Raw genomic sequence first — 55147 nt, 5'->3', positions numbered from 1 at the left:
GCAGCCCGGGGAATCCGCCCGAAAGCCCCTACTGCGCCGTCCGCACCCGCTCCCATTCAATATATACCCGCGCACCTTCGGGCCGACGGAAATGCTCGACCATGCGGTCGCCCTCCACGACCAGGCTCAGGTCCTGGCGCGTGCGCGCGCTGCCCACCCAGTTGGGAAACGTCGCCCCTTGCACGCGGTTGCCGCTGAACTCCCCCTGTGCATCCACCGTATAGGTGCCGAAAAAACCGATGTTCGCAGCCATGGCAGCGCGGTTTTCCGCATCGGTGCCCTGGCCGCGCGCCTGGGACGCGAAGCGGGGCACGGAGGCATCCGTCAGCACTTCCACGAAATGCATGTCCGGCGTGAAGACCAGCATGCCCCGAGGCTGCGTGCCATAGGCCGGCCGCGTGATGCCATCCTGCTCGACCTCCGCCTTTACCATCCGCCAGGTGCCAAGCACCTGATTGGCGGGCGCGGCGCGCGCGGATTGCGTGCCGGCAAACAGCAAAGCCATGGCCGCCAGGCCGACAGCGACATGCCTCTTCCTCAATCCCATGTTCCCGTCTCCTGTCGTTCACGCCATCACGGACAAGGCCACTTCCCTTTGCGACTGCAGCAGCGCCAGCCGCTGCCGCAAGGCCTCGCCCACCTTATCGAAGGTGGAACTGCCCAGCGCCAGCCGCAGCGGCAGCCGCTCGGCATCGATGGCCGCGATCATCGCGTCCACCGTCTTGCCCGCAACGCCGAAATCCGCGAAATTGCCCGCCGCCACGGCGCGCCGCACGGCCCCGGCCGGCGTGTCGTCGTAGCAGGCCATGGCCGGCGCGTGGTCCAGCGCGGCACCGAAATTCGTGCGCGTGGGACCGGGCTCGACGATGAGGAAATCGATGCCGAAGGGCGCCACTTCCTGCGCGACCGACTCCACAAAGCCTTCGATCCCCCACTTGGTCGCGTGGTACAGGCTGAAGTTCGGATAGGCGATCTGGCCGCCTTCTGACGAGACTTGCACGATCCGTCCGCCGCCCTGCTTGCGCAGGAAAGGCAGCACCGCGCGGATCAACTGGATCGAGCCCGTGAGATTGGTGGCGATCTGCCGCGCGATCCGTGCGTCGTCCAGCTCTTCCGCCGCGCCGAAAAGCCCGTAAGCCGCATTGCTGACCACCACGTCGATGCGCCCGACGGCGGCGAATGCTTGCGCCACGCCATCGCGCAGGGCCGCGGTATCGGTCACGTCCAGCCTCAGCACCCGCAGGCGCTCGCCATGGCGGGCCTGCGCGTCATCCAGCACGCCTTCGCGCCGCACGGTCGCCACGACGGTGTCGCCGCGCGCCAGCAACGTGTCGGCCAATCCTCGTCCCAATCCTGCCGAGGCCCCGGTGATGAACCACGTCTTGCTCATATGCCCTGCTCCTTGTGATGATTGCATCGGCCTTCATCGTAAGGAGGCAACACTGGTTATGGAAGAGGCTTTTCCCTGCATGAATTGGTGAGTATTATCAACCAATGAACTCGCCCTCCCTCGCCGACCTGCATGCATTCGCCGCCGTCGCCTCGCACAAGAGCTTTCGCCGCACGGCCGATGTGCTGGGCGTGTCCCACTCGGCCCTGAGCCTGGCCATGCGCGGGCTGGAAGCCAAGCTGGGCGTGCGGCTGCTGAATCGCACCACGCGCAGCGTGGCCCTGACACACGAGGGCGAACAACTGCTGACGCGCCTCACGCCCATCCTGCGGGACCTGGACCAGGCCCTGGATGAAACGTCCGCCGCAGGCGGCCAGCCCAGCGGCGTATTGCGCATCAATGGCAGTGAAGGCGCCATACGCCTGCTGCTGCAAACCGTGTTGCCGCCCTTGCGCGCTCGCCATCCCCGCATCGAACTGGACCTGTCCGTGGACGGGCAACTGGTGGATATCGTCGGACGCGGCTTCGATGCCGGCATCCGCCTGGGGGAAGCCGTGCCCAAGGACATGGTGGCGGTCCGCCTCGGGCCCGAGCTGCGCTTCCTGCCCGTGGCCTCGCCCGCCTATTTGCGCCGCCACCCCGCACCGCGCACGCCGGACGACCTGATGACGCACCAATGCATCCGCCAGCGCCTGCCCAGCGGCAAGCGCTATCGCTGGGAATTCAAGCGGCGCGACCAGGAGCTGGCGCTGGACGTCCCGGGCGCGCTGACCCTGGACAGCAGCGCGTTGATGGCCGAGGCCGCCGCCGACGGACTGGGTATCGCCTATGTGCCGGAGCCTTATGCCGCGCCCTACTTCGCACGCAAGCGGCTGCTGCCCCTGCTCGAGGACTGGTGCCCGGCCATCCCCGGGCTGTACCTGTATTTCCCGGCCAACCGCCACCCGCCGCCCGCGCTGCGCGCGCTGATCGACGTGGTGAAGGCCTTGCCCTGACACGCCCAGGCCAGGCCTGGGCGTGCACGCGTCAGTCGATCTCGATGCCCGCCTGCTCGATCAGCGCCGTCCATTTGCGAGTGTCGCGCTGGACGATCTCGGTCAGCTGCGCGGGCGTGCTGGACACGAACTCCACGCCTTGCGGCGCGAACTTCTTGTTCAGCGCGGGATTCTTCAAGGTTTCCACGACAGCCTTGTTCAACGTGTCCAGCACCGGTTGCGGCGTGCCCGCCTTGGCGAACAGCCCATACCAGGTGGTGTACGACATGCCGGGCAGGGTCTGCGACACCAGGGGCAGGCTGGCCGTCTCCTCGCCCTTGCTCGGTGCGCTCATGGCCAGTGCCTTCACCGCCTTCTTGTCGATCAGCGGTTGCAGCGAGGGCATGCTGCTGAACAAGGCCTGGACCTGCCCCGACGCGATGTCCGTCAGGACTTGCGACGTGCCGCGATAAGGCACGTGCACCACATCCACCTTGGCCTCGCTTTTGAACAACTCCATGCCCAGGTGCGCCACGCCGCCCACGCCCGCGGAACCGAAATTCACCCGGCCCGGATGCTGGCGCGCATAGTCCACCAGGTCCTGGACCGAGTTCACGGGCAACTTGGCAGTCACGACCAGCACGTGCGGGCTTTCCGTCAGCAGGCTGATGGGCGCCAGCAGGCCGAGCACGTCCTTGCCCGCCATGGCCTTCGACGGGATCGTCATGTTGCCCGAGGCTGGCATCAGCAGCGTGTAGCCATCGGCCTCCTGCCCCAGCACCTGGTTCAAGGCCGGCACGCCATGCCCGCCGCCCGCGTTCACCACCACCACGGGCTGGCCCAGTTGCTCGCTGAACAGCTGGGCGAACTCACGCCCCACCATGTCGGCGGGACCGCCCGCGGCGAAAGGCACCACCATGCGGATGGGACGCTCGGGATACGCCGCGAGCGCGTGGGCAGCCGGCGCCAGGCCGGCGATCAGGGCAAGGATGCCCAGGGTTTTCTGCTTCAGCATTGTCTTCCTCCTTGTGGATGGACTTGGGTTTTTCTTGTGTCTGGCCGCAGTCATGCGGCATGCCGCCGCCCCCTTGCGGGAAGGCGGCCCGCCGTCTCAGCCGGCAAACGCCGTGACGACGGATGGGAAAATGCTCTGGTACGCCTCGCCATAGCGCGTGCCCGCGGTCTTGCCGCGGCGCCCGGCCTGCGCCCCGCGCTGCAGGGCGACACGCTCGTAATAGGCCCACAGATTGCGCTGGGTGGGCATGGCCTGCATGGCCTGCCACTTGATATCCCAGACATCCGTGATGTCCAGCAGCACATTGGGCTTGAACCCGCACAGCTCGGTCTGGTGCGGCTCGAAGCTGTAGACCTGCGGCGGCACGACGAAGTCCGCGCCATGGCCGGGCGCCATGGCCTGCATGCGGGCCCGCAGCACCATTTCATGGGTGCGGCAGTGATCCAGGTTGGACGGATCGTGCTCGGGATGCGTCAATACCGCCGCCGCCTGGGTCTGGCGCAGCAACTGCGAGACCCGGCGCACCGAGTCCGCGGACTCCGGCAAGGGATAGTCGCCCAGGTCGTGGAAATCCATCGACGCCACGCCGAGGATGCGCCCCGCCTCCTCGGCCTCCGCACGGCGCAGCGCCTTCACCGTGTCACGCCGGGCATCCCCCTGCCAGGCCGCATTCGACTCCCCGTTCTCGCCATAGCTCAGGCACACCACATGCACGTCGACGCCGCGCCGCGCATGCAGGGCCATGGCGCCGCCGCAACGCCACACGAAGTCGCCCACATGGGCCGTGACCACCAGTATCGAATCCGCCATCGTTGTCTCCAGGTTGTTGGCGGCATTTTACTTTTGTGAAATGGCGTTGTACTGTGTACAACAAGGCTAATAAATAAAGGACTTAAAGAGATCTCATGAGTAATGACGGTGTCGTCGCGGTGGAACGCGCCATGCAGGTGCTGGATTGCTTCAAGCCGGGGGCCGAGCGCCTGGCGCTGGCGGATTTCGCCAACCGCCTGCCGCTGCACAAGACCACCATCTTCCGGCTGCTGAACTCGCTGGCGCGCACCGGCTACGTGGTGCGGGAGCCCGATGGCAGATATGGCCTGGGGCCACGCGTGCTCTTTCTGGCCAGGGTCTACGAACGCGGCTTCGATCTCTCGGCGGTCGTCCTGCCCATCCTGGAAAAACTCTCGGCCGACACGGGCGAAAGCGCCGCGTACTACGTCGAGGGCGGCGAGCCCGGGCAGCGCCTGTGCCTGTTCCGCCACCAACCGCACGAAGGCCTGCACAGCCAGGTGCTGGCCGGCAGCGTCATGCCGCCGGACCGCTCGTCCACGGGCCAGGTCTTCGCGATCTGGGCGCAAGGCACGCAGCCCCCGCCCGAGCGACTGCCCATTTTTTCCAGCGGCGCGCGCGACCCCTACACCGCGTCGTGGTCCGTGCCGATCATCGGCAACGAAGACCGCTACGTCGGCGCCCTCACCATCGCGGGCCCCTCCGCGCGTCTCGCCACCGTCGATGCCGGGCGCTTCGAGGCCGTCATCCTGGCGCATGCGGATGAACTGGCGCGCCGGCTCGGTGCTTCCGCCGAGATGCGCGACACCTTGTACGGCCAGATGGTGTAAGGTCGTTCATCACGTCCACGACAACGCGTCCGACGCCATGACCCGCCTCCTCCTCGCCGCCCTGCTGGCCGTTACTGCCGCCACCGTTACTGCCACCAGCGCTTCCGCCGCCGCGCCTCGCACCTGGCACTTCACCGGCAAGGAGCTCCTGGCCGCGCTGGAAGGCAAGATGCCCACCGAATTCCGCGACCCGGCGCACAGCCGCCTGCTGTCTTCCGCCCGCGCGCAGTCCTACATCTCCGGCGTGGCCGACCTGACGCAGAACCAGCTGTGGTGCACCGTCACCGGCGTGCTGCCGCACGAGCTGGCCGGCCGCGTCCATACCGCGCTGCACGAGCTCGACCCCGCCAGCCTGGGCGGGAACGCGGCCCCGCTGGTGGCCGAGGCGCTGAGGCAGGCATTCCCCTGCCCGGCCAGCACCATCGGGCGCAACCCCTGACCCCTTCCCAGGCCGCAAGCGCCATGCAGATCTCCGACAGCGAAAAGGCCATTGCCAGACACCTGGAAACCGTCTTCGGCGCCCGCCCCCGGGTCGTCGTGCACCGTCAGGCCGCGGAAGACCCCTTCTACATCGGCATCGCGCACGCCCAGGACACCCCTTCGCCGGGCCTGGTCACGCTGAGCACCATCGGCGTGTCCAACCATCCGCTCTACCAGGACGACGGCACCGAGTTTCCGCATACCCGCCTGGAATTCATCGCCAGTTGCGAGGCGGGCCAGGAGTCCGACCTGGCCGAAGCGCTCTTTCTTGCCGCCACTTTCGTCGGCAAGAGCCGGGGCTTCGCCTGCCCGGGCATCTTCCTGCACGGCCTGATCGGGCGCTTCCGTCCTGCATCGCCCGTGCCGCACGCGCTGCTGACCACGCCCTTCGCCTATGAAGGTCTGGACGCGGTCAAGGAATTCGCGGGAAGGCGCGTCAGCTGGCTGCTGGTGCAGGCGGTCTCGGCGGACGAGATCGATTACGCGCAGGCGCACTCCACCAGCGCGCTGGAGGATGTCTTCGAGGAAGCGGAGATCGACTGGACGTCGCTGGACCGGGCTTGCGCGATGGCCTCGCGCTGAGCGCTGGCGCATCCGCGCATGGCTATTGCTGCACCCGCATTTCCCGCACTTCGAAGCTCAGGTCACGGCCTTCCTTGGCGAGTTCGCCCGTCAGCTCCACCACCCGTTGCGGCGCGATGGGCATGGACGGCGGAAACACTTTCTTCGGGATCTCCACCCGCAGGCGGCCCGTGCCATCGTCAAAAACGTAGAAGTCGCCGCCTTCGGGCGTGAGCAGATTGCCAGTCAGCACGCCCTGCTGGTCGTGCACGCCGCGCGATTGCAGCTCCTGGACGGTAATGCGGGGAATGACGCCCGGGCCGACATACTGCGCCACGGCAATGGACGCGCCCATGGTGAACCACAGGACGAGCGCGGGGGCGGCGAAGAGGCGGTGACGCTTCGGCATGATGGCTGCTCCGGTTTGGCTGGGAAACGCCTTGGGGTCTCTGGCGGACCGGCAGCACCAAGCTTAGGAGAAAGCACCGAAACAACCCTGCACTTAAACGAAAATGACGTAACCAGGGCGTACGAAGCGCCCCGTTCACCCCCCTTCCCCATTCCCCCCTCAGCCGCGCAAGGCGCAGGCCTCGCGCGCCAGCGCCGTGATGCGTGGCCAGTCCCGCGCCGCCAGGGCATCGGCCGGCACGAGCCAGGAGCCGCCCACGCACGCCACATTGTCCAGGGCGAGGAAATCCGCCGCGTTGCCGGCGTGGATGCCGCCCGTGGGGCAAAAGACGATATCGCCGAAAGGTCCTTGCCAGGCCTTCAGCAGTGCCATGCCGCCCGCCTGCATGGCGGGAAAGAACTTCAGCGCCCGGAAGCCCGCCTCGGTGGCGGCCAGGATCTCGCTGCTGGTGGCAACGCCGGGCACCAATGGCAGCGCCAGTTCCTGGCAGGCGCGGCCGATTGCCGGGGTGAAGCCCGGACTCACGCCGAACCGCGCGCCGGCACGCCGGGCGGCACTGGCGTCGGCAGCACAGCGCAGCGTCCCCGCCCCCACGATGGCCTCGGGCACGTCGCGGGCAATGGCCGCGATGCAATCCAGCGCACGCGGCGTGCGCAACGTCACCTCCAGCATGCGGATTCCGCCGGCAAGCAACGCGCGCGCCAGCGGCGCGGCAAGTTCCGGATCGTCCAGCACGATGACCGGGATCACGGGCGCATCCCCGAGGACATCACCCGCCGTGAGTGCTACAGCCATGTACAGGCTCCTTCTTCCGCGCCAGGCGCGTTGCGCCGGAATCCGGCAAACAGTTCCCTGCCCCAGCCCACGCCGTTGGCCTCGTCCATCGATACCGGCGGACGCGCCGGCACGCGCGCCGCCCACGTCTGGGCATCCACCAGCGCGTCCAGCGTGCCCTGCACGGCGTCCAGCCGGATCACGTCGCCATCCTGCACGCGCGCCAGCGGCCCGTCGGCCAGGGCTTCGGGCGTGACGTGGATGGCCGCGGGCACCTTGCCGGACGCGCCGCTCATGCGGCCATCGGTGACCAGCGCGACGCGGAATCCCTTGCCCTGGAGCACCGCCAGCGGCGGGGTCAGCTTGTGCAGCTCCGGCATGCCATTGGCCCGCGGGCCCTGCCACCGCACGACGCACACCACGTCGCGATCCAGCTCGCCCGCCTGGAACGCTGCCTGCAGATCCGCCTGGGTGTCGAAGACACGCGCGGGCGCCTCGACCACGTGCCGGTCCTCGGGCACGGCGGACACCTTGATGACGCCGCGCCCCAGGTTGCCCTGCAGCAGGCGCAGGCCACCGGTGGCGCTGAACGGCGCGGCGGCGGGACGCAGCACGTCCAGGTCCGTGCTGTCGCCGATGGGGTCCCAGGACAGGCGTTCGTCCGCGGCAGCCACCGGCAGGCGGGTATAGGCACGGATCCCGTCCGCGCTGATGGTCAGCACGTCCTCGTGCATGAGCCCGGCATCCAGCAGTTCGCGCAGCACGTAGCCCGGACCGCCGGCAGCCTGGAACTGGTTCACGTCGGCGGCGCCATTCGGGTAGACGCGCGCCAGTAGCGGCACGACGGCAGAGAGCGCCGCGAAATCGTCCCAGTCGATGACCAGGCCCGCCGCGCGCGCCACCGCCACCCAGTGGATCAGGTGGTTGGTGGAGCCGCCCGTGGCCAGCAACGCCACCATCGCGTTGACGATGGCACGTTCATCCACCACCCGGCCGATGGCCGGGCAGCCCTGCGCCAGCACCCGGCGCGCGGCGTCGCGCGTCAGCGCCTCGCGCAGGCCCTCGCCAGGATTGATGAAGGCCGTGCCGGGCACATGCAGGCCCATTGCCTCGAGCAGCATCTGGTTGCTGTTGGCCGTGCCGTAGAACGTGCAGGTGCCTTGCCCGTGGTAGGCCGCGGATTCGGCCTGCAGCAGTTCGGCGCGGCCCACCAGCCCCTGCGCGGCGCGCTCGCGCACCCGGGCCTTGGCGCTGTTCGACAGGCCCGACGTCATGGGCCCGGCAGGCACGAACACGGTCGGCAGGTGGCCGAAATGCAGGGCGCCGATCAACAGGCCGGGCACGATCTTGTCGCACACCCCCAGCATCAGCGCGGCATCGAAGACATCGTGGCTGAGGGACACCGCAGTCGCCATCGCGATCACGTCGCGGCTGAAGAGCGATAGCTCCATGCCCGGCGTGCCCTGCGTGACGCCGTCGCACATGGCGGGCACGCCGCCCGCGACCTGGGCCGTGGCGCCGTGGCGCCGGGCCTCGTCCTTCAGCACGTCCGGATAGTGCTGCAGCGGCGCGTGGGCCGAGAGCATGTCGTTGTAGGCGGTGACGATGCCGATGTTGCGCGCGCGCTCGGCCACGACGCGCAGCTTGTCGTTGCCCGGCATGCCGGCGAAGGCGTGGGCCACGTTGGCGCAGCCCAGGCGGTCGGCGCCACGGTCGCGCCGTGACTGGGCGTCCAGCCTGGCCAGGTAGGCCGCGCGCGGCTCGGCACTGCGCGCACGGATGCGGGCCGTGACGGCGTCGAGGGTGGCATGCAGGGCCATGATGTCCTACTTCCTTGCCGCGCGTGCCTGGGCGACGGCCGCCTCGACCTCGTTCCAGGTTTCCTGGCCCACGCTCTTGGCGATGCCGGCATTGACCGAGGCCAGGCGCTCGCGCATGCGATCGACTTCCGCCGGCTGCAAGGTATTCACCTGCATGCCCTTGGCCTTCAGGTCGGCCAGCGCCTTGACCGCCTCCTGGCGCGTGTCCTGGCGCTCGGCATCACGGCTCTTGATGGCGGCATCCTTCAGGACCTTCTGCTCGGCAGGGCTCAGCGTATCCCACCACTTCTTGCTGACGGTGACGATCCACGGGCTGTAGACGTGGTTGCTGACGGTCAGGTATTTCTGCACCTCGTAGAACTTGCTGGAGAGCACGGTGTTGAACGGATTCTCCTGGCCATCCACGGCGCGCGTCTCCAGCGCGGTGAACAGTTCCGAGAACGGCAGGGGCACGGCGTTGGCGCCCAGCGTCTTGAAGCTGTCGATGAACACGTTGTTCTGCATCACGCGCAGCTTCACGCCGCCCAGGTCCTCGAGCTTCTCGACCGGCCGCTTGCTGTTGGTGAGGTTGCGAAAGCCGTTTTCCCAATAGACCAGGCCCACCATGCCCTTGGCTTCCAGCTTGGCCTTGATCTTCTCGCCTACCGGGCCGTCCAGCACCACGTCCGCCTCTTCGGCGGTGTTGAAGAGGAACGGCGTATCCCAGACGGCCATTTCCGGCACGATGCCGACCAGGGTGGCCGTGGAGCCCACCATGATCTCCTGCGCGCCGCCGATCAGCGCCTGCTGCATCTGCGTGTCCGATCCCAGCGAGGCATTGCCGATGGCGCGCACGCGCATCTTGCCGCCGGTGGCCTGCTCGACTTCCTTGGCGAACAGCCGCGCGGCGCGGCCCTGGTTGGAGTCATCCACCAGGCCGAAGCCGAAACGCACCAGGCGGGGCTTGAAGTCATCCGCGGCCTGGGCAGGTCCGCCCACGGCCAGCATCGCGGCCAGCAGGCCGGCAAAAACATAAGGCAAGCGCATGATTGTCTCCTTGTCGTTGGTTCATGCAGGTAAAGCAAAAAAACTCACGCCGATGGATGGCCGGCTAGCGCAACCACCCCAGCGGCGTCGTCACCAGCCCCGGAAACACCACGAACAGCGCCAGCATCAGCACATACGCAGCCAGGAATGGCGTGGTGCCTCGAATGACGGTTTCCATCCGCAGCCGGCCGACGCCCGCCACGACGTTCTGGACGGTTCCCACGGGCGGCGTGATCAGGCCGATGCCGCCCACGAAGATGAACATGAAGCCGAAATACACCGGGTCGATGCCGGCCTTGGCCGCCAGCGGCGCGCAGACCGGCCCGAAGATCAGGATGGTGGGCGTGAGATCCATCGCCGTGCCCACCACCAGCAGGAACAGCATCATCAAGGCCATGAACAGCACGGGCTCGCTCATGACGCCGGCAAAGCTGTCGGCCAGCATGCTGGGCAGGTCCGCCAGCGTGATCATGTAGGCCGTCACCGTGGCCGCGCCGCACAGGAACATCACCACGGCGGTCGTCTTGCCCGCGGCCAGGAAGACGTCGTACAGCTGGCGCGGGTTCAGCTCGCGATACACCAGCGTGGAGACCAGCAGCGCATAGACGGCCGCCACCACGGCGGCCTCGGTCGGCGTGAACAGCCCACCCTTCAGGCCGCCCAGGATGATCACCGGCATCATCAGCGCCCAGAAGCTGCCCGCCAGCGCGCGCAACCGGTCCTTCCAGCCGACGCGCGCCAGGGCCGCCAGCTTGTGCCGGCGGGCAATGCCCCACCAGGCCACGACCAGGAAGGCGCCCATCATCAGGCCGGGGAACACGCCGGCCAGGAACAGCTGGCTGATCGAGGTGTTGGTGGTGACGCCGTAGATCACGAACGGCATCGACGGCGGGATGATCGGCGCGATGATGCCGCCCGAGGCCAGCAGCCCGGCGCTGTAGCTGGCGGGATACTGCTGCTGCCGCATCATCGGCAGCAGGATGGTGGCCAGCGCGGCGGTGTCGGCGATGGCCGAGCCGCTCATCGACGCCAGCAATACCGCCGCCCCGATGGCGACGAAGCCCAGGCCGCCACGGATGTGGCCGACGAAGGCGCGCGCCAGGTCGATGATGCGCCGCGACAGGCCGCCGGCATTCATCAGCTCGCCGGCCAGGATGAAGAACGGCACGGCCAGCAGCGGGAAGTTGTCGAAGCCCGCCTGCAGGTTCTGCGCCAGCAATTGCGAATCGAAGAAGTCCAGGTGCCACATCAGCGCGACGCCGGTGAGCACCAGCGCGTGGGCGATGGGCATGCCGATGACCATGCCGCCGATGAGCACGGCCAGGAAGATGGCGGTAACGATCATGGCCTGCCCCTACTCCACCATGCCTTCGCCGCTGTCCGACGCGAGCGGCGGCACGCCGCGGCGCAGCTCGAACACCAGGGCCACGAGCAGGCCCACGGCCAGCACCAGCGTGGCGGCGGCGCCCAGCGCCAGCGGATAGCCCAGCACCGTGCTGTAGCTCTGCATGCCGGCCAGCACCTGCTCCCACGAGCCCATGACCAGCAGCACCATGCACAAGGCGACCAGCGCCTGGCTGACCCAGAACAGCGTCTTGCGCGTCGTGCCCCGGACGCGCGAGGTCAGCATGTCGAAGCCCAGGTGCTTGCCTTCGAAGGCGGCCACGATGGCGCCGATGGCCACCAGCCACACGAACAGCAGCCTGGCGATTTCCTCGTAGGACACGATGCTGGTGCCGAAGACGTAGCGCAGCACGACGTTGATGAAGACGGCCGCCACCATACAGGCCAGCGCGGCGACCATCAGGCCTTCGGCCAGCCGCTGCAAGGCGGGTTTGCGGCGGGCCGCCTGCCCGGGATCGCTGGATGTCATGCTGTGTCTCCTGTCATGGGTGTGATGGGTGTCATGGGTTCGCGGCCGCTGGGCCCGCAAGCCTGCGGCGCCAGCCAGTCGAGCACCGCCGCCACCAGCGTGTCCAGCGGCAGCCTGGCATCGAGCACCCGCACGCCGGGCTCGCCCGCCGGCGACTCCAGCGTGGCGAACTGGTCGGCCACCAGCGTCGGCGAAAAGAAGTGGCCGGGCCGCTCGCGCACGCGGGCAAGCGCATCCTGGTAGTCCAGCGCCAGGAAGACGAAGCCCAATTGCGCATGCCCCGCCCGCAGGCTGTCCCGGTACTTGCGGCGCAGGGCCGAACAGGTCAGCACCACGCCTTCGCCAGGCTGCCGCTGCCGCAGCAGGTCCGACAGGCGCAGCAGCCAGCCGGCCCGGTCCGCGTCCGTCAGCGCAATGCCGTCGCGCATCTTGGCGATGCTTTCCGGCGAGTGATAGGCATCGCCTTCCAGCAGCGCCCACCCCAGGGCCTTCGAACAGGCTTCGCCCACGCTGGACTTGCCGCAGCCGGAGACGCCCATCACGACGATGGCGGTGGGTCGAAAATCTTGGATAGCGCTATCCATACATGCTCAAAAAAAGGCGCAAGCGATGCGTGCCGCTTGCCGCCGCCTTGGATCTGCCGGGCAGAAACCAGGTCGATGCCCTGGCTGTCCGGGTTCCCGGTTTCGCAGGATAGCGCTATCTTAAGAGATAATCGCCCAGACACTTATTCGGACAAACCCGCTATCACCGTGACCCGACGCTCCCGTCCCTCCAGCGGCCGCATCACCTTGAGCGATGTGGCCCGCGCCGCCGAAGTCAGTCCCATCACGGCCTCCCGCGCCCTGCGCAACGCGCGCGGCGTGGACCCCACACTGGCGCAGCGGGTGCACGAAGCCGCCGAACAGCTCGGCTACGTGCCGGACCCCGCCGCGCGCGCGCTGGCCTCGCAGCGCAGCTCACAGGTGATCGTGCTGGTGCCCCTGCTCTCGAACACACTGTTCGTCGACCTGCTGGAAGCCGTCCATCGCACGCTGTTTCCCGAGGGCTATCACCCCCTGATCGGCGTGACGCACTACGACAGCGCCGAAGAGGAATTGCTGCTGCGCACCTACCTGCCCCTGCGACCGGCGGGCCTGCTGGTCACGGGCTTCGACCGCAGCGAGGCGAGCGGCCAGCTGATCGCGCGCAGCGGCGTGCCCTGCGTGCACCTGATGGAGACCAGCACCACGCCGGGCGTGCCTTGCGTGGGTTTCTCGCAGCACGATGCCGGCGCCGCCATCACCCGGCACCTGCTGGACCGGGGACGCCGCCGCATCGCGTTCTGCGCCGCCCAGCTCGATCCTCGCGTCATGCAGCGGGCCGCGGGCTACCGCCACTGCCTGGCACAAGCCGGCCTCTACGACCCGAGCCTGGAACTGCTCAGCCCCGAACGTTCTTCCATTGCCCTGGGCGCCAGGCTGTTCGAGGACATGCTGGCGCGCGCGCCGGACGTCGACGCCATTTTCTTCTGCAACGACGACATCGCGCAGGGCGGCCTGCTGGCGGCCAGCCGCCTGGGCATCGCCGTGCCGGACCGCGTTGCCGTGGCGGGCTTCAACGACCTGGCGGGCAGCGACCAGATGGTGCCGCCGCTGACCACCATGCGCACGCCGCGCAGCGAGGTCGGGCGCGCCGGCGCGGCCATGCTGCTGGGCATGATGCGCGGCTCGCAACCCGCACCGGGTTGCGTCGAGCTGGACTACGAACTGGTCGTGCGCGGCAGCACCTGAGCGCCGCCTAGGCGGTCTCCGCCAGCGCATCGCCCAGGGCGCTGACCAGGTTGTCGATCTCGCTAGGCTGGCTGATGAAAGGCGGCGCCAGCTGGATGGTGTCGCCGCCGTAGCGCACGTAGAAGCCCTTCTCCCAGCAGCGCCGCGCCACCTCGTAGGGGCGTTTGGCCGGTTCGCCCGGCGCATGCGCCAGGCTGATGCCGGCCGCCAGGCCCACGTTGCGGATATCCACGACGTGCTTCGCCCCCTTCAGTCCATGCACGGCCGCCTCGAACGTGGGCGCCAGCGCGCGCACCCGGCCCGGGCCGTCCTCCTTCACCAGCAGGTCCAGCGCGGCCAGTCCCGCCGCGCACGCCACGGGATGCGCGGAATAGGTGTACCCATGCGCGAACTCAAGCATGTAGTCCGGGCCGCCCGCGGCCATGAAGGTGTCGTAGATGTCCTTCTTGACGACCACCGCGCCCAGCGGCTGCGCGCCGTTGGTGACCTGCTTGGCGATGTTCAGGATGTCGGGCGTGACGCCGAAGGCTTCCGCGCCGGTATGGGCGCCCGCACGGCCGAAGCCCGTGATGACCTCGTCGAAGATCAACAGGATGTCGTGCGCGGTGCAGATCTCGCGCAGCCGCTTCAGGTAGCCCACCGGCGGCACGATGACGCCCGCCGAGCCGGCGAAGGGTTCGACGATGACCGCCGCGATGGTCGAGGCATCGTGCAGGGTGATCAGGTCCAGCAGGCGGTCGGCCAGGTGCGCGCCGTTCTCGGGCAAGCCGCGCGAATAGGCGTTCTCGGCCAATTGCGTGTGCGGCAGGAAGTCCGCCTCGACGCCCTGCCCGAACAGCTTGCGGTTGGCGGCGATGCCGCCGACCGAGATGCCGCCGAAGTTCACGCCGTGATAGCCCTTCTCCCGGCCGATGAGGCGCGTCTTGCCGGCCTGCCCCTTGGTGCGCCAATACGCCCGCGCCATCTTCAGCGAGGTATCGGCGGCTCCCGAGCCTGAACCGGTGAAGAACACGTAATCCAGGCCCTTGGGCATCAGGGACTGGATGCGATTGGCCAGCGCGAACGACAAGGGATGGCCGTGCTGGAAGGCCGGCGCGTAGTCCAGCTTCGCGGCCTGGCGGCCCACGGCCTCGGCGATTTCCTGGCGGCCATGCCCCAGGCCCGTGCACCACAGTCCGGACAGGCCGTCGAAGATCTTGCGGCCTTCGGCGTCGGTGAAGTACGCCCCCTTCGCTTCGACGATCATGCGCGGCTCGGCCTTGAACTTGCGGTTGCCCGTGAAAGGCATCCAGTGCGGCTCCAGCCAGGCGGGATCCAGGCGGACGGCGTCGTCCTGGAGGGTGTCGGTGGGGGTGGGGGTGGCGGTCACGGTCATGGCAATTCTCCCTTGGGCCGCGCCATCGCGGGCGGCGTATGTCTGCATGGCGCTGCAAAATCCTTTTGCGGATTATTCGCCGGGACGATAGTCTTTTAAATAAGCAACAATCACTGTTCACTTGCCTCATCATGAAAGTTTCTTCTCCCCGCCCACGCGCCCTGCTCGGCCAGGTCAGCGACATGGATCTGCGCCTGCTGCGCGTGTTCAAGGCCGTCGTGGACTGCGGCGGCATGGCGGCGGCGGAGCTGGAGCTGAACATCGGCATCTCCACCATCAGCCGCCACATCAAGGACCTGGAAACCCGCATCGGGCTGGTCCTGTGCCGGCGCGGCCGGGCGGGCTTCGCGCTGACCGACGAAGGCCGCGCGGTCCACGAGGAAACCCAGCGACTGCTGGGCGCCATGGAATCGTTCCGCGGCCGCATCGACGCCATCCACGACCGGCTGGCGGGGGAACTGCACGTGGCGGTCTTCGACAAGACCGCCACCCACCCGCAGGCGCGGCTGGACGTGGCCATCGCGCGCTACGGCGCGCTGGCGCCCGCCGTGACGCTGACGCTTCATGTCGCCGGCATCGGCGAGATCGAACAGGGCATCCTGGACGGCCGCTACCAGGTGGGGGTGATTCCCGAGCACCGGCGCGCCGACAGCCTGGTCTATGCCGACCTGTATCCGGAAACCATGCACCTCTATTGCGGCGCGGGCCATCCCTTGTTCGGCCAGCCGCATGCCCGCCTTGGCTGGGCGCAATTGCGCGACCATGCTTTCGCCGGGCTGGGTTACCACTCGCCCAACATGGCCTTCAGCCACCAGGCCAAGCTTACCCGCGCGGCGACGGGGTTCGACCAGGAGGCCATCGCCACGCTGGTGCTGTCGGGCCGCTACCTGGGTTTCCTGCCGGACCATTACGCCGAGGTCTTCGAACGCCAGGGCCGCATCCAGGCCGTGGCGCCCAAGCGGCTGAGCTATGTCTGCCGCTTCGTCAGCATCGTGCGCCGCTCCCCCCAGCCCTCGCGCGCCGCCCGGCTCTTCCACGACTGCCTGGCGCAGGCGCATGCCGGCTCGAGCCTGGCTGCCTGAGCCAGGCTTCCCGAGCGCCGCTGCCGGCGCGCGATCGCGGCTCGGCGCGGCAGCGTCATGCGCGTCCCATCCCCGCTTGTTATCCTCGTTGTCCGTCCGCACTGCACGCTGCATCGCCCATGTCCACAGAGACCTCCCCGCCGCCCTCCTTGCCTGGCCTGCCCGGCACGCCGCTCATGCCCTCGTGGCGCAGCCCGTCGGGCCGGGGTCTGCGCTTCTGCCTGATCCTGATCGGGGTATTCATCCTGGGCGCGTGGGGCCTGCATGCCCTGGGTGGCTGGACCGGCGCACTGTTTCTCATCACACCCGCCTGCATTCTGCTCATCGGCGTGTTCGTGCATCTGCGCCATCTGTTGGCCCGGCGCCCGGTCCTGCGGCTGGACCCCGCTGGCATCGCGGGCGCGCAAGGCCCGCTGCTGCCCTGGCAACGGATCGCCCGCATCGACTACACCGGCCTGCCCTACGCCGCCTGGCTCGAGATCACGATGGCGGCGCCTTCCGGGGAGCCCGACCCGCGCGCCGCCTGGACCTGGCGCCGCCGCTCGCAGCGCCGCATCGCGCTGAGCGCGCTGGACCAGACCCTGCATATGCCCGTCCTGCAGGCAGCGCTGCGCCAGCACCAACAGGCCGCGCCTGAACATGCCCGCGCGCTGGATGCCGCGCACGAACGCGAGCAGCAGGCCAGCGACGCCTTCCACACCCATCTCGACACCCTGTCGTCTCGCCCATGGGCCATGATCGGCATGATGGGCTTGTGCGGGCTGGCGTGGCTGGCAGGCGTGCTGGCGGGCATGGACCCGATGACACCCACGCCCGATTCCCTGTATGGCGCGGGCGGCAATGCGACTTCCGCCGTGCAGGCGGGCGAAAGCTGGCGTCTGCTCACCGCCATGTTCCTGCATGGCGGCGCCGTCCACCTGGCATTGAACATGTATGCGCTATGGGGGGCCGGCCGGCTGCTCACCCGCTGGGTCGGCAATCGCGGTTTCCTGCTGGTGTACCTGGCTTCGGGGCTGGCCGGCGGTGCGCTGAGCCTGCATTTTGCGGCCCAGCTGCATGTGTCGGTGGGGGCTTCCGGCGCGGTGTTCGGCGTGGCCGGCGCCGTGTCGGCCATCCTGCTGCGCAGCGGCGGACGTTATCCCATCGCGCAACGCAGCCAGCTGATCACCAGCATGGCGATCTTCATCGGCTATTCCCTGTTCTATGGCTTCACCAACAGCGGCATCGACAATGCCGCGCACCTGGGCGGCCTGGTGGCCGGCGTCCTGCTGGGCCTGCTGATGGCCGGCCATCCGGATGCCGCGACCTCGGCCAGGCAACGCCTGACGCGCGAAGCGCTGGGCGCACTGCTGTGCCTGGTCGCGGTGCCCGTGCTGGTCCACACCGCCGCGCCGGCCGCGCGCGACCTGGCGCACTTCAGCGCCAACCTGCACGAGATCGACGCGGTGCGTCACAGGACCCACCAGCAGTTGCAGCAGATCGAGGCCAAGCGCATGCGCGAGGCCGGCCACGCCCCGGGCAGCACGGCCTGGCTGGACGAGGAAGCCAAGGCGCTGCAGACCATGCTGACCGTGCTGCGCAGCGAGTCCGGCCGCCTGGCCGCGCTGCCATGGGGCAGCGACGACCCGGTCGGCCATTATGCGCAGGCGGAAATCGCGCATCGTCACGCGCTGACGGAACAGATCGAGGTGGAGCTGGAAGCCATGCGCATCGCACGCAGCGGCGCCCCGCCTTCGGCCGAGCTGGCTGCCCGGCGCAAGGCCGTGCAGGCGTCGGTCCAGCAGGCCAGGGATGCATTGAACCGCCGCGCGGCAGAGATCGGACTGGTGAAGCGCACGCCCTGAGCGGGCGCTGCCCCCCCGCACTTCAGCCCGGCGCGAGAAACAGCCGCTCTTCGTGCCAGGCCTTGCTGGGCACCCGCTTTTCCAGCCGGGGATGCCGCAAGGCCCAGGCGCGCACCAGCGCGCTGTTGAGCCGGAAGTCGACATCGATGCGCTGCAGCACGGGCAGGCAGACCTGCAGGACGTCCTGCAGCAGTTCGACCGCCTCGTCGCTGCCCAGCAGCAGCCTTGCCTCCTTGACGAACACGGCAGCGTCCCAGACCGGCGCGTTCAGGCTGAGCCTGACGAACCAGCGAAACGCCAGGTTGCAGCGCAACTGGTCATGCAGCGCGCCTTCGGTGGGCAGGGAATAGGCCGCCTGCAGCATCAGGGCGCGCAGCAGGGATTCGGCGCTGATCTGCAGGCGCAGGCGCAAGCCGATGCGCCTGAGCAGGTTCGCCTGCCCCTGGAGTTCGCGCGCCACGACACTGTCGAGCAGGGTCAGGGGATGCCGGTTGGGGATGAAGTCATCGAGCTTGGCCGACCCCAGCCAGACCTCATGGGGCAGGATCCAGACATAGGGCGCGCCATAGCGGTAGACCGAGATGGGCCGGGTCCTGGCCTGCGCCAGGATGCGCGACATGTGCTTGTCCAGGTCCAGCATGGTGACCGTAGACAGGTAGGGATCGATGACCGCGGGCTCGGCCCGCGTGCCTCGCCGTGCTTTCTTCGGCTTGATATCCATAGGTTCCAGAAACGAAGGGGCTGCCAGGCGGGTGTGAACCCCGCCAAACACAGAGCATCCGATTCTGTGACGCTCGAATGACACTCACACGAAAAATTATCGTGAGATCACCCCAGCGCGTAAGGCCCAATGACACCGTTTTGCCCATGCGGAATTGCAAAGAGCAAGCAACGGCAGGCACGACAAGCCGGAAAAATTATCGGGATATTCGATCCGCGCCTGTCGGCCAAAAGCACTAAGACTTTCTATGGAGATGCGCAGGCATCAGGCCTTGCCGGCCTGCTCCCCTTCCTCCGGATCACGCATGCGGCGGAACAGCGTCGCGGCCAGGGGGCCGCTGATGTTGTGCCACACGCTGAAAATGGCGCTGGGCACGGCCGCCAGCGGCGAGAAATGCGCCGTCGCCAGCGCCACGCCCAGGCCCGAGTTCTGCATGCCGACCTCGATGGCAAGCGTCTTGCGCTTGGGCAGGCTCATGCCGAAAAGCCGCGCCAGCGTGTAGCCCAGCGCCAGGCCCAGGCCGTTGTGCAGCACCACCACGGCGAAGATCATCGCGCCGCTCGCGGCGATGCGCGCCTGGTTGCCCGCAACCACGGCCGCGACGATGGCGACGATGGCCACCACCGACACCAGCGGCAGCACGGCGACACCCACCTGCACCTTCTCCTTGAGCAGATACTGGGCAACCACCCCCAGCGCAATCGGCATGACCACGACCTGGACAATCGACCAGAACATCGCGGCGGCGCTGACCTCGAGCCACTGGCTGGCCAGCAGATAGATGAGCGCAGGCGTGACCACCGGCGCCAGCAACGTGGTCACGGACGTAATGGCAACCGACAGCGCCACATCGCCACGCGCAAGGAATGTCATGACGTTCGACGCCGTGCCGCCCGGGCAGCATCCGACCAGGATCACGCCCAGCGCCACTTCGGGCGGCAGGTTCAGGCCAACGCTCAACAGCCAGGCCAGGCCCGGCATGATGACGAACTGGCCCGCCACCCCGATCGCGACGTCACGCGGGCGGCGCAGCACTTCGCGAAAATCGTCCTTCGAGAGCGTGAGCCCCATGCCGAACATGATGAGGCCGAGCAGCGGCACGATGTACGGTCCGATCCACAGGAAGCCTTGCGGCTGCAGGAAGGCCAGGATGGCGAACAGCAGCACCCAGATGGCGAAGGTATTGCCGACGAAGCGGCTGAAGCGGGCAAGGGCCTGCATGCGTGTGTGTCTCCAGAAAAGAAAAGGCCCGGCGGCACTCCAGGCAGTGTTGCCAGGGAGTTCGCCAGGCCATGAGCCCGGGCGCGCGGCATGCGCCGCGCGGGGTCAATAGTATTACTTCTCGACGAAGGCCCGTTCCACGACGTAGTCGCCGGGCTGTCCCGTGCCGGGCGAGACCTCGAAGCCCAGGCCGTCCAGCAAGGCGCTGATGTCCGTCAGCATGGCGGGGCTGCCGCACAGCATGGCGCGGTCGGTATCGGGATTGATGGGCGGCAGGCCCACGTCCTGGGCCAGCTTGCCGTTGGCGATCAGCTCGGTGATGCGGCCCTGGTTGCGGAACGCTTCGCGGGTGACCGTCGGGTAATAGACCAGCTTGCCGTTCACCAGCTCGCCGAAGTGCTCGTTGTTGGGCAGGTCGTTCTGGATGTAGTCGGCGTAGGCCAGTTCGCTGACCCAGCGCACGCCGTGCACCAGGATCACTTTCTCGAAGCGCTCGTACACCTCGGGATCCTTGATGATGCTCATGAAGGGCGCCAGGCCCGTGCCGGTGCCGAAGAGATACAGGTTCTTGCCCGGCTTCAGGTCGTCGACGACCAGCGTGCCCACGGGCTTCTTGCTGACCAGGATGGGATCGCCCACCTTCAGGTGTTGCAGGCGCGAGGTCAAGGGACCATCGGGCACCTTGATGCTCAGGAACTCGAGGTTTTCCTCGTAGTTGGCGCTGGCGATGCTGTAGGCGCGCAGCAGCGGCTTGCCCTCGACTTCCAGGCCGATCATCACGAAGTGGCCGTTGTGGAAGCGCAGCGCGGCGTCGCGCGTGGTGGTGAAGGAGAACAGCGTGTCGTTCCAGTGATGCACGCTCAGCACGCGCTCGGTATTGAAAGCAGCCATGGATGAAGGACTCTGGCCGCGGCGCCTGCGGGGCGTCGCCGGACTCGATAGAAGAAAGAGGAAATACCCGCGATGGCGGGTCCGAACACCTATTTTAACCATGCTTGTTGATAGGTGTTCTCATCCATCCTGGCAATAAGCTTATTTCATATCAAGCGTCAAGCACGACACTCCCCTGTTTGCCCGCCGGACCGGGCCGCGAACAAGCCGCCGCCAAGCGGTGTTCATCTCGGTGTTCATCTGCTTGTAAGGGAAAAAACAGGCTGTTATGCTTGCTTGTCATTTGATAATAATTTTCGTTAGCAGATGAGCGTCTGACGCATTTCACAAGAACGCGACGAGGCAAACGCAAGAATGCCCCCGGCGCATCGTGATGCGCAAGAAGACCGAAAAGCATTTCCGTTCCCTTCCCTTCGAGACACCCCCAGGCCTGGAGTACACAGACCATGAAAGCCAAGCGTTTCCTTCCCCTGCCGCTCGTGCGCGGACTCGCGCTCGCCGGCGTTGCGCTCTTCTCCGCCCAGGCGTTCGCCGCCGGTGAAGTCAGCCTCTACACCACGCGCGAGCCCAAGCTGATCCAGCCGCTGCTCGACGCCTTCAACAAGGAAACGGGCATCAAGGTCAACACCGTCTTCGTCAAGGACGGCCTGCTCGAGCGCGTGAAGGCCGAAGGCGACAAATCGCCCGCCGACGTGCTGATGACCGTGGACATCGGCAACCTGCTCGACCTGGTCTCCGGCGGCGTGACGCAGCCCGTGCAGTCCAAGACGCTGGAATCGACCATCCCCGCCAACCTGCGTGGCGCCGATGGCCAGTGGTACGCCCTGTCGCTGCGCGACCGCGTGCTGTACGTCGAAAAAGACCTGAAGCTGGAAAAGTTCACGTACGAAGAGCTGGCCGATCCGAAATGGAAGGGCAAGGTCTGCATCCGCTCGGGCCAGCACCCCTACAACACCGGTTTGGTCGCGGCCATGATCGCCCACGACGGTGCCGAAGCCACCGAAAAGTGGCTGCGTGGCGTGAAGGCCAACCTGGCCCGCAAGGCCGCGGGCGGTGACCGTGACGTCGCGCGCGACATCCTGGGCGGCATCTGCGATATCGGTATCGCCAATGCCTATTACGTGGGCCACATGAAGAATTCGGCCGAAGGCACGGACGCCCGCAAGTGGGGAGACGCCATCAAGGTCATCCGCCCGACCTTCGCCAACGAGAAAAGCGGTGGCACGCACGTGAACGTGAGCGGCGCCTCGGTGGCCAAGCACGCGCCCAACCGCGACAACGCCGTCAAGCTGCTCGAGTACCTGGTGTCGCAACCCGCCCAGGCGCTCTACGCCCGGGCCAACTATGAATATCCCATCCGTGACGGCGTAAAGCTGGATCCGGTGGTGGAAAGCTTCGGTCCGCTGAAGGTCGATCCGCTGTCGCTGGTTGAAATTGGCAAGCTGCGCAAGCAAGCCAGCGAACTGGTCGACAAGGTCGGCTTCGACAACTAAGATCGCCTCGCGTTGCCGCCGCCGTCCCCGCCGGGACAGCGGCGCCTCCCTCCTTCGCGAGTGGCCAAGGCGGCCCCAGTCCGGGCCGCCTTGGCCTTTTTGCCGCTGTTGAGCCGCATGCAGATTTCTTCATCCTTCCCCCGCCGTATCCTGGGCCCGGCCGAGCGTGGCGCGGGCTGGCTGGCCGGCGCCTTCCTGATCGCGCTGGCCGTCCTGGCGCCGCTGGCGGCCCTGGCCGCCGCCGCCCTGGACGCCGACCTCGCGCACTGGACCCACCTGATCAACTACGTCCTGCCGCAGGCGATGCAGAACACGCTGCTGCTGCTCCTGGGCGTGGGTGTGCTCGTGACCTTGCTGGGCACCGGCAGCGCCTGGCTGGTCACCGCCTATGACTTCCCCGGCCGCAAGTTCTTCAGCTGGGCGCTGCTACTGCCGCTGGCCGTGCCCACCTACATCATCGCCTTCGCCTACCTGGACCTGCTGCATCCCATCGGGCCCATCCAGACGCTGATCCGCGACCTCCTGGGCTACGACAGCCCGCGCCAGTTCCGCTTGCCCGACCTGCGCTCGCTGCCGGGCGCGATTTTCGTGCTGGGCTTCGTGCTGTATCCCTACGTCTATCTCAGCACCCGCGTCATGTTCATGACCCAGGCGGCCAGCCTGCTGGAAGCCGGCCGCACCCTGGGCGCCGGACGCGTCGGCGTGTTCCTGCGCGTGGCCTTGCCGCTGGCCCGGCCGGCCATTGCCGTGGGCGTCAGCCTGGCCCTGCTGGAGACGCTGAACGATATCGGCGCCTCGGAGTTCCTGGGGGTGCAGACGCTGACGGTGTCGGTCTACACCACGTGGGTCACGCGCTCGGACCTGGCCGGCGCCGCCCAGATCGCGCTGGCCATGCTGGTCATCGTGGTGGCGCTCATCCTGCTGGAACGCCAGGGCCGCAAGCGCCAGCGCTATGCCAACGTGCAGCGCATGCGCCCGATGCAGCCGCGCCGCCTGAGCGGACCCGCCGCCCTCGTCGCCGTCCTGCTCGCCGCCGTGCCCGTGCTGATCGGTTTCGCCGCGCCCGCGCTGTACCTGGTGAACGAAACCTACAAGCGCTTCCACTCGGTGGGCGGCGTCTCGAACCAGTTGCTGAACGGCCTGTTCAATACGCTGAGCATCGCGCTGGTCGCCACGGTCGTCACCCTGTTCTGCGGGCTCGTGGTGGCCTGGGCCGGCCGCACGCTGCGCGAAAGCGCGCGCTGGAATCCCGGCCGCTGGTGCGCCCGCGTCGCCAGCCTGGGCTATGCCGTGCCCGGCACGGTGCTCGCCATCGGCCTGCTCACGCCGCTGACGCTGCTGGACCGCTACCTGGCGCCAGCGCTGGGCATCCAGGGCCTCTTCCTGATGGGGTCGAGCGCCGCGCTCGTCATTGCCTACACCATGCGCTTCCTGGCCATCAGCACCGGCAGCATCGAAGCGGGCCTTGCCCGCATCCCGGCCTCCATGGAACAGGCCTCGCGGCTGCTGGGCGAGACGGCCAGCGGCACGCTGCGCCGCGTGCACCTGCCGCTGCTGCGCCCTGCCCTGGCCGCGGGCGCGCTGCTGGTCTTCGTGGACGCCATGAAGGAACTGCCCGCCACGCTGCTCTTGCGGCCGATGAATTTCGACACGCTGGCGACCTGGCTCTATGCCGAGGCTGCCCGCGGCACTTATGAAGAAGGCGCGGTCGCCGCGCTGGCCATCGTGCTGGCGGGCCTGCTGCCCGTCATCCTGCTGGCGCGCACCAACCTGAAGATCGGACATTGACGTGACTGCTTCCCCCGACACCACTCCTGCCAACCGCGCACTGCTGCAACTGGACGGCATTTCCCTGGGCTACGACACACCCAAGGGGTTGCGCACCGTCGTGGAATCCCTGTCGCTGGAACTGGGCCGCGGCAGCGTCGGCTGCCTGCTGGGCGCCTCGGGCTGCGGCAAGACCACCGTGCTGCGCGCCATTGCCGGTTTCGAACCCTTGCGCGCGGGCCACATCCTGCTCGATGGCAAGCCGATTTCGAGCCCGGCGGGCATGCTGGCGCCCGAAAAACGCCGCGTGGGCATGATGTTCCAGGACTACGCGCTGTTTCCCCACCTGGACGTGGCGGGCAACATCGGCTTCGGCCTGCGCAAGCTGGATCGCGCGGCGCGTACCCGGCGCATCGAGGAATTGCTGGAACTGGTGGGCCTGGCGGGCTCGGCGACTGCCTTCCCGCACGAGATGTCTGGCGGCCAGCAGCAGCGCGTGGCGCTGGCGCGGGCCCTGGCGCCCTCACCCGAACTGCTGCTGCTCGACGAGCCGTTTTCCAACCTGGATGTGGACACGCGCGAACGGCTGGCCTTCGAGGTGCGCGACATCCTGAAGAACACGGGCCATACGGCCATCCTGGTCACCCACAACCAGGCGGAAGCCTTCGCCATCGCCGACCGCATCGGCGTCATGGCGCAAGGCCGCATCGCGCAATGGGACACGCCCTACAACCTGCATCACCATCCGTCCGACGAGTTCGTGGCAGGCTTCATCCGCCGCGAAGCGCTGGCCGAGCAGCGCGCCCAGGCCTACGCGCGGGCCTGATCCGCCAGGAAGGAGGCGCCGGACCTCCTTCCCCTTTTCCTTACAGCACCTTGCGTTCCGGCGCGGGAATGTACTCGCTCTCTTCGCCCGGCAGGGTCTGGCCGAAGCGGTTGCGCATCCAATCCTCGCGCGCCTGTTCGATGCGCTCCTTGCGGCTGGACACGAAGTTCCACCAGACGAAGCGCGGCCCGTCCAGCGGTTCGCCGCCCAGCAAGGCGAAACGTGCCTGCGTACAGGCGCGCAGCACGACGGGCTTGCCCGCCGCGAACACCAGCAGGCGGCCCGGGCCATGCGCCTGGCCCTCGATCTCGATCTCACCGCTGGTGATGTAGGCCGCGCGCTCGACGTACTCGGCGCTCAGCGCGATGCGCGCACCGGCGTCCAGCGCCAGGTCGACCAGGAACAAGGGCGAGAAGGTGCGCACCGAGGAGGTCTTGCCGAACAGGCTGCCGGCCACCACGCGGGCCTTGACGCCCTCGCCTTCCAGCGTCGCCGCCGGATCGCGGGCGTAGTGCGAAAACCCCGGATCCGTCTCTTCGTGTTCGCGCGGCAGGGCCAGCCAGGTCTGCAAGCCCGACAGGCCGTGCGCCTGCTTGCGGCGAGCGGGATCGGTGCGCTCGGAATGCACGATGCCCCGGCCCGCCGTCATCCAGTTGACCTCGCCCGGGGAAATCGTCTGCACGTGCCCCTTGCCATCGCGATGGACGATCTCGCCCTCGTAGAGATACGACAGCGTGGACAGGCCGATGTGGGGATGCGGACGCACGTCCAGGCCCGTGCCGGCATCGAACACCGTGGGACCGAACTCGTCCAGGAAGACGAAGGGGCCGACCGTGCGGCGCTGGGCCGAAGGCAAGGCGCGGCGCACCTCGAATCCCCCGATGTCGCTGCTGCGGGGGACGACGATCGTCTCGATCGTGCCGGAAGACGTCTGCTGGGAAGGAATGCTCATGCGGGCCTCGTCGGAAATCACGGCGCGGCGCGCGCCATGACTCCTTGTAGCATCCCGCCCTGCCGGTTTGGGGCTGGTCGGAGGCGCGATATATCGGACACAGCGTTGCGCGCCGCGCAACACCACTCGCCGCGCAAATAAAACAAAGGCGGGAACCTGCCCCGCCTTCGTCTCACTCGTCCTCGATGCCCAGCTCGCGCAACTTGCGCGTGATGGTGTTGCGGCCGATGCCCAGGCGCGCGGCAGCCTCGACGCGGCGGCCGCGGCAGGCGTCCAGCGCGCTTTGCAGCAGCACGCGCTCGAACTGGCGCGTCAGCGTGGCCATGACTGCCGGCTCGCCACGGCCCAGGCGGGCCTGGGCGTCGCGCTGCAGGCTTTGCGTCCAGTCGCCGGCAGCCTGGTGAGGCACGGCCGCGGGCACGGCGCCCACGGGCGGCGCGGTGGTGCCGGTGATGAGCGTGGGCGCGGCGCTGGCGGCGAACGAAGGATCGTCCAGCGCCCGCACTTCAGGCGGCAGGTCCTCGCTGTCGATCGTCTGGCCCGGCGCCATCACGGTCAGCCAGTGGCAGAAGTTCTCCAGCTGGCGCACGTTGCCGGGGAAGTCGAAGCGCGTGAACGTCGCCATGGCCTCCGGCGTCAGGCGCTTGGGCGCCACGCCCAGCGCACGTGCGCTGGCGGCCAGGAAGTGATTGGCCAGCGCGGGGATGTCCTCGCGGCGCTCGCGCAGCGGCGGCAGGCGCAGGCGGATGACGTTCAGGCGATGGAACAGGTCCTCGCGGAACAGGCCCTGCTGCACGCGCTGCTCCAGCGGCTGGTGGGTGGCGGCCACGATGCGCACGTCGACGCGCACGGGTTGCGCGCCACCGACGCGATAGAAGCTGCCTTCGGCCAGCACGCGCAAGAGACGCGTCTGCAGCTCCAGCGGCATGTCGCCGATTTCGTCCAGGAACAGCGTGCCGCCGTGCGCTTCCTCGAAGCGGCCGCGGCGCAGGTTGCTGGCGCCCGTGAAGGCGCCGCGCTCATGGCCGAAGAGCTCGGCTTCCAGCAGGTCGCGCGGAATGGCAGCGGCGTTCAACGCCACGAAAGGACCGCTGGCGCGCGCGCCATGGCCGTGCAAGGCTCGCGCCACCAGTTCCTTGCCGGTGCCGGACTCGCCGGTGATCAGCACCGTCACGCGCGACTGGGCCAGGCGGCCGATGGCGCGGAAGACTTCCTGCATCGAGGTGGACGAGGACTGCGTCATCATCCAGCGTTCGGTGGGCGGCTCGTTGGCGCCTGACTGCGCTTCGGGCTCGGCGGACTCCTTGACCGCGCGCTGGATCAGCGTGACGGCGTCATTGATGTCGAAGGGCTTGGCCAGGTAATCGAAGGCGCCGCCCTGGAAGGCGGAAACGGTGCTGTCGAGATCGGCGAACGCCGTCATGACGATCACGGGCAGGCCCGGGTGGCGTTCCTTGATCTGGCGCAGCAGGTCCAGTCCGCTGCCGCCGGGCATGCGGATGTCGGACACCAGCGCGGCCGGCGTGCCTTCCTGCAGTGCCTCCAGCACGTCAGGGGCCTGGGAAAACGTGCGCGTGGCAATGCCGGCGCGGCCCAGGGCCTTCTCCAGCACCCAACGTATGGCCTGGTCGTCGTCAACTATCCAAACGGGTTTCATGCAGGCTCCATGGGCAAGACCAGGCGAAACTCGGTGTGCCCGGGACGGGATTCAAACTCGATGATGCCTCCGTGCTGCTGCACGAAGTCCTGGGCCAGGGACAGGCCCAGGCCGGTACCATCCGCCCTGCCCGTCACCAGGGGGTGGAAGATGCGCTCGCGCAAGGGTTCGGGCACGCCCGGACCGTTGTCGATGACTGCGACCACGAGCGCCATGCGGTGCTGGCGATGCGCCAGCATGACCTGGCGCGCGACGCGCGTGCGCAAGGTGATCTGCGCGCCCGCGGTCACCTGCGGCTGCGTGAGCGCCTGTGCGGCATTGCGCACGACATTGAGCAGCGACTGGATGAGCCGCTCGGCATCGGCCTGGATGTCAGGCACCGACGCGTCGTAGTCGCGCAGCAGCGAGATGTCGCGTCCGTATTCGGCGCGGATCAGCGCGCACACGCGTTCGCAGATCTCGTGGATATTGACCGCGCGCGTGTGGATGGGCGCACGTTGCGGCGTGGCCAGGCGATCGACCAGCGACTGCAGGCGATCGGCCTCGGAAATGATGACTTGCGTGTATTCGGTGAGCGCCGGATCGGGCAGCTCGGCTTCCAGCAATTGCGCCGCGCCACGCAAGCCGCCCAGGGGATTCTTCACCTCGTGGGCCAGATTGCGCAGCAGCTCGCGCTGCGTTTCGATCTCGTCGACCAGGCGTTGATTGCGGTCGGCCAGCACGCGCTGCTCGATCTCGCGCACTTCCATCAACACCGGCCAGCGCTGGTCGGTGAGCGCCACGATGGTGGCCGCGACCTGGAAGAAATCGTGGCCGCGATACAGCGTGACCAGTTGGCGGCGATCGACGAAACGCCGCGCCTGCGCCTGCCCGATGGCGTCCTGGATGTCGTCGGATTCCTCGAACAGGCCGGCAGCGCGGCTGCCGGTCAGCTGTTTGCGAGAGCGGCCGAAGATGTCTTCCGCGGCGGCGTTCGCATACTCGACCCTGCCTTCGCTGCTCAGCAGCAGCACGGCGGTGGCGAGCAGATCGAAGGCATCTACATTCATGGATCGTCTGGGAGGGCGTGGACCCGACGGCACGACGGGCGGGCACTGCGGGAGACAGCAAACTGCCTGCAACGACAAGGCAATGCGGGAACTGAAGGCGATTGCGGCAACAACGACTGCGGGGCACTGCGTGCGCCGCGCGGCGCGGTGCGTGAAAAAACCGGAACCGGAACCGGAACCGGAACCGCGCGGCGGGTATCGACGCCGCGGCAAGGGCCTGAGCCCCGCGCCGCGGCGCGCCACCTCAACCTGATTACAGGCTGTAGTACAGGTCGAACTCGACCGGGTGCGTGGTCATGCGCAGACGGTTCACTTCCTGCATCTTCAGGTCGATGTACGCGTCGAGCATGCTGTTGCTGAACACGCCGCCACGGGTCAGGAACTCGCGGTCGTTGTCCAGGGCTTCCAGGGCCTGCTCCAGCGACGAGCAGACGGTCGGGATCTTCGCGTCTTCTTCCGGCGGCAGGTCGTACAGGTTCTTGTCGGCGGGATCGCCCGGGTTGATCTTGTTCTGGACGCCGTCCAGGCCGGCCATCATCAGGGCCGAGAAAGCCAGGTACGGGTTGGCCAGGGGATCCGGGAAGCGCGTCTCGATGCGGCGGGCCTTGGGGTTGCCGACGTAGGGGATGCGGATCGAGGCCGAACGGTTGCGGGCCGAGTAGGCCAGCTTGACCGGGGCTTCGTAGTGCGGGACCAGGCGCTTGTACGAGTTGGTGCCGGGGTTCGTGATGGCGTTCAGGGCACGGGCGTGCTTGATGATGCCGCCGATGTAGTGCAGCGCGAACTCCGACAGGCCGGCGTAGCCGTTGCCAGCGAACAGGTTCTGGCCGTCCTTCCAGATGGATTGGTGGACGTGCATGCCGGAACCGTTGTCGCCAACGATGGGCTTGGGCATGAACGTGGCGGTCTTGCCGTAGGCATGGGCCACGTTGTGGATCACGTACTTCATGACCTGGTTCCAGTCGGCGCGCTGGACCAGGGTCGAGAACTTGGTGCCGATTTCCAGCTGGCCGGGGCCGGCCACTTCATGGTGATGCACTTCGACGGGCACGCCCAGCTGGTCCAGCAGCAGGCACATTTCCGAACGCATGTCCTGGAAGGAATCGACCGGGGGCACGGGGAAGTAGCCGCCCTTGACGCGCGGACGGTGGCCCAGGTTGCCGCCTTCGAATTCGAGGGCGCTCGACCACGAGGCTTCTTCCGACTTGATCTTGACGAAGCAGCCCGACGCGTCGGCGTTCCAGGTCACGCCGTCGAACACGAAGAACTCGGGTTCCGGACCGAAGTAGGCGGTGTCGCCCAGGCCGCTGGACTTCAGGTAGGCTTCGGCGCGGCGAGCCAGCGAACGCGGGTCGCGGTCATAGCCCTTCATGTCGGACGGCTCGACCACGTCGCAGGTCAGGTTCAGCGTGACTTCTTCGCGGAACGGATCCAGGCGGGCGGTGGAGGTGTCCGGCACCAGCAGCATGTCCGAAGCTTCGATGCCCTTCCAGCCGGCGATCGACGAGCCGTCGAAGGCTTGGCCGCCTTCCAGCTTGTCTTCGTCAACAGCGTGGTGCGGCACGGAAACGTGCTGTTCCTTACCGGCGGTATCGGTGAAGCGGAAGTCGACGAACTTGACTTCATGCTCTTTAATCAGCTTCAGAACATCTTGGGGCGTGGCCATGTCATCTCCAGGGGGTATCAACAAAGAGTCGAGAACGTCGCTCGACCGGCGGGATTACATCAAGCAAGTTGCGTGCCAACTTGAAACACGCGTCATGACGGGGAACCGTGCGAGGAAATCGGGCAATATGCACCACTATAGTGCTTATATTGGTGCATGAAGCCCCATCGTGGGGCTTATGCCACTACAGGAATATTTCCTGGAGGTCGTTGAGGAAGCGCCAACCCAGCGGCGTCGCCCGCAGGCGAGTGGGGTCGGGATCCAGCAGGCCGCGGCGGGTGGCGGCCTGCAGGGGCTGCAGGATGGCGGCCAGCGGCAGGCCGGTGCGCTCGGTGAACAACGTGGCGGCCACCCCTTCGCGCAGGCGCAAGGCGTTCAGCATGAATTCGAAGGGCAAGGCCTCCTGCTCCACCTGCGTGCCGTGGGCCAGGTGCGAGCCGTCGCCGGCCAGCGCCTGCGTCATCCAGCTGTCCGGATTGCGCAGCCTGGCTTCGCGCACGATGCGGTCGTGGAAGGACAGCTTGCCGTGCGCGCCCGGGCCCAGGCCCAGATAGTCGCCGAATTCCCAGTAGTTCAGGTTGTGGCGGCTGCGCGCGCCCGGCCGCGCATAGGCGGAGACCTCGTAACGCGTCAGGCCTGCCTCGGCGGTGGCGGCCTCCAGCGCATCCTGCATCGCGGCGCTGGTGTCGTCATCCGGCAACTCGGGCGGATACTTGGCGAAGACCGTATTCGGCTCCATCGTCAGGTGATACAGCGACAGGTGCTCGGTGCCATGCGACAAGGCCGTGCGCAGGTCCAGCAAGGCGCCGTCCAGGCTTTGTCCCGGCAGCGCGAACATCACGTCGAGATTCACCCGCGCCACCGCCTTCTGCGCCGCATCGATGGCGGCGCGCGCCTGCCCGGCGTCATGCACCCGCCCCAAGGCCTTCAATTGCGCGTCATCGAAACTCTGGATGCCCAGCGAGATGCGGTTCACGCCGCTGGCGGCAAAGTCGCGCAGGCGCGCAGCCTCGGTGGCCCCCGGGTTCGCCTCGAGCGTGATCTCGGCGTCCGGCAGCACGTTCAGACAGGCCCGCAGCATGGCCAGCAACTCGTCCACGCCCGCGGCGGACAGCAGGCTGGGCGTGCCCCCGCCAATGAAGACCGAGATGACCTGCCTGCCCCAGACTGACGGCAAGGCCTGCTCCAGGTCGCGACGCAAGGCGTCCAGATACCGGCGCTCGGGCAGCTCTCCCACGATGGCGTGGGAATTGAAATCGCAATAGGGGCACTTGCGCACGCACCAGGGCACGTGCACATAGACCGACAAGGGCGGCAGGCTGGTCAGGCGCGACGCGCCCGGCCCGTGCGCGCCGGGGGGGCGGGACGGGGCCTGGCGGCCTTCTGCGACGATGGGAATGGTGAGCGCCATGGCGCCTTGCTTCGCCTGGAAAATCAGCGCCGTGGCCAGCGCGCCAGCAACTCGGCCAGCGCCAGGCCGCGATGGCTGTGGCGGTTCTTCTCGGCGGGCTCGAGCTCGGCAGCCGTGCGGCCCAGCGCGGGCAGGAAGAAATGCGGGTCGTAGCCGAAACCCTGCGCGCCGCGCGGCGCATCGACGATTTCGCCCTGCCACACGCCTTCGGCGATGAGCGGCTGGGGATCATCGGCCGAACGCACCATGACCAGCAACGCCACATACCACGCGCGGCGGTCGGCCACGCCTTGCAGGCGGCGCACCAGCAGGGCGTTGTTCGCGGCGTCGTCGCGCGCGCCCTCGCCTTCCGACTGCGCATAACGGGCCGACAGCACGCCCGGCTTGCCGCCGAGCGCGGCCACGCAGAGGCCCGAATCGTCGGCCAGCGCGGGCAGCCCGGTCAACTGGCTGGCGTGGCGCGCCTTGGCCAGCGCATTCTCGACAAAGGTCACGTGGGGTTCGGGCGCCTCGGGCACGCCCAGCTCGCCTTGCGGCACCAGCGTCACGCCCCGCGGCGCGAACAGGCTGGCGAATTCCTTCAATTTACCCGGGTTATTGGAGGCCAGCACCACGCGGCCAACGCCATCAGTCGAGATATCAGTCATGCCAGGATTGTATCGCCGCCCAAGTTGATACTTTTTTCGTGTTTTTGAAACAGTATGGAAACATTGTCACAGCACCATGACAATGTCCGCAACCGCCACACTCGCAGCAAGGGTCTTCCTTTCAGATGTCCGCGTCCGCAATTTCCCTCGCCGCGTCGCCCGCCGCCCCCTCCGAGGCCGACGGCTACGCCACCATGACGCTGGACACCGTGATCCGCCAGCGCCTGCTGCTGCCTCACTTCCAGCCCGTCATCGACCTGGTCCAAGGCGCCATCTATGGCCACGAGAGCCTGATCCGCGGACCGGAGCATACCCTGCTCTACAGCCCGGACGCCCTCTTCCACGAGGCTCGACGGCTGAACATCAACGCCAAGCTGGAACTCATCAGCGCCCAGACCGGCGCACGCCATTTCTGTGAGCAGAAATCGCCGGGCTACCTGTTCCTGAACATGTCGGCCTCGGCGCTCATGCAGCACTGGGACCTGCACGGCGAACAGTTCCCGCTGACATTGCTGGGCGACAGCGGCCTCGCGCCCTCGCGCGTCATCATCGAACTCACTGAACACGACCCGGTTGCCTGCCGCATTCAGGTGCTGTCCGAGGTCTTCGCGGCCATGCGCGTGCACGGCATGCGCCTCGCGCTGGACGACTACGGCGTCGGCCACTCCAGCCTGCAACTGTGGGCCGAGACCCGCCCCGACCTCGTCAAGATCGACCGCTATTTCTTCAACGGCATCAGCCGCGATGAAGGCAAGCAGAAGCTCGTGCGCGCCGTGCTGGCCGCCGCGCAATCGCTCGGCACGCCGCTGCTGGCCGAGGGCATCGAGACCGAGGACGACCTGGCGGTCGCCCGCGACCTCGGCATCCGCTATGCCCAGGGCTGGTACCTGGGCCGCCCCGCCGCCGCCGTCACGCCCAGCCTGCCCGCCAAGGTATCGGCCTGCCTTGCCTCGCGCGCCCTGCAGACGCACAGCGGCCGCGGCCAGGGCGGCACCGCCGCCAGCCTGCGCGTCGAGGCCCCCTCGGTGCTGGTGGGCAGCCACACCAACGACGAAGTCCATCGCCTCTTCCTGGAACACAAGGAACTGCACGCGGTCGCCGTCGTCGACGACGAAGACCGTCCGGTGGGCATCATCAACCGCCGCGACTTCTCGGAACGCTACGCGCAGCGCTACACCCGCGAACTCTTCGGCCGCGACCTGTGCTCGCGCTTCATGAACCCCGACCCCGTGCTGGTCGACCTGCACGCCTCCATCGACCAGCTCAGCCGCGTGCTGATCTCCGACGACCAGCGCTACCTGATCGACGGCTTCATCATCACGCGCGACGGCCGCTATGACGGCCTGGGCACCGGCGAGGCCCTGGTGCGCTCGGTCACCGAGATGCGCATCGAAGCCGCGCGCTACGCCAACCCGCTGACCTCGCTGCCGGGCAACATCCCCATCAGCCAGCACATCGGCGGGCTGCTGGAGCAAGGCGCCGACTTCGTCACCTGCTATGGCGACCTGAACAACTTCAAGCCCTTCAACGACGTCTATGGCTACTGGCGCGGCGACGACATGATCCTGCTGTGCGCCGACATCCTGAAGCACCACTGCGATCCGCAGCGGGACTTCGTCGGCCACGTGGGTGGCGACGACTTCGTCGTGCTGCTGCGCAGCCCCGACTGGCTGGAACGGGTGCGCCGCGCCATCGACGAGTTCAATACCCGCGCCATGTCGCTGTACGACGAGCAAGGCCGCGCCCGGGGCGGCATCGAAGCCGAGGATCGCTATGGCGTGCCGCGCTTCTTCCCCTTCGTCACGCTCAGCGTGGGCGCACTGATGGTGAACCCCGCCCTGTGCGGCCGCATCCGGCCCGAGGACATCGCCTCGGCCGCCGCGCAGGTCAAGCACAAGGTCAAGCACGGCAGCCTGTCGCTGGTCACCGAGCGCTATAACGACATCGTCGGCAGCTGAACCCGGCTGCCAGCAAGCCGGACACGACAAGGCACCCCGCGGGGAGCCTTGTTTTCTTGGGGCGGGCCCGGCAAGCAGGCCATTGCGCCCCCAAGCAGGACGGGCGCCTTTCGCGGCGCCCGTCCTGTCTCAAGCGGCTGTCTGCTCAGACGGGATCAGCACGGAATGCGTCTTCCCGGCGGCCCATCACCATGTCCAGCATGGGACGACGCGGGTGGCCCAAGGCCAGCGGCGGCGCTTCATAGACATCGCCGCCGTCCTGGAAATGCGTGGGTTCCTGCACCACCGGCTCGCGCTCCTGGCCGCGCACACGGAAGACCGCCACGGCTTCACACAGTTCGGTGGCCTGGCCGGCCAGGGCCGAGGCGGCTGCGGCCGTCTGCTCGATCATGGCGGCGTTTTCCTGGGTGGACTGCTCGATTTCGCCAATGGCCTGGTTGATTTCACGCAGGCCATGCGCCTGGGCATCGGCAGCGCTGGAAATGGCGGTCACGCGGTCGGCAGCCTGCTCGATCGCCGAGCGCATTTCGCGCAAGGTGGCATCGGCCATGCCCACTTCGCGCACCCCCGCGTTCACGCGCTCAGCCGAGGTTTCGATCAGCACCTTGATTTCCCTTGCGGCCTGGCTGCTGCGCTGCGCCAGGCTGCGCACCTCGCCAGCCACCACGGCAAAGCCCTTGCCCTGCTCGCCGGCACGCGCGGCTTCCACCGCGGCGTTCAGCGCCAGGATGTTGGTCTGGAAGGCAATGCTGTCGACCACACCGACGATCTCGGCGATGCGCTGCGAGCTGATGTCGATGTCACGCATGGTGGCGCTGACGCGGTCCACCGCCGTGCTGCTCTGCTTGGCCAGTTCCGTGGCCTGCGAGGTCTGCGTATTGGCCAGGCTGGCGTTGCCGGCGGTTTCCTGCACCGACTCGGTCAACTGGGCCAGGTTCACGGATGTCTGCTGGACGGAAGCTGCCTGGCTGGCCACGCGGTCGGACATGTGCGCGGCGCCGTCGGCGATTTCGCCCGACGCGTCATGGATGCTGTCCACGCCGCTGCGCACCGAGGTCACGGCACTGCTCAGGCCCGCCTGCATGCGGCGCATGGCCGAGAACAGCACGCCGATTTCATTGCGGCCGCGGTCGGAAATGGACACGGTCAGGTCGCCATCGGCGATGCGGTCGAAGTGGCTGCCCGCCTCGTCCAGCGGCCTGAGCATGACGCGGCGAAAGCCCATGCGCAGGAACACGGCCAGCACCAGCACGAAGATGAGCGTGCCGACCACGGCCTTGACGGCGAACGCCTGCGCGCTGGCGGCATTCTGGATGGCGGCTTCGCCATCGCGGCGCGACTGCAGCTGGAAAGCCTCGACGGCGGCGACGAAGTCGCCGTTCAGGCCCGGCAGCACCTTGTCGTTCAGGCGATTGATCTCGGGGCCGTTCCAGCCTTCGATGCCCTTGAGCAGCGGCTGCAGTCCTTGCGAGACGAGCGCATCGTAGCGCGTGAGCACGTCGTCGTAGAGCGGCTTGGACGCCGCGGCGGTATCGGGGTTGGCGCGCAGCGCCTCGAAGCTTTCGTGCGCGCGCGCCAGCAGCTTGCGCGCCCCGCCCAGCGCGGCATCGCGCTCTTCGATCATGCCGCCTTCCATGAAGGTCTTGGCATCGGTCAGCGCGCTGCGCGATTGGAAGACGCTGCCTGCGCCATTGGCCAGGTCGCTGGAACGTTCGATGTTGCCCTTGCCCAGGGCCTCGATGGCCACCTGGTTGCTGTTGAGCATTGCGATGCCGACGGCACCCGCGGCGGCGAACAGCAAGACGAAACCCGCCAGGACGGCGGACAGAGCCATATTTACGCCAATTTTTTTCTGCATGATGATCCGACTGGCGCCACAAGCGGCGCTTTGTACGCGATTATCGATTGCGGACTTGGCGGTTTCTTTACAGTTGCCGGACAAAAGCGCCGACACTTGCCGCACATGACGAATCATGACGCTTTCTGGCGCCCCCCATTGGGGCAAAGCCCATGCACGGCGCCTGCCGCGCATGGGGACGGCGCGGATCAGCCCGCGCGGCAGGCCTTCTGGCCCTCCACCAGCTGGCCGATGCCGGCCTGCGCCAGGTCCAGCAGATGGTCCAGTTCCGCACGCGAAAACGCCAGGCCTTCAGCCGTGCCCTGCACTTCCACCAGGTGGCCGCTGCCCGTCATGACGACGTTCACGTCCGCGTCGCAACCGGAGTCCTCCGGATAGTCCAGGTCCAGCAGCGGCTGGCCTTGCACCAGGCCCACCGACACGGCGGCGACGTGGTCGCGCAGCGGGCTGGCGCTCAGGTCGCCGCGGGCGATCAGCCAGTCCACTGCGTCGGCCGCCGCCACCCAGGCGCCCGTGATGCTGGCGCAACGCGTGCCGCCATCGGCCTGGATCACGTCGCAATCGATCTGCAGCGTGCGCTCGCCCAACGCTTCCAGGTCGAACACCGCGCGCAGGCTGCGGCCGACCAGGCGCTGGATTTCCTGCGTGCGGCCGCTCTGCTTGCCCCGGGCAGCCTCGCGGTCGCCGCGCGTATGGGTGGCGCGCGGCAGCATGCCGTATTCGGCCGTCACCCAGCCACGGCCCTGGCCCTTCATGAAGCCGGGCACCTTGTCCAGCACGCTGGCCGTGCACAGCACGTGCGTGCCGCCCAGCTGGATCAGCGCGGAACCCTCGGCATACGGCGCATAGCCGCGCGTGATGGCCAGCGGGCGCAGGCTGTTGGCGGCGCGGGCCTCGGGACGGCGGGTGATCGGGGTGGACGGGACGGTCATGCTGGACTCCTGGTTTGCGTTGTGCCCGGATTGTAAGGGGCTGCCGCCAGCGCAGGTACACCGCCCGGCGAGGCCGCGCTGCCGGAACGCGTATCATGGGGCGTTACTTCCCTGACACGCGACGCGCCCCTGCATGAAACCCCAACTCGACAGCATGACTGCCTTCGGCAGCGCCCAGACCGAACTCGACGACGTGACCCTGACCGTGGAGCTGCGCAGCGTCAACAGCCGCTTCCTGGACTTGCAGTTCCGCCTGCCCGAGGACCTGCGCCTGGCCGAGGCGCCGCTGCGCGACCTGCTGAACGGTTCGGTGGCACGCGGCAAGATCGAAGTGCGCGCCGCCTATGCGCGCCGCGCCGCGACCGAGACGCCCAAGCTGGACCCGCAATGGCTGCGCTCGGTCGCCGATGACCTGGAAGTGGCGCGCGCCGTGTTTCCCGGCATGGACCAGCCGCGCCTGGTCGAACTGCTGAACTGGCCCGGCCAGCGCAACAACACCGGCCCCGACCTGCAGGCCTGGGCCGCGGGCGCGGTGGCGGCGGCGCGCGACGCCGTGGCCCAGCTGCAGGCGGCACGCCGCCGCGAAGGCGAACGCCTGGCGGAAGTCATGCTGGATTGCGCGGCCCAGGTGGCCGCCATCGTCGACCAGGTGGAAGGACACCTGCCCCAACTGCTGGCCGACCATCGCGAACGCCTGGCCACCAAGCTGCGCGACACGGTCGAACAGGCCTTCCCGGGCGGCTTCACCCACATCAGCGGCGAGGAACTGTCCGAGCGCCTGTCGTCGGAAGCCGCCCTCTTCGCGCTGCGCATCGACGTGGCCGAGGAGCTGGCACGCCTGCGCGCCCACCTGCAGGAACTGCGCCACATCCTGCAAACCGGCGAGGCCGGCGGCAAGCGCGGCGGCAGCGCCGGCAAGCGCCTGGACTTCCTCTTCCAGGAAATGAACCGCGAGGCCAACACGCTGGGCTCGAAGGCCGGCGGCATGGAGGTCACGCGCGCGGCGATGGACCTGAAACTGCTGATCGAGCAGATGCGGGAACAGGCGCAGAACATCGAGTAAGCGCGTCAAGGAAACGTCTCGCTTCCGGCCCCCGAAAGAGGGGCGTGCGCGCCCCCCCGACTCAGTCTATCCGTCCCCCTGCCGCCTGCACGACCTCGCCCGACAGCGTCCAATCGTCCTTCAGCAAGGCCTGGAAGCCCTGGGCCGACTCCGTCGCGGCTTCCACGCCGACGCGTGCCAGGCGTTCCTGCACGACCGGGTTCGCCAGCACCTGGTTGACCGCCTTGTTCAACTTGTCGATTTCCGCGGGCGGCGTGCCTGCTGGCGCGAGCAGGCCCAGCCAGGAATCGAAGGCATAGCCCGGCACGCCGGCCTCGGCCACCGTGGGCAGGTCGGGCAGGAAGCGGGAACGGGACTGCCCCGAATACGCCAGCAGCGTCACGCGCGCATCTTCCTTGAAGGCCAGCATGGCGATCGACGCGCCTGTCACCACCTGCACACGGCCCGCCAGCAGTTCCGTCGTCGCATCGCCCGTCGACTTCAACGGGATGTGCTGCAGGTCCAGCCCCGCCTTGGCTGCAAGCAGCGCGGTCGCCAGGTGCGAAGCGCTGCCGTTGCCTGCCGACGCATAGTTGAAGGCACCCGGCCTGGCCTTGGCCTGTGCGATCCAGGCCTGCAGGGAGTCGACGCCCAGCGAGGCCGGCACGCCGACCACATAACCGGTGCGGCCCAGATAGGCCACGCCGACGAAGTCCTTCACGGGGTCGTAGGGCAGCTTGCTGTACAGGTGGCCGCTCAGGTGATGGCTGGCCGCCGCCAGCACCAGGGTGTTGCCGTCCGGCGCGCTGCGCGCGACCTGCGCAGTGCCGACACTGCCGCCCGCGCCCGCGCGGTTTTCCACCACGACCGTGGCGCCCAGCGCCTGGCCGAGTTCCTGGCTGAAGGTTCGCGCCACGGTGTCTTGCGTGGCCCCCGGGCCGAAAGGCACGACGATGCGGATGACGCGTTCGGCCTGCACGGCGGCCGACGCCAGGCCCAGCGCCGCGGACACGGCAAGAACGGCCGCGCCGCGAAGGGTAAAGGGGATGAAGCGCATGAGGGTTCCTTGCATCAGGAGGGTTGCAGCCAGCGCTCGGCCAGCCGCACGAAATAGGCCGCGCCGGTGGCGAGGATGTCGTCGTTGAAGTCGTAGGAGCGGTTGTGGATCACGCAGGGGCCCGCGCCATGACCGGGCAGGCGGTGGTCGCCCTGGCCATTGCCGATGAAGGCATAGCATCCCGGGCGCGCGCGCAGCATGTGCGCGAAGTCTTCCGCGCTGAAGACGGCGGGGTAGTCCTCCTGCACGCCATCGTCGCCCGCCAGCTCGCGCATGACCTCGGCGGCAAAGCGGGCTTCGGCCGGATGGTTGACCAGCGGCGGCGAGGCCCGCACGAAGCTCACCTCGGCCGTGCAGCCATGCGCCTGCGCGGTGTGCGTGGCCTGGCGGCGCAAGGCGGCCTCGATGCGGTCCAGCGCGTCCAGCGAGAAGGTGCGCACGGTGCCGCCCACCCAGGCCGTGTCGGGAATGGCGTTGGGCGCGTTGGAGCCCTGGATCTGCGTGACCGCCAGCAATGCCCGGTCGCGCGAATCGACATGGCGCGCCACCAGGGTCTGCAACTGCTGCGCGATGTCGATGGTGGCCGCGACCGGATCCACGCCGGTGTGCGGCAGCGAGGCATGCGTGCCCTGCCCGCTCACCGTGATGCGATAGGTATTGCTGGACGCCATGAGCGCCCCGTGGTTCAAGGCGAAAGTCCCCACGCGATCCAACGCGAAGTTGTGCAGCGCGAAGACGGCATCACAGGGGAAGCGTTCGAACAGTCCTTCCTCGATCATCTTGCGCGCGCCCGCCTGCCCCATCTCCTCGGCAGGCTGGAAGATGGCATGCACCGTGCCCGCGAATTGCCGCGTGCGGGCCAATTCCCAGGCCGCGGCCAGCAGCATGGTGGTGTGGCCATCGTGGCCACAGGCGTGCATGCGGCCTTCGTGGCGCGAACGGTGCGCGAACTGGTTTTCCTCGGCGAGCGGCAAGGCGTCCAGGTCGGCGCGCAGGCCGATGGTGCGCGTGCCGCCGGGCAGGCTGCCTTGCAGCACACCGACCACGCCGGTGCCGGCAATGCCCCCGTGCACCGTCCAGCCCCATTCCTTCAGTCGGGCGGCGACGATCCCGGCCGTGCGGTGTTCGGCATATCCCAGTTCGGGGTGGGCGTGCAGGTCACGGCGCAGGGTGATGAACGGGGTGATGTCGCCGAAGCGATCAACGGCTGAAGTCAAAGACGGGCCTCCGGATGGGGACAGATCAACCGGATACAGTAGCAAGCGCGGCATGCCTGCCCTAGGATTGATGTTTCATATGGATATGCCCCCTGGGACGCACCCGCTGCGCGCGCCCCGTTGCCCTGTCTTGTCCAAACCTGTTGTAATCAGGCACCCTTATTCGTCCAAGCCCCAGAAGATGAAACGTCTCGCCGCCTACCTGTTCCTCTTTCTCTCCAGCCTGAGCCTGTCCGGTTGCGGCTACAACGCCATGCAGGCGGCCGACGAGCAGGTCAAGGCGGCCTGGTCGGAGGTGCTGAACCAGTACCAGCGGCGCGCCGACCTGGTGCCCAACCTGGTCGCCACGGTGAAGGGCTATGCCGCCCACGAACAGCAGGTGCTGACCGACGTGACGAATGCCCGCGCCCGCGTGGGCTCCGTCAATATCACCGCCGACCAGCTGGACGACCCGCAGATGCTGCAGCGCTTCCAGCAGGCCCAGAGCGAACTGAGCTCGGCGCTGTCGCGGCTGCTGATGGTCACCGAGAACTATCCGCAACTGAAGGCCGACGGGCTGTTCCGCGACCTGATGGTGCAGCTGGAAGGCACCGAGAACCGCATCACCGTGGCACGCAATCGCTACGTGCAGGCGGTCCAGCAATACAACGTGCTGGTGCGCCAGTTCCCCGGTGTCATCACCGCCAAGATCTTCGGCTACAGCCCCAAGGCCAATTTCTCCGTCGAGAACGAAGCCGCCATTTCCAACGCGCCCCGCATCGACTTCGGCAACGGCACGCAAGCGCCGAAGCCCGCGCCGGCGCAATGATGGCGGCGCTCGCGGCTGCCGGGCGCGGCGCCTTGCGCATCTGGCGCGCCTGGCTGTCCGTGCTGATGCTGTTCGCGGTAAGTCTGGGCCTGGGCGCGCCGGCCGCGGGCGCCCCGGCCGACGCAGGCAGCCCCTCGCCTCCCGTCGTGGCGCCGTCCGCCGGCCAGGACGAGGTGCCCGCGCTGCGGCAACGCGTCACGGACCAGACGTCCACGCTCCCGGCCAGCACCCGCGACGCGCTCGACCGGAAACTGGCCGCGCTGGAGCGCGACAAGGGTGCGCAGCTTGCTGTCCTGATCATCGACTCGACCGGCGATGCCACCATCGAGCAGTACGCGACGCGCACCTTCGACGCCTGGCGCCTGGGCCGCGGCAACGTGGACGACGGCATCCTGTTGCTGGTGGCGAAGTCCGATCGGGCGTTGCGCATCGAGGTGGGCTACGGCCTGGAAGGCGCGGTGCCGGACGTCCTGGCGGCACGCATCATCCGCGAACAGATCACGCCACGCTTCCAGCAAGGCGACTACGCGCGCGGCATCCAGGCAGGCGTGGACGCCCTGGACATGCTGGTGCGGGGCGAGCCGCTGCCGCCGCCGGTGGCACGCAGCGCAGGGGGCACCGGGGTGCTGAGGTCCCTGCTGGGGCATCTGCCCTTCGAGGTCCTGGCGATAGCCGGGCTCTTCATCCTGGCCCTGCCGCCGTGGGTCGCGGCCTGCGCGGGCGCAGTCCTTGGCTATGCCCTGATGGGGTCGTGGTTCCTGGGCCTGCTGGGCGCGGGCATCGGCTTCCTGGCGTCGCTCGCCTTTGCCGATGCGCGCAAGCGCGAAGCCTCGTCGTCGCGGATATCCCGCGGCGGCTGGTCCGGTTCAAGCGGCGGCAGCAGCCGCGGCGGGGGCGGCTGGTCCAGCCGCGGCGGTGGCGGGTTCGGTGGATTTGGCGGCGGCGGAGGCCGCAGTGGAGGCGGTGGTGCATCCGGTCGTTGGTAAGGTGTCGGGCAGGATCGCCTCGGCCAGCGGCTGGACCGCGCTTGCCGGGCACTGGATACGCTGGCGCCAGCTCGGCCCGGCCGCGCTCGCCCGGTTGGCCGACGCCATCCGTGCCAGCGAGGTGGGCCACACCGGCGAGTTGCTCGTCGTAGTGGAAACCGCTCTCCCCTCGCGCCATCTCGACAGCCACGAACGCGCGCTGGAGGTCTTCGGGCGGTGGCGTGTCTGGGACACGCCCGGGCGCAGCGGCGTCCTGCTGTACGTGGCATTGGGTGACCACCGGATCGAGATCATCGCCGACCGTGGCGTCCCGGTGGCGGATGCGCATTGGCAGACCCTGTGCGACACGCTGCAGTCGGCGCTGCGCGCGGGCCGCTACCTGCCGGGTTTGCTGGCGGCGATTTCAGGCATCGAGGACACGCTGCGTGCCACCCTGCCGGATGAGTCGCCCGGCACCCCGAATCGCCTGACCGACAGCCCCTTGCTCATATAAGGGGCTGTGTCACGGCTGCCCAGGCGGCTCGGCCGCGCCCAGCAAGCCGCCAGGCGATCCGCCCGCCGCGCGGGCCGGCGGCATGCCATCGTTGCGGCGCCCTGCCGCCACCACCACGCCCGGCGTTCCCGGGGCCAGGCACCCCGTGCGCAACCAGTTCAGGGACACCGGCCATAACGTTTTCTCGTACCGGCTGTGGAAGAAGGCGAAATGGCCGATGCGGGGCTCGCCGATGGACTCTGGAGATATCCGCAGATGCGTGGCGCGGCTGTTGCGAAAGTAGGCCAGCAGCCGCTCGATGGCGGCTTCCGTCCCGAAATCGTCATCCGTCACGCTGATGGCAAGGATGGGCGCGGACAGGTTTTCACAACGCTCCACCAGCGCCTGCCTGCCGGCGATCCGCTCGGGCGGCACGCCGCGGCGCAACTGGCTTTCCAGGCGCCGCATGTGCGTGGTCCATTCGTGCACGACGCCGCGCGGCGTGTCCTCCAGCCACCCCAGCGCCTTGCCCGGGAAGTAGCCCAGCAGCCGGGTCAGCGTCGGCATGACGACCTGCCACTTGAGCAACATGCGCAAGCGGTCGCGCGGCGCGAAGTCGCGCCAATAGGCGATTTGCGCCCCCACGGTGCACACCCGGCGCAAGCGGTGGTTGGAGGCCGCCAGGCCGGTGACGAATCCCCCCACGCTGTGCGCCACCACGTCGATGGGCTGGTAGGGACGTGACGTGAAGGCGTACTGGATAGCCGCTTCGAAATCCTGCTCGCCCCACGTCGTCCACCCGGCATCCAGCTGTCGCAACGACCCCTCGCGCGACAGGCCGATGCCGCGATAGTCGTAGGTCATGACATCCATGCCGTGCCGGAACAGGTAATCCGCGTAACGGCCGTAATAGCGGCTCGCCACGGACGTCGCCGCATTCAGGATCACCAGGCTGCGGTCCGGGTCCCTGCCCTCATGGCGCCACAGCCTGCCATGCAGGGTATGGCCGTCGGCGGCCTGGAAGGAAATGGGCAGTGGCGGTGAAGGCTGGGTGGACATAGGCGGATGCTCCCCATCAGGATTTGCCCCCATTTCACTTGACATGGCCAAAAGACTCAATCAATCTTCTCAGGACCTTTCGCATGAGTGAACGGAATGTCAACGCCCCTAGTCCGCCTTGCTTCGCTGGACCTGATCCGCGGTTTCGTCGCGGTCGGGCGGCGCATGAGCATCACGTTGGCCGCCGAGGACCTGTGCCTCACCCAGTCCGCGGTCAGCCGCCAGATCCAGGCGCTCGAGACCGCGCTCGGCGTGAAGCTGCTGCTGCGCGGCCACCGCGCGATCACCCTCACGCCGGAAGGCGAACGGCTGTTCCGGACCGCCGACAGCGTGGTGCAGCAGTTGCAGGATGCGTTCTATTCCCTTGCGCATGACCGCGAACGCCAACCCGTCACCATCACGGCCAGCATCGGCGTGACCGCGTTGTGGCTGCTGCCGCGACTGGGCCGGTTCCAACAGCAGCACGCGTCCATCGACGTGCGGGTCGCGGCCAACAACAAGCTCATCGACCTGCGCCAGGAAGACGTGGACCTGGCCATCCGGTATTGCGCCGACAAGCAGGCGCCGCACGGCGCATTGCGGCTGTTCGGCGAGGCCGTGTTGCCCGTGGCGCATCCCTCCTTCGCCTCGGCAAGGCTCGATACCCCGCAAGGCCTTGGCGAGCTGGTCCTGCTGGAGTTCGACGTGCCTGGACGGCCCTGGCTGCACTGGGCCGACAGGCTCAGCGTGGCGGGCCTGGACAGCACCCGCGCGCGCGGCCTGCTGCGCTTCAACCAGTATGACCAGGTGATCCAGGCCGCGGTGGCCGGCCAGGGCATCGCGCTGGGACGCTATTCCCTGGTGGCGCCGATGCTGGCCGATGGCCGGCTCATCTCGCTCGACTCGCTGCCTGGCGGGCATGTGGGCGGCTATGGCTACTGGCTGATCCAGGCCGACACCCAGCCACGCCAGGACGTGATCGACGTCGTCACCTGGATCCGCGCGGAAGCCGCGGCGCTGGGGGCGCCCGACGCCCTGGCGATCCTTGCCTGAACGTCGTCGCCTCGCGTCCTACCACCGTTGGTAGTTGCCGCCCGCGCACGGCACGGGCTGAAATAGCCTGGCTGGCGCGGCCTTCGCCGCGCCCCCGCGACCAGGACACTCCGTGACGCAAGCCAGGCAGGCGGTCGTCCAGACCACCGACTATCTTTCGCATCGCAAGCCCTTTCTCTTCGTGGATCATGCCGAGATCGGCGCGGACGGCATGCAGGCCTGGGGCGTGCATGCCTTCACGCCCGACGCCCCCTGTTTCGACGGGCACTTTCCCGGCGATCCGATCGTGCCCGGCGTCGTGCTCGTCGAGATGCTTGCCCAGACCGCCAACCTGCTGCTGAGCCATCGCGCAGGCCGCGCCTTGAAAGGCTATCTGGTGGGCGTGGAGGACGCGCGCTTCAACCATGTCGTGCGCCCGCCGGCCGACGTCACGGCGGAGGTCCGGCTGTTGCGCGAGGTGCCCAGTGGCGCCGAGGGCGGGCGCATCGTCACCTTCCGCGCAAGCGCGCACGCCGGCGGCAAGCGCTGCATGCGCGGCACCGTGAACATCTATACCGTCGGCGAACCCGGCGCCCCGCAGGACTCCCCCCGCCCCCTATAAGGAACCGACATGGCACAGGCATGGCATCTCGAGGACATCATCGCAACCATCAAGCAAGACCTCCTGCTGGACAAGCTGGATCTGGCCAATGGCGGCGTCACGCTGGCCGACATCCAGGACGACACCCCGCTCATCGACGAGGGCCTGGCGCTGGACTCGGTGGACGCGCTGGACCTTCTGGTCGCGGCGGAGAAGACCTTCGGCATCAAGCTGCCCGATCCCGACAAGGCCTTCATCGAGCGCACCTGCAAGGACGTGGGCACCCTCGCCCGCTACATTGCCAGCGAACTCGCCTCGCAAGACACCCGCGCCAGCGCCTGAGGCCAGGGCGGTGGGCGAAGGCGCGGGCGCAGTCCTGCTGATCGACGCGCACGACGCGCTGGGCCAGGCGCTTGGCCGCGCGCTGGCCGCGCAAGGCCGCGCGGTGATCGCGCTGGTGCGCCCGGGCCGGGGCGCCGGCCTGCCTGACGGCGTATGCGCCATCGAACAGGCGGATCCGGTGGCCTGGCTGCGCGATCCGGACAATGGCGCCCTGCCGCTGTCGGCCGTGCTCATCGGGCCGCCCGACGGTCTTGCCGATGACACGGCCTGGCCCGACACGGCGCACGATGCCATCCTGCGGTTCCTGGACGTGTTGCAGGCCGCAGGGCGGCGGCTTGCGCGCGGAGACGGCGGTCAACTCTGGGTGATGACGCGCGAAGACAGCCTGCGCGACAGTCTGGGGCTACCGCTGGCCGCGATGGAAAGCCAGGCCCGCCACGCCGCCGTCAAGAGCTTCGCCAAGGAAATGCTGCGCTTCGGCGTGCGCGTGAACTGTGCGCAACTGCAGGCCTGCCAGGAGGACGCCGGCGAGGACGCCTGGCGCGCCGCGCGGGACGGCCTGAAAGCCTATGCGATGAAGTTCCGCCCGATACGCGCGACGGACGCCGCGCAGGCGCTGTGCGGCTTCCTGGCCCAGCCTGCGCTGCCGCTGGCAGGGATGGTCGTGCCGCTGGGCATCGGCTTCATCGAAAACAATCTTTGAGCGCCCGCCAGGGCATCAACGCGCGCGCGCCGGCACGCAACGCCGCGGCCGCCGGCTGGCAAGCGGCAGACGCTTTCGCCGGCAGGCAAGGCTCAGCAAAACGACATCCCCCCCAGCAGCGGCAGCAGCACCGAGGACTGCAGCCAGGCATGGAAGACCAGCGCAAGCAGGCTGATGCCGACGACCGCGCCCAGGCAGCGTCCCAGCAGCCGACGCAACAAGGCGCGTCGCAATGGAATCAGCGTGCGCGGGGGGCTCATGCCGCCTGCCCGCCCGCCAGCGCGGGCCGCACGATCTGCCGGTCATTGATCGGCCAATGCAGCATCGCCGCCATGAGCCCCACGCCGATGGAGCCCAGCCACAGCAGGTCGTAGGAGCGCGTCTGGTCATAGACGTAGCCGCCCAGCCAGACCCCGAAGAAACTCCCCACCTGGTGGCCGAAGAAGACGAAGCCGAAGAGCGTGGTGATGTAGCGCACGCCGAAGACCTGCGAGACGAGCCCATTGGTGAGCGGCACGGTGCCCAGCCACAGCAGGCCCATGACGAAAGCGAAGGTATACGCCGACAGGGGCGAAAGCGGCACCGTGATGAAGAGCGCGATGGCGACCGCGCGCAGCAGGTAGATCCACGACAGCAGGTACTTGCGCCGCAGGAAGCCGCCCAGGTAACCGCAAAGGTAGGTGCCCAGGATGTTCGAGAGCGCGATGATGGCGAGCGTGGCGCCGGCCTGTTGCGCGCTCAGGCCCTTCTCCATCAGGTAGGACGGCATGTGCGTCGCGATGAACGCGAGCTGGAAGCCGCAGGCCAGGAAACCGAGGTTCAGCAACCAGAAGCCGCGATGCGAGAAGGCCTCCCGGATCGCCTGGCCCATGGTCTGGCGCGCCTCCTGCGCGGCCTGCGGCACCGGGCGCTCGCGCAGGAACGCCGCCAGCGGCGAGATCAGCAGCATCAGGATGCCCAGCACGATGGCCGCCATGGTCCAGTCCATGCGATCCAGCAGTCCCTGCGCCAGGGGCACCATGCAGAACTGGCCCAGGCCGCCGATGGCGCCGGCCACCCCCAGCGCCCAGCTCCGATGCTCGGCGGGAAACAGGCGGCTCAGCGCGCCATAGACCGCGCCGAAGGCCGTGCCCGACAACGCGATCCCGATCAGCAGGCCATTGGTGAGCGTGAACTGCAAGGGCGTGACCGACTGCGCCATCAGAACCAGCCCCAGCACATAGGCCAGCGCCCCGCCAAACAGCACCTTCGCCGAGCCATAGCGGTCGGCCAGCATGCCCGTGAACGGCTGGAAGACGCCCCAGGCCAGGTTCTGGATGGCCAGCGCAAAGCCGAAGGCCTCGCGCGACCATTCCCGATCCAGGATCACCGGCTGCATGAACAGGCCCTGGACGTGCCGGATGCCCAGCGCCATCCCCATGATCACGCCGCCCGCCACCACCAGCAGCCAGCGCCGCTGCCACACCTGCTCGGAAATGCCCATGCCGCTTGTCTCCTGCACGCCATCGCGACAGCCGCCGACGGTCCGGACCATTACACGCCCCGCCCTGCCAGGCTTCAAGCTATCAATTGGAAACCATCGCATTCCTTTTGGGAATGTGAAAGACATCGCCGCGGCTCAATGCCCCGCGTGGGCCGACGTCGCGTCTTGCGGTTTGCCATGCGCGCCGATCTCGATATTGCGAAGCAGCAGGTCCGGCGCGGGTCGGGTCACCCGCAGCTTGAGGGTCCAGGTGCCCGGCATCTCCAGCCTGACCGTCGCGCGATACTCGCCTGCCGTGCCGGTGGGCTCGGCGGGCACGGCAGGAACGTGGTGCGCCATGGGCATCGCGGGCATGTCGGCCGTCAGGGTGAAGACGGCCCCCGTCACCGGCTGCCCGCCATCGGCCAGCACCACGCGGCATTCGTACATGAGCGGCTGTGGCGCCGGCGTGCAACCGGCATGCGTGATCGCGGGGCGCGCCCAGGCGCTGCCCAGCCAGGTGACGGCAAGCAGCGCGCCGATGGCGCAACGTTGGAATCGCGTCTTCATGGAAGCTCCTCGGAAGTGAGTGAACGGACGCGCCGGCGGCGCGGCAGCCTGGGCCGCCAGCGCGCCAGGCGGCGAACCAGGATTTCGTCGAGCAGCCCGCGCGGGCGCACGATGAGCAGCACGGCCACCAGGCCGCCGAACACGGCCATGCGGTAGCCCTGGAAGGCACGTGTCGCCTCGAGCAGGACGATGTCCAGCGTCACGCCCAGCAGCGGTCCCAGCGGCGTGCCCAGGCCGCCGATCAGCGCGTAGGACACGCCATGGATGCCCAGCATCACGTCGAAATTGCGCGATTCGATGTAGGTGTTGTAGTGGGCATAGAGCGCCCCGCCCAGGGCCGCGATGGCCCCGGCCAGCATGGCCGCGCCCAGCTTGGCGCGGCGCACGTCGATGCCCATCGATTCGGCAAGCGCCGGATCATGGCCCGCCACCCGCAGCGCGAGGCCGGCACGCGAGCGCTCCAGCAGCCACAGGCCCGCGACCAGCGCCAGCAGCAGACACCAGACCAGCGACACGTAGCGCGCCGGATCGATGCCATGCTCGAAGATGTAGCGGATGCCGCCAAAGCCTGCCGCGCCATCGGGGCCGGCCATCTCGGGCGGACTGCCTTGCGGGCCATCGGACGGGACGCCTTGCCGCCATGACAGCCACTGCAGCGCCACCCGCGTCGCCTCGGCCGCCGCCAGCGTCGACATGGAGAAATAGAGCCCGCGCAGGCGCAGGGTCAGCGCCCCCAGCGCGCCCCCGGTCAGCGCGCCGATGAACACGGCCACCAGCAGCGCGGCCCACAGCGGCGCCCCGCCCAGCACCGTGACCAGGCCTGCGCCGTAGGCCCCCAGTCCGAAAAAGGCCTGCTGGCCGAAAGAGATCTCGCCGCCGATCAGCAGCACATAGGCAGACAGCGCCAGGAAAGCCAGCAGGCCCACGTTCGCGGCGAGGCTCAGCGCATCCACGCCCATCATGCCGCCCCCGCCGGAGACCGGCTGCCGCGCGCCAGGCCCGCGAGTCCGCCCGGGCAGCGCCACAGCACCAGGAGCAGCAGCAGATAACCGAGAAACTCCCTGCCCTGCGCGCCCAGCGTGCGCTGGGCATGGAATTCCAGCAGGCCCAGCAGCAGACCGCCGGCCAACGCGCCGCCGAACGATCCCAGCCCTCCCAGCAGGGCCGCGATCATGCCCTTCATGGTCGCCCACATCGCGAACATCGGCGTGACCTGCGCGTCGATGCTGGCAATCAGGAAGCCCGCCACGCCGCCCAGTGCGGCGGCAAGCAGCGTGACCCACGCGATCACCCGCTCGACGCGGATGCCGACCAGCGTTGCCGCATCGTGGTGATCCGCCACCGCCCGCAACGACACGCCCCAGCGCGTGCGATGCACCAGGAACCAGGCCAGGCCGGCCGTGGCGCCCGCGCACGCCATCGCGGCGAGGTAATCAGGCCGCAGCAGCGCCTGTTCCCCCGCGTGCTCGCCGATGCCGAAGAGGGATGGAAAGGCGTTCGTGTGGCGCGGCAACAGTGCCGTGGCGAACTCCTCCAGCTGCATCCAGATGGCGAAGGAGGCCGCCATCATGGTGACCGCCGCGCGCTGGCGGTGCGGCGCGAAGCACAGCCTGTCCACATAGAGCCCGGCCGCGGCCGTGACCAGCACGCACAGCGGCAGCAGCCACAAGCCATCCAGTCCCCACTGCTGCCGGGCCCACATGGCCGCATACAAGCCCAGCATGATGCAAGCGCCGAACGCCAGGTTGATGCTGCGCAGCACGCCGAACACCAGGGTGAAGGCGATGGCCAGCAAGGCATAGCTGGCGCCGACCGCGAGGCCATCCAGGGTGGCTTGCCACACGGCTCAGCCTCCTTCGCGCGCGTCTGGCGCGGACACCGGCAGGCCTGCGCCAGCCTCCCACCAGCCCGCGACAGCCGCGCGGGCGTCCTGCCGGCCGGCGTCCCCACGATCCAGGCGCAGCGCCTTGCCATCCTGCAACAGATAGCTGCGATCGGCGACGGCGCTGGCAAACACCGCATTCTGCTCCGCCAGCAGAATGCCCATGCCCTCCCCGGCGAGTTCACGGATCCAGGCCGACAGCTCCTGCACGCGCCGCGGTGCGAGTCCCTGCGAGGGCTCGTCCATCAGCAGCAACGCGGGACGGGACATGAGCGCGCGCGCGATGGCCAGCATCTGCTGCTCGCCGCCGGAGAGGGTTCCCGCGCGCTGGCGCTGGCGTTCGGCCAGCGCCGGATACCGGACCAGCATACGCTGCAGGTCGGCGCCGATTCCTTGCCGGTCGCGGCGCTGCGATGCGCCCGCCAGCAGGTTGTCACGCACGGACAGCGACGGAAAGACCATCCGGTGCTGCGGCACCAGGGCGACGCCCAGCGCGACGATATCGGCCGGCGGCCTGCCGCCCAACTCGATGTCGCCGCCGCCATCGCGCCCGGCATAGCGGATGCTGCCCCGCGCGGCCCCGATCGCGCCCACCACGGTGCGCAGCAGGGTCGTCTTGCCCGCGCCGTTCGGTCCCAGCAGGCAGGCCACCGCCCCCCGCGGCACGGTCAGCGACAGGTCGCGCAACACCCGTTGCGGCCCGTAGCCCGCCGCCAGCCCACGCACCGTCAGCACTCCCGCGTGGGCAGCCGTCATGTCCCCTCTCCCAGGTAGACCCGGCGCACACGGGGATCGGCGCTGACAGCGGCGGGCGATCCCTCCGCGATCTTGCAACCGCGCTCCAGCACCGCCAGCCGGTCCGAGACGGCCATGACCAGACGCATCACATGGTCGACCAGCACGACGCCGACGCCCGCGCGCCGGATGCGAAGTATCGTTTCGCCCAGCATGCCGACCTCCTCCTCGGTCAAGCCCGCCGCCGGTTCGTCCAGCAGGACCAGCCGTGGCCCTGGCGACAAGGCACGGGCCAGCTCCAGCCGCCGTCGCGCGCCGAATGACAATTCGCCGGCCAGCCGGCCCGCGTCATGCGCCAGGCCGCAAGCCTCGAGCCACGGCATGTCGTCCTTGCGCCGCCACGGCCAGCCGCGCCCCACGGGCAGCGCCGCGGCCAGGTTCTCCCTGACCGTCAGCGCAGCCACCAGCCGCGGCTCCTGGAAGGTGCGCCGCAACCCGAGGCGCGCGCGCCGATGCGCGGGCAGATGGCCGATGGGCTGGCCCGCCAACCGCAAGGTGTCGGGCGGGCTGGGCCGCAAGCCCGCCAGCAGGTCCAGCGTGGTGCTCTTGCCCGACCCGTTGGGGCCGATCAGCCCGAGCACTTCGCCCGCGGCCAGATCCAGGTCCAGCCCGCTCAACGCCTGAACCCCGCCGTAACGGCAGGCCAGGCCACGAACCGCCAGCAGCATCGCCATCGTGCGCGCGGCTTACTGCACCGGCGCGTGCACCACCGCCCACTCGGCCCCGGTGGCCTGCACGAAGACGAAGGGCTTGATCGATTCGCGCTCGGGCGTGCGCTGCGAAATGCCCAACAGGCCATCCATCTGAGTCTGCTTCGACAGGCCGGCGCGTATCCTGTCGCGATCCGCCTTGACGGTGTCGGGCTTGCCCAGCACGCCCTCCGATTCGATGGCGGCCTTGATGGCGTACAGGTTTTCCCAGGCCGACATGCTGTGCAGGTCGGCGTAGCCCTTGAACTGCGCGGTGGCATCGGCGGCGGCGCGCGCCTGCGGATTCACCGGCGCGTAGCTGGTGGGGATGATGAGGCCTTCGGCCTGCTGCGCGCAGACGTCCAGGGTCTCGGGGCTGGAAATGCTGGTCAGCCCCAGCAGCACCTTGGGCTTGACCCCCTGGCGGGCCATTTCCTTCAACACGCCGCAGGCCGTGAAGGGATGCGCCGAGATCGCCACGATGTCCGCGTTGGCCGCCTTCATCTCGCGCACCTGCGCCGTGAAGTTGGTATCGTCCAGCAGCCACTTCGCCTCGCCCTTGACGTCATAGCCATCCTGGTTGGCACGCGCCTTCATGATCGAATACCAGGTCTGGTTGGAATGCACGAAGTTCTCTTCCACGCCGCCATACACCGTCCTGGCATCGGGATGGTGCTGCTTCACCCAGGCGAACAGCTGGCGGTACAGCTCGATTTCATCGGGGATATTGCGAAAGGCCCAGTCGGATTGCCTGGCCAGGCCGATCTTCATGGCCACGTCGGTGAACACCGGGAACTGCACACCCGAATCCTCGGCGTCGCCCGCGCGCTTCTGCTGGATGCCGAACACCGCCTCCACGACGGGCGAGCAGGTCGTGCCCACGCCGGCCAGCCAATCGGCCGCGGCGAAACGCCGCACCAGCGAAATGCCTTCGTCGACGTTGCAGCGGTCGTCGTAATACCCGATCTCGATCCTGCCGCGGCCGCCATCGCCCAGCTTCACGCCGCCCGCATCGTTGATCTCCTTGGCCGCCGCGCGCAAGGCGGCTTCGCTGTTCAGGCCGAACTGACGCAGGACGCCGCTCTTGGCGCCGAATCCGACGATCTTGATCACGCGCTCTTCCTGCGCGGCGGCCTGGCTGCCGCCCAGCGCAAGTCCGGCGCTCACCGCCAGCGCCAGTGCGCCCAGGGCCAAGGTCGATGTTGCGGCTTTCTTCATGTCGGGTCTCCAGGTCTTCAAGGGTTGGATGCGCGCCCGGTGGCCCGCGGCCAGTCCGCGCAAGCGGCGCGTCCTTTGGATTTCAACGTCCTCTGCCACACGCGCCAACTACCAACTTTCGTAGCCTTGCGGCCTTAGGCCTGCGCCTGCCCCACGTCGAGCAGGGCCGCCAGGAAGGGCTCGGGGTGGCGCGCCAGCTCGCGCGTGCGCACGTTCAGCGCCACCATGTCGATGGTGATGGTGGCCAGCAGCGCATCGCCGCGCCGCGCCTCGGTCACCCAGCGTGACTTCGATGGCCGGCACCACGCGATGCGCGCGCGCAGGCTCAGGCTGTCCTCCAGCCTGGCCGACAGGTGGTGCTGTGCCTCCACCCTGTGCACCACCAGCATCACGCCGTGGGCCGACGCCAGCGAGGCGAAGCTGTAGCCGGCGGCGTACATCAGCTGGTTGCGCGCATGCTCCGCGAATTCGATGTAGCGCGCGTGATAGACGTAGCCCCCCGCGTCGGTGTCGGCGTAGCACACGCGGTGCGTGATGCCGGCGTCCGTACGCTGCTGGCCGGCAAGCGCCGTGTCGGTTTCCATATCCTGGCCCTTCATGGTTGCGGGGGGGCCGACGACTCGGCCGGATGCTCGCTTCATCGCTGAAAGCCGCCATCCACGCGCAAGGTGGTCGATTGCAGGTAGCCCGGCGCCAGCAGGAAGGCCACCGCCTCCGCCACCTCATGCGCCTGCCCCACGCGCCGCAATGCCGCGCCCTGCACCACGTGGGCGGTCATGGCGGACGACAGTCCCGCCATCATGTCCGTCTGGATGAACCCCGGCGCCACGGCATTCACGCGCAAGCCGGACCCGCTGTGGCGCCGGCCCAGCCAGTGCACCATGCCGATCAGCGCGCCCTTGCTGGCGGCATAGGCCACCTGCCCTTCCTTGCCCGCGATGCCGCCCAGGGACGCCACCACCACCAAGGCGGGGGCGGGCGAGCGCAACAACTGCGGCAAGGCGGCCGACACCAATCGCGCCGCGCCCAGGAAGTTGGTGGCGAGCACCTGCGCGTAGCGTTCCCGCGCCTGCGTCAGGAAGGCCGCGTCATCGGTGATGCCCGCGTTGCTGACCAAGGCATCCAGGCGTCCGAAATGCGCCCCGGCCTCTTCAGCCAAGCGGTCCGGTTCCGCCGCCAGGGACAGGTCCGCGCGGACCATCGCATGCGGCACCTCCCGGGCATCCAGTTCACGCGACAAGCCGCCTGCGGCAGCGTCATCGCTGCGATAGGACAGGACCAGCCGGTATCCCGCCTGGCCCAGGCGGCGCGCCACCGCGGCGCCGATGCCGCGCACGCCGCCCGTGATCAGTGCCACGGGTGCGTCATCGCCCGCCTCAACGGCTGAAGAAACCATGCGTGTCCTCGATGCCCAGCGCTTCGAAAAGACTGCTGAGCACCGTGTAGTCGCGCGAGAGCCGGCGGTCCTTGCCGGCCTCTTCCAGGCGCGCCAGGATGCCCTCCCGCCCCGGCACGGACAGGTACGCCAGGATGGAGGCCCAGCTGCCGTGATCCACCGTCGTGAAGTCCGTCATCGCATCCACCAGCCTTGCGCGGAACGTGGCCCGGTCCTCGTCGCCCAGCGCCTTGTAGACCGACCCCACGATCTCGTGGAAGGCCACGCTGTGGGCGGACTCGTCCTTGCGATGCAGATCGGTGTTGATCCGGTTCAAGGGCTGGATGGTCTGGTCGCTGGACACCTGGTTCAGGTAGGCGTTGATCGACATTTCGGCCACCGAGGCATAGGCCATGCGCAGCAGCACGGCTTCCCGCGCGCTTGCCGCCTGCGCCAGACGCGCCTTCATCAGCCGTCCCACCTTGGGCGGCGGCACCACGTAATCGTGCAATGCATGCCGCTCGCGTGCGTTGTTGCAGATGTCCAGGCACATCAGGATATGGAATTGCTCATCCACCTGGATCTGCGCGATGACCTGCTTCACGCCCGCCGCCCCGACGCCCGGCAGGTCGCCGCGCAGCAGCTGCGCGCACAGTGGCTGGACGATCTCGTCCTCGAGGTAGATGGCCTTTTCGTTGTAGGCCACCCACGCCGCCGCCAGCAAGCGCAACCGGGTCGCCTCGTCCAGCGCCCCGATGGCGGGATCGTGCCAGAACGGCACCATCGCCACGGGGA

56 protein-coding genes (1 of these 56 running past the window's edge) are annotated in these 55147 nt (G+C 68.4%); 19 read left to right on the top strand and 37 right to left on the bottom strand.

Translation table 11 applies throughout. The features are described from left to right. Positions 1 to 28 precede the first annotated feature (28 nt). Both ODI_RS11670 and ODI_RS11665 read right to left on the bottom strand, forming a co-directional pair. Positions 29 to 547, bottom strand: coding sequence for a lipocalin-like domain-containing protein (locus ODI_RS11670; RefSeq protein ID WP_067756864.1), 519 nt, complete (start codon positions 545 to 547; stop codon positions 29 to 31). A gap of 18 nt (positions 548 to 565) precedes the next feature. Beyond that, positions 566 to 1390 (bottom strand): SDR family oxidoreductase, encoded by an 825-nt coding sequence (locus ODI_RS11665; protein ID WP_067756867.1) that lies wholly within the window; start codon positions 1388 to 1390, stop codon positions 566 to 568. A gap of 104 nt (positions 1391 to 1494) precedes the next feature. Here ODI_RS11665 and ODI_RS11660 point away from each other — a divergent pair, with 104 nt between their 5' ends. After that, positions 1495 to 2385: a LysR family transcriptional regulator gene (locus ODI_RS11660; RefSeq protein WP_067756870.1), complete on the top strand. Its 891-nt coding sequence runs from the start codon at positions 1495 to 1497 to the stop codon at positions 2383 to 2385. A 31-nt stretch (positions 2386 to 2416) separates the two neighbouring features. On the opposite strand, the gene ODI_RS11655 is transcribed toward ODI_RS11660, so the two are convergent. Continuing rightward, positions 2417 to 3379, bottom strand: a complete 963-nt coding sequence (locus tag ODI_RS11655) for a Bug family tripartite tricarboxylate transporter substrate binding protein (RefSeq protein WP_067756873.1) — start codon at positions 3377 to 3379, stop codon at positions 2417 to 2419. A 96-nt stretch (positions 3380 to 3475) separates the two neighbouring features. Then, entirely contained in the window at positions 3476 to 4189 is a 714-nt protein-coding gene (locus tag ODI_RS11650; RefSeq protein WP_067756876.1) for a PIG-L deacetylase family protein, read from the bottom strand. Between the two features lie 95 nt (positions 4190 to 4284). Between ODI_RS11650 and ODI_RS11645 the strand changes: the two genes are divergently transcribed. From ODI_RS11645 to ODI_RS11635, 3 genes are read left to right on the top strand one after another with little or no spacing between them, the layout of a single operon-like run. Beyond that, positions 4285 to 4998 carry an IclR family transcriptional regulator gene (locus ODI_RS11645; protein ID WP_067756879.1) on the top strand — a complete coding sequence of 238 codons (714 nt, stop codon included), beginning with the start codon at positions 4285 to 4287 and terminating at the stop codon, positions 4996 to 4998. A gap of 37 nt (positions 4999 to 5035) precedes the next feature. Next, on the top strand, positions 5036 to 5437 hold the full coding sequence (locus tag ODI_RS11640) for a Rap1a/Tai family immunity protein (protein ID WP_067756882.1): 402 nt from the start codon (positions 5036 to 5038) through the stop codon (positions 5435 to 5437). 23 nt (positions 5438 to 5460) lie between these two features. Beyond that, positions 5461 to 6060: a suppressor of fused domain protein gene (locus tag ODI_RS11635; RefSeq protein ID WP_067756885.1), complete on the top strand. Its 600-nt coding sequence runs from the start codon at positions 5461 to 5463 to the stop codon at positions 6058 to 6060. A 22-nt stretch (positions 6061 to 6082) separates the two neighbouring features. On the opposite strand, the gene ODI_RS11630 is transcribed toward ODI_RS11635, so the two are convergent. From ODI_RS11630 to ODI_RS11600, 7 genes are all read right to left on the bottom strand, one after another. Next, a complete protein-coding gene (locus ODI_RS11630; protein WP_067756888.1) occupies positions 6083 to 6448 on the bottom strand; it encodes a YgiW/YdeI family stress tolerance OB fold protein in 366 nt (121 codons plus the stop codon). A gap of 159 nt (positions 6449 to 6607) precedes the next feature. Continuing rightward, positions 6608 to 7243: a bifunctional 4-hydroxy-2-oxoglutarate aldolase/2-dehydro-3-deoxy-phosphogluconate aldolase gene (eda, locus tag ODI_RS11625; RefSeq protein ID WP_067749245.1), complete on the bottom strand. Its 636-nt coding sequence runs from the start codon at positions 7241 to 7243 to the stop codon at positions 6608 to 6610. After that, positions 7234 to 9042, bottom strand: coding sequence for a phosphogluconate dehydratase (edd, locus tag ODI_RS11620; protein ID WP_067749246.1), 1809 nt, complete (start codon positions 9040 to 9042; stop codon positions 7234 to 7236). Before edd ends, eda begins: the two co-directional genes overlap by 10 nt. Before the next feature lie 6 nt (positions 9043 to 9048). After that, the gene (locus ODI_RS11615) at positions 9049 to 10068 is read right to left on the bottom strand and encodes a TRAP transporter substrate-binding protein (RefSeq protein WP_067749247.1); all 1020 of its coding nucleotides are present in this window, start codon (positions 10066 to 10068) and stop codon (positions 9049 to 9051) included. Positions 10069 to 10132: 64 nt separating this feature from the next. After that, the gene (locus tag ODI_RS11610) at positions 10133 to 11413 is read right to left on the bottom strand and encodes a TRAP transporter large permease (RefSeq protein WP_067749248.1); all 1281 of its coding nucleotides are present in this window, start codon (positions 11411 to 11413) and stop codon (positions 10133 to 10135) included. A 9-nt stretch (positions 11414 to 11422) separates the two neighbouring features. Continuing rightward, entirely contained in the window at positions 11423 to 11941 is a 519-nt protein-coding gene (locus ODI_RS11605; protein WP_067749251.1) for a TRAP transporter small permease, read from the bottom strand. Next, positions 11938 to 12525 (bottom strand): gluconokinase, encoded by a 588-nt coding sequence (locus tag ODI_RS11600; RefSeq protein ID WP_067749255.1) that lies wholly within the window; start codon positions 12523 to 12525, stop codon positions 11938 to 11940. The genes ODI_RS11605 and ODI_RS11600 overlap by 4 nt, the downstream gene beginning before the upstream one ends. A gap of 162 nt (positions 12526 to 12687) precedes the next feature. Between ODI_RS11600 and gntR the strand changes: the two genes are divergently transcribed. Then, on the top strand, positions 12688 to 13713 hold the full coding sequence (gene gntR / locus ODI_RS11595; protein WP_067749510.1) for an HTH-type transcriptional regulator GntR: 1026 nt from the start codon (positions 12688 to 12690) through the stop codon (positions 13711 to 13713). 7 nt (positions 13714 to 13720) lie between these two features. Here the strand turns inward: gntR and ODI_RS11590 are convergent, their stop codons facing one another. After that, positions 13721 to 15088: an aspartate aminotransferase family protein gene (locus tag ODI_RS11590; RefSeq protein ID WP_067749257.1), complete on the bottom strand. Its 1368-nt coding sequence runs from the start codon at positions 15086 to 15088 to the stop codon at positions 13721 to 13723. A 131-nt stretch (positions 15089 to 15219) separates the two neighbouring features. On the opposite strand from ODI_RS11590, the gene ODI_RS11585 reads away from it, so the two are divergent. Both ODI_RS11585 and ODI_RS11580 read left to right on the top strand, forming a co-directional pair. Further along, positions 15220 to 16170, top strand: a complete 951-nt coding sequence (locus ODI_RS11585) for a LysR family transcriptional regulator (protein ID WP_067749259.1) — start codon at positions 15220 to 15222, stop codon at positions 16168 to 16170. 119 nt (positions 16171 to 16289) lie between these two features. Then, complete coding sequence (locus tag ODI_RS11580) at positions 16290 to 18014, top strand: rhomboid family protein (RefSeq protein WP_067749261.1); 1725 nt, start codon at positions 16290 to 16292, stop codon at positions 18012 to 18014. Between the two features lie 22 nt (positions 18015 to 18036). Here the strand turns inward: ODI_RS11580 and ODI_RS11575 are convergent, their stop codons facing one another. The 3 genes from ODI_RS11575 to ODI_RS11565 all read right to left on the bottom strand — a co-directional run bounded on the left by ODI_RS11575 (position 18037) and on the right by ODI_RS11565 (position 20847). Further along, a complete protein-coding gene (locus tag ODI_RS11575; RefSeq protein ID WP_067749262.1) occupies positions 18037 to 18735 on the bottom strand; it encodes a transposase in 699 nt (232 codons plus the stop codon). A 264-nt stretch (positions 18736 to 18999) separates the two neighbouring features. Further along, positions 19000 to 19956 carry a bile acid:sodium symporter family protein gene (locus tag ODI_RS11570; RefSeq protein ID WP_067749265.1) on the bottom strand — a complete coding sequence of 319 codons (957 nt, stop codon included), beginning with the start codon at positions 19954 to 19956 and terminating at the stop codon, positions 19000 to 19002. 114 nt (positions 19957 to 20070) lie between these two features. Continuing rightward, a complete protein-coding gene (locus ODI_RS11565; protein ID WP_067749267.1) occupies positions 20071 to 20847 on the bottom strand; it encodes a ferredoxin--NADP reductase in 777 nt (258 codons plus the stop codon). Between the two features lie 446 nt (positions 20848 to 21293). Between ODI_RS11565 and ODI_RS11560 the strand changes: the two genes are divergently transcribed. From ODI_RS11560 to ODI_RS11550, 3 genes are all read left to right on the top strand, one after another. Beyond that, on the top strand, positions 21294 to 22340 hold the full coding sequence (locus ODI_RS11560; RefSeq protein WP_067749270.1) for a Fe(3+) ABC transporter substrate-binding protein: 1047 nt from the start codon (positions 21294 to 21296) through the stop codon (positions 22338 to 22340). A gap of 117 nt (positions 22341 to 22457) precedes the next feature. Further along, the gene (locus ODI_RS11555) at positions 22458 to 24128 is read left to right on the top strand and encodes an ABC transporter permease (protein ID WP_067749512.1); all 1671 of its coding nucleotides are present in this window, start codon (positions 22458 to 22460) and stop codon (positions 24126 to 24128) included. A 40-nt stretch (positions 24129 to 24168) separates the two neighbouring features. Continuing rightward, complete coding sequence (locus ODI_RS11550) at positions 24169 to 24933, top strand: ABC transporter ATP-binding protein (protein WP_067749513.1); 765 nt, start codon at positions 24169 to 24171, stop codon at positions 24931 to 24933. Between the two features lie 40 nt (positions 24934 to 24973). On the opposite strand, the gene ODI_RS11545 is transcribed toward ODI_RS11550, so the two are convergent. The 6 genes from ODI_RS11545 to rdgB all read right to left on the bottom strand — a co-directional run bounded on the left by ODI_RS11545 (position 24974) and on the right by rdgB (position 32315). After that, positions 24974 to 25885 carry a pirin family protein gene (locus ODI_RS11545; RefSeq protein ID WP_067749515.1) on the bottom strand — a complete coding sequence of 304 codons (912 nt, stop codon included), beginning with the start codon at positions 25883 to 25885 and terminating at the stop codon, positions 24974 to 24976. 172 nt (positions 25886 to 26057) lie between these two features. Continuing rightward, a complete protein-coding gene (ntrC, locus tag ODI_RS11540; RefSeq protein ID WP_067749271.1) occupies positions 26058 to 27542 on the bottom strand; it encodes a nitrogen regulation protein NR(I) in 1485 nt (494 codons plus the stop codon). Further along, a complete protein-coding gene (glnL, locus tag ODI_RS11535; protein ID WP_067749274.1) occupies positions 27539 to 28591 on the bottom strand; it encodes a nitrogen regulation protein NR(II) in 1053 nt (350 codons plus the stop codon). The genes ntrC and glnL overlap by 4 nt, the downstream gene beginning before the upstream one ends. A gap of 253 nt (positions 28592 to 28844) precedes the next feature. After that, entirely contained in the window at positions 28845 to 30257 is a 1413-nt protein-coding gene (glnA, locus tag ODI_RS11530; RefSeq protein WP_067749276.1) for a type I glutamate--ammonia ligase, read from the bottom strand. Between the two features lie 184 nt (positions 30258 to 30441). Continuing rightward, positions 30442 to 31668 (bottom strand): radical SAM family heme chaperone HemW, encoded by a 1227-nt coding sequence (gene hemW, locus ODI_RS11525; protein WP_067749278.1) that lies wholly within the window; start codon positions 31666 to 31668, stop codon positions 30442 to 30444. 23 nt (positions 31669 to 31691) lie between these two features. Further along, positions 31692 to 32315 carry an RdgB/HAM1 family non-canonical purine NTP pyrophosphatase gene (rdgB, locus tag ODI_RS11520; RefSeq protein ID WP_067749279.1) on the bottom strand — a complete coding sequence of 208 codons (624 nt, stop codon included), beginning with the start codon at positions 32313 to 32315 and terminating at the stop codon, positions 31692 to 31694. A 125-nt stretch (positions 32316 to 32440) separates the two neighbouring features. Here rdgB and ODI_RS11515 point away from each other — a divergent pair, with 125 nt between their 5' ends. After that, the gene (locus ODI_RS11515; protein WP_408635825.1) at positions 32441 to 34273 is read left to right on the top strand and encodes an EAL domain-containing protein; all 1833 of its coding nucleotides are present in this window, start codon (positions 32441 to 32443) and stop codon (positions 34271 to 34273) included. 145 nt (positions 34274 to 34418) lie between these two features. Here the strand turns inward: ODI_RS11515 and ODI_RS11510 are convergent, their stop codons facing one another. Continuing rightward, positions 34419 to 36131: a methyl-accepting chemotaxis protein gene (locus ODI_RS11510; RefSeq protein WP_269460520.1), complete on the bottom strand. Its 1713-nt coding sequence runs from the start codon at positions 36129 to 36131 to the stop codon at positions 34419 to 34421. 188 nt (positions 36132 to 36319) lie between these two features. Then, positions 36320 to 37063 carry a ribonuclease PH gene (gene rph, locus ODI_RS11505; RefSeq protein ID WP_067749281.1) on the bottom strand — a complete coding sequence of 248 codons (744 nt, stop codon included), beginning with the start codon at positions 37061 to 37063 and terminating at the stop codon, positions 36320 to 36322. Between the two features lie 133 nt (positions 37064 to 37196). Here rph and ODI_RS11500 point away from each other — a divergent pair, with 133 nt between their 5' ends. After that, positions 37197 to 38126 (top strand): YicC/YloC family endoribonuclease, encoded by a 930-nt coding sequence (locus ODI_RS11500; protein WP_067749282.1) that lies wholly within the window; start codon positions 37197 to 37199, stop codon positions 38124 to 38126. Positions 38127 to 38187: 61 nt separating this feature from the next. Here the strand turns inward: ODI_RS11500 and ODI_RS11495 are convergent, their stop codons facing one another. Both ODI_RS11495 and ODI_RS11490 read right to left on the bottom strand, forming a co-directional pair. Further along, positions 38188 to 39162, bottom strand: a complete 975-nt coding sequence (locus ODI_RS11495; protein ID WP_067749285.1) for a tripartite tricarboxylate transporter substrate-binding protein — start codon at positions 39160 to 39162, stop codon at positions 38188 to 38190. Between the two features lie 14 nt (positions 39163 to 39176). Further along, positions 39177 to 40379, bottom strand: a complete 1203-nt coding sequence (locus tag ODI_RS11490) for a M20 aminoacylase family protein (RefSeq protein ID WP_067749287.1) — start codon at positions 40377 to 40379, stop codon at positions 39177 to 39179. A 181-nt stretch (positions 40380 to 40560) separates the two neighbouring features. On the opposite strand from ODI_RS11490, the gene ODI_RS11485 reads away from it, so the two are divergent. The 3 genes from ODI_RS11485 to ODI_RS11475 are packed head-to-tail and all read left to right on the top strand — an operon-like array spanning position 40561 to position 42666. Beyond that, positions 40561 to 41187 carry a LemA family protein gene (locus ODI_RS11485; protein WP_067749290.1) on the top strand — a complete coding sequence of 209 codons (627 nt, stop codon included), beginning with the start codon at positions 40561 to 40563 and terminating at the stop codon, positions 41185 to 41187. Further along, positions 41184 to 42173, top strand: coding sequence for a TPM domain-containing protein (locus tag ODI_RS11480; protein ID WP_231968037.1), 990 nt, complete (start codon positions 41184 to 41186; stop codon positions 42171 to 42173). Before ODI_RS11485 ends, ODI_RS11480 begins: the two co-directional genes overlap by 4 nt. After that, positions 42154 to 42666, top strand: coding sequence for a TPM domain-containing protein (locus ODI_RS11475; protein ID WP_157929752.1), 513 nt, complete (start codon positions 42154 to 42156; stop codon positions 42664 to 42666). The genes ODI_RS11480 and ODI_RS11475 overlap by 20 nt, the downstream gene beginning before the upstream one ends. A 9-nt stretch (positions 42667 to 42675) precedes the next feature. Here ODI_RS11475 and ODI_RS11470 read toward each other — a convergent pair whose 3' ends face one another. Then, positions 42676 to 43704 (bottom strand): alpha/beta hydrolase family protein, encoded by a 1029-nt coding sequence (locus tag ODI_RS11470; RefSeq protein WP_197707092.1) that lies wholly within the window; start codon positions 43702 to 43704, stop codon positions 42676 to 42678. A gap of 96 nt (positions 43705 to 43800) precedes the next feature. On the opposite strand from ODI_RS11470, the gene ODI_RS11465 reads away from it, so the two are divergent. The 4 genes from ODI_RS11465 to ODI_RS11450 all read left to right on the top strand — a co-directional run bounded on the left by ODI_RS11465 (position 43801) and on the right by ODI_RS11450 (position 46361). Continuing rightward, entirely contained in the window at positions 43801 to 44736 is a 936-nt protein-coding gene (locus tag ODI_RS11465) for a LysR substrate-binding domain-containing protein (RefSeq protein ID WP_067749296.1), read from the top strand. Positions 44737 to 44848: 112 nt separating this feature from the next. Next, positions 44849 to 45337 (top strand): 3-hydroxyacyl-ACP dehydratase FabZ family protein, encoded by a 489-nt coding sequence (locus ODI_RS11460; protein WP_067749298.1) that lies wholly within the window; start codon positions 44849 to 44851, stop codon positions 45335 to 45337. Positions 45338 to 45346: 9 nt separating this feature from the next. Next, positions 45347 to 45658 (top strand): acyl carrier protein, encoded by a 312-nt coding sequence (locus ODI_RS11455; protein WP_067749300.1) that lies wholly within the window; start codon positions 45347 to 45349, stop codon positions 45656 to 45658. A gap of 10 nt (positions 45659 to 45668) precedes the next feature. Beyond that, entirely contained in the window at positions 45669 to 46361 is a 693-nt protein-coding gene (locus ODI_RS11450; protein WP_067749303.1) for a hypothetical protein, read from the top strand. 92 nt (positions 46362 to 46453) lie between these two features. On the opposite strand, the gene ODI_RS22285 is transcribed toward ODI_RS11450, so the two are convergent. The 11 genes from ODI_RS22285 to ODI_RS11400 all read right to left on the bottom strand — a co-directional run. Beyond that, positions 46454 to 46621 carry a hypothetical protein gene (locus ODI_RS22285; protein ID WP_157929751.1) on the bottom strand — a complete coding sequence of 56 codons (168 nt, stop codon included), beginning with the start codon at positions 46619 to 46621 and terminating at the stop codon, positions 46454 to 46456. Continuing rightward, on the bottom strand, positions 46618 to 47844 hold the full coding sequence (locus tag ODI_RS11445; RefSeq protein ID WP_067749309.1) for an MFS transporter: 1227 nt from the start codon (positions 47842 to 47844) through the stop codon (positions 46618 to 46620). Before ODI_RS11445 ends, ODI_RS22285 begins: the two co-directional genes overlap by 4 nt. Positions 47845 to 47979: 135 nt before the next feature. Continuing rightward, the gene (locus ODI_RS11440) at positions 47980 to 48393 is read right to left on the bottom strand and encodes a FixH family protein (RefSeq protein ID WP_067749313.1); all 414 of its coding nucleotides are present in this window, start codon (positions 48391 to 48393) and stop codon (positions 47980 to 47982) included. Then, a complete protein-coding gene (locus ODI_RS11435; protein ID WP_067749316.1) occupies positions 48390 to 49355 on the bottom strand; it encodes a branched-chain amino acid ABC transporter permease in 966 nt (321 codons plus the stop codon). The genes ODI_RS11440 and ODI_RS11435 overlap by 4 nt, the downstream gene beginning before the upstream one ends. Beyond that, positions 49352 to 50236, bottom strand: coding sequence for a branched-chain amino acid ABC transporter permease (locus ODI_RS11430; protein ID WP_067749318.1), 885 nt, complete (start codon positions 50234 to 50236; stop codon positions 49352 to 49354). The genes ODI_RS11435 and ODI_RS11430 overlap by 4 nt, the downstream gene beginning before the upstream one ends. A 3-nt stretch (positions 50237 to 50239) precedes the next feature. Then, positions 50240 to 51031, bottom strand: a complete 792-nt coding sequence (locus ODI_RS11425) for an ABC transporter ATP-binding protein (protein WP_067749320.1) — start codon at positions 51029 to 51031, stop codon at positions 50240 to 50242. Further along, positions 51028 to 51744, bottom strand: coding sequence for an ABC transporter ATP-binding protein (locus ODI_RS11420; RefSeq protein ID WP_082985124.1), 717 nt, complete (start codon positions 51742 to 51744; stop codon positions 51028 to 51030). Before ODI_RS11420 ends, ODI_RS11425 begins: the two co-directional genes overlap by 4 nt. 12 nt (positions 51745 to 51756) lie before the next feature. Then, complete coding sequence (locus ODI_RS11415; RefSeq protein WP_067749323.1) at positions 51757 to 52977, bottom strand: ABC transporter substrate-binding protein; 1221 nt, start codon at positions 52975 to 52977, stop codon at positions 51757 to 51759. Between the two features lie 134 nt (positions 52978 to 53111). Next, entirely contained in the window at positions 53112 to 53561 is a 450-nt protein-coding gene (locus ODI_RS11410) for an acyl-CoA thioesterase (RefSeq protein WP_067749324.1), read from the bottom strand. Positions 53562 to 53614: 53 nt separating this feature from the next. After that, a complete protein-coding gene (locus tag ODI_RS11405) occupies positions 53615 to 54373 on the bottom strand; it encodes an SDR family NAD(P)-dependent oxidoreductase (protein ID WP_067749327.1) in 759 nt (252 codons plus the stop codon). Then, positions 54354 to 55147: the 3' portion of a diiron oxygenase gene (locus ODI_RS11400; protein ID WP_067749330.1), read on the bottom strand. Its footprint extends 139 nt past the window's final position; only the last 794 of its 933 coding nucleotides appear in the window; its start codon lies off the right edge, out of view; the stop codon is at positions 54354 to 54356. The genes ODI_RS11405 and ODI_RS11400 overlap by 20 nt, the downstream gene beginning before the upstream one ends.

Origin of the sequence: Orrella dioscoreae (assembly GCF_900089455.2) — a bacterium.
Classification (GTDB): Bacteria; Pseudomonadota; Gammaproteobacteria; order Burkholderiales; family Burkholderiaceae_B; genus Orrella; species Orrella dioscoreae.
The sequence above is the reverse complement of the archived record's forward strand: the minus strand, read 5'-3'. Positions and strand labels throughout refer to the sequence as shown.

Excerpts from the sequence above, each read along its gene's own strand:
- ODI_RS11545 (WP_067749515.1), bottom strand. The coding sequence starts at position 25,885 with ATGAGCATTCCTTCCCAGCAGACGTCTTCCGGCACGATCGAGACGATC.
- glnA (WP_067749276.1), bottom strand. The coding sequence starts at position 30,257 with ATGGCCACGCCCCAAGATGTTCTGAAGCTGATTAAAGAGCATGAAGTC.
- ODI_RS11515 (WP_408635825.1), top strand. The coding sequence starts at position 32,441 with ATGTCCGCGTCCGCAATTTCCCTCGCCGCGTCGCCCGCCGCCCCCTCC.
- ODI_RS11480 (WP_231968037.1), top strand. The coding sequence starts at position 41,184 with ATGATGGCGGCGCTCGCGGCTGCCGGGCGCGGCGCCTTGCGCATCTGG.
- ODI_RS11555 (WP_067749512.1), top strand. The coding sequence starts at position 22,458 with ATGCAGATTTCTTCATCCTTCCCCCGCCGTATCCTGGGCCCGGCCGAG.
- rph (WP_067749281.1), bottom strand. The coding sequence starts at position 37,063 with ATGACCGTCCCGTCCACCCCGATCACCCGCCGTCCCGAGGCCCGCGCC.
- ODI_RS22285 (WP_157929751.1), bottom strand. The coding sequence starts at position 46,621 with ATGAGCCCCCCGCGCACGCTGATTCCATTGCGACGCGCCTTGTTGCGT.
- ODI_RS11495 (WP_067749285.1), bottom strand. The coding sequence starts at position 39,162 with ATGCGCTTCATCCCCTTTACCCTTCGCGGCGCGGCCGTTCTTGCCGTG.
- ODI_RS11465 (WP_067749296.1), top strand. The coding sequence starts at position 43,801 with ATGTCAACGCCCCTAGTCCGCCTTGCTTCGCTGGACCTGATCCGCGGT.
- edd (WP_067749246.1), bottom strand. The coding sequence starts at position 9,042 with ATGGCCCTGCATGCCACCCTCGACGCCGTCACGGCCCGCATCCGTGCG.
- ODI_RS11600 (WP_067749255.1), bottom strand. The coding sequence starts at position 12,525 with ATGGATAGCGCTATCCAAGATTTTCGACCCACCGCCATCGTCGTGATG.
- ODI_RS11665 (WP_067756867.1), bottom strand. The coding sequence starts at position 1,390 with ATGAGCAAGACGTGGTTCATCACCGGGGCCTCGGCAGGATTGGGACGA.
- ODI_RS11580 (WP_067749261.1), top strand. The coding sequence starts at position 16,290 with ATGTCCACAGAGACCTCCCCGCCGCCCTCCTTGCCTGGCCTGCCCGGC.
- ODI_RS11670 (WP_067756864.1), bottom strand. The coding sequence starts at position 547 with ATGGGATTGAGGAAGAGGCATGTCGCTGTCGGCCTGGCGGCCATGGCT.
- ODI_RS11575 (WP_067749262.1), bottom strand. The coding sequence starts at position 18,735 with ATGGATATCAAGCCGAAGAAAGCACGGCGAGGCACGCGGGCCGAGCCC.
- ODI_RS11585 (WP_067749259.1), top strand. The coding sequence starts at position 15,220 with ATGAAAGTTTCTTCTCCCCGCCCACGCGCCCTGCTCGGCCAGGTCAGC.
- ODI_RS11655 (WP_067756873.1), bottom strand. The coding sequence starts at position 3,379 with ATGCTGAAGCAGAAAACCCTGGGCATCCTTGCCCTGATCGCCGGCCTG.
- glnL (WP_067749274.1), bottom strand. The coding sequence starts at position 28,591 with ATGAATGTAGATGCCTTCGATCTGCTCGCCACCGCCGTGCTGCTGCTG.
- ODI_RS11510 (WP_269460520.1), bottom strand. The coding sequence starts at position 36,131 with ATGCAGAAAAAAATTGGCGTAAATATGGCTCTGTCCGCCGTCCTGGCG.
- ODI_RS11410 (WP_067749324.1), bottom strand. The coding sequence starts at position 53,561 with ATGGAAACCGACACGGCGCTTGCCGGCCAGCAGCGTACGGACGCCGGC.
- ODI_RS11420 (WP_082985124.1), bottom strand. The coding sequence starts at position 51,744 with ATGGCGATGCTGCTGGCGGTTCGTGGCCTGGCCTGCCGTTACGGCGGG.
- ODI_RS11455 (WP_067749300.1), top strand. The coding sequence starts at position 45,347 with ATGGCACAGGCATGGCATCTCGAGGACATCATCGCAACCATCAAGCAA.
- hemW (WP_067749278.1), bottom strand. The coding sequence starts at position 31,668 with ATGGCGCTCACCATTCCCATCGTCGCAGAAGGCCGCCAGGCCCCGTCC.
- ODI_RS11435 (WP_067749316.1), bottom strand. The coding sequence starts at position 49,355 with ATGATGGGCGTGGATGCGCTGAGCCTCGCCGCGAACGTGGGCCTGCTG.
- ODI_RS11660 (WP_067756870.1), top strand. The coding sequence starts at position 1,495 with ATGAACTCGCCCTCCCTCGCCGACCTGCATGCATTCGCCGCCGTCGCC.
- ODI_RS11640 (WP_067756882.1), top strand. The coding sequence starts at position 5,036 with ATGACCCGCCTCCTCCTCGCCGCCCTGCTGGCCGTTACTGCCGCCACC.
- ODI_RS11440 (WP_067749313.1), bottom strand. The coding sequence starts at position 48,393 with ATGAAGACGCGATTCCAACGTTGCGCCATCGGCGCGCTGCTTGCCGTC.
- ODI_RS11570 (WP_067749265.1), bottom strand. The coding sequence starts at position 19,956 with ATGCAGGCCCTTGCCCGCTTCAGCCGCTTCGTCGGCAATACCTTCGCC.
- ODI_RS11565 (WP_067749267.1), bottom strand. The coding sequence starts at position 20,847 with ATGGCTGCTTTCAATACCGAGCGCGTGCTGAGCGTGCATCACTGGAAC.
- ODI_RS11630 (WP_067756888.1), bottom strand. The coding sequence starts at position 6,448 with ATGCCGAAGCGTCACCGCCTCTTCGCCGCCCCCGCGCTCGTCCTGTGG.
- ODI_RS11605 (WP_067749251.1), bottom strand. The coding sequence starts at position 11,941 with ATGACATCCAGCGATCCCGGGCAGGCGGCCCGCCGCAAACCCGCCTTG.
- ODI_RS11560 (WP_067749270.1), top strand. The coding sequence starts at position 21,294 with ATGAAAGCCAAGCGTTTCCTTCCCCTGCCGCTCGTGCGCGGACTCGCG.
- ODI_RS11415 (WP_067749323.1), bottom strand. The coding sequence starts at position 52,977 with ATGAAGAAAGCCGCAACATCGACCTTGGCCCTGGGCGCACTGGCGCTG.
- eda (WP_067749245.1), bottom strand. The coding sequence starts at position 7,243 with ATGGCTGTAGCACTCACGGCGGGTGATGTCCTCGGGGATGCGCCCGTG.
- ODI_RS11485 (WP_067749290.1), top strand. The coding sequence starts at position 40,561 with ATGAAACGTCTCGCCGCCTACCTGTTCCTCTTTCTCTCCAGCCTGAGC.
- ODI_RS11645 (WP_067756879.1), top strand. The coding sequence starts at position 4,285 with ATGAGTAATGACGGTGTCGTCGCGGTGGAACGCGCCATGCAGGTGCTG.
- ntrC (WP_067749271.1), bottom strand. The coding sequence starts at position 27,542 with ATGAAACCCGTTTGGATAGTTGACGACGACCAGGCCATACGTTGGGTG.
- ODI_RS11610 (WP_067749248.1), bottom strand. The coding sequence starts at position 11,413 with ATGATCGTTACCGCCATCTTCCTGGCCGTGCTCATCGGCGGCATGGTC.
- ODI_RS11650 (WP_067756876.1), bottom strand. The coding sequence starts at position 4,189 with ATGGCGGATTCGATACTGGTGGTCACGGCCCATGTGGGCGACTTCGTG.
- rdgB (WP_067749279.1), bottom strand. The coding sequence starts at position 32,315 with ATGACTGATATCTCGACTGATGGCGTTGGCCGCGTGGTGCTGGCCTCC.
- ODI_RS11500 (WP_067749282.1), top strand. The coding sequence starts at position 37,197 with ATGAAACCCCAACTCGACAGCATGACTGCCTTCGGCAGCGCCCAGACC.
- ODI_RS11635 (WP_067756885.1), top strand. The coding sequence starts at position 5,461 with ATGCAGATCTCCGACAGCGAAAAGGCCATTGCCAGACACCTGGAAACC.
- ODI_RS11590 (WP_067749257.1), bottom strand. The coding sequence starts at position 15,088 with ATGACCGTGACCGCCACCCCCACCCCCACCGACACCCTCCAGGACGAC.
- ODI_RS11405 (WP_067749327.1), bottom strand. The coding sequence starts at position 54,373 with ATGGTTTCTTCAGCCGTTGAGGCGGGCGATGACGCACCCGTGGCACTG.
- ODI_RS11615 (WP_067749247.1), bottom strand. The coding sequence starts at position 10,068 with ATGCGCTTGCCTTATGTTTTTGCCGGCCTGCTGGCCGCGATGCTGGCC.
- ODI_RS11470 (WP_197707092.1), bottom strand. The coding sequence starts at position 43,704 with ATGTCCACCCAGCCTTCACCGCCACTGCCCATTTCCTTCCAGGCCGCC.
- ODI_RS11445 (WP_067749309.1), bottom strand. The coding sequence starts at position 47,844 with ATGGGCATTTCCGAGCAGGTGTGGCAGCGGCGCTGGCTGCTGGTGGTG.
- ODI_RS11425 (WP_067749320.1), bottom strand. The coding sequence starts at position 51,031 with ATGACGGCTGCCCACGCGGGAGTGCTGACGGTGCGTGGGCTGGCGGCG.